This is a genomic window from Arthrobacter sp. P1_C12_2 (assembly GCF_056406415.1).
Window position 1 is genome coordinate 57672 of sequence record NZ_JBFUAF010000009.1, and the last position, 54697, is coordinate 112368.

Here is a 54697-nt window from a genome sequence, read left to right on the forward strand (position 1 = left end):
TGGACTGGACGGACACGGGCAGCCGGCGCTCCGCCGCCCACTTCACCGCGGCCGCGACGTCCTGGGCATCTGCGGCGCCCAGAACGACGTCGGGCCGGTGCACCGTTGCGACGTTGAAGGCGAACGTCTCTTCCGCGAACCCGGGGCCGTCCGGCAAAGCGACCGGACCGCTGACAGCCCTGGACAAAGCATGGATGTCGTCGTTGACAAGCATGAGGAACTCCTGAAGTCTCGCTGGCCGCGAGCAGGTCGGGGGCGCGGCTGCATCCGCCCGGAATGCACCCAGCGCACGCTCCAGTCGGCGGCCGGCCCGGCTGATGGAATGCGGACAAGCCTAGGGACCCGCCCGGACGCGGCCTAGGGACCTAAGTCCCGGCGTCACGTGCGCAACGAAAACGGCGGCCCCGCATCTTTCGAGAAGATGCGGGGCCGCCGTCGTTGTAGCGCTGTTGTGCCGGCTGCTACTGCTCGGCAGCCATGCGCTCCTTCAGTCCTGCGAGTTCAGCGCTCAGTGCCTCGGGCAGCGAGCTGCCGAAGTTGGCGAACCAATCCTCGATGGAGGCCAGCTCGGTGGCCCACTCCGCGGGATCGACCCGGACGGCCTCTTCAACCTGGGCCGGGGTCATGTCCAGGCCGGTGAGGTCGATCGCGTCAGCGGTGGGGACGAACCCGATGGGGGTCTCCACGGCGTCGGCCTTGCCCTCGAGGCGTTCGATGGCCCACTTCAGGACACGGGCGTTGTCACCGAATCCGGGCCACGCGAAGCCGCCCTCGGAATTGCGGCGGAACCAGTTGACCAGGAAGATCTTAGGCAGTCGCTCCGGGTTGGCCTTGGCGGACAGGTTGACCCAGTGGTTCAGGTAATCGCCTGCGTCGTAGCCGATGAAGGGCAGCATGGCCATCGGATCCCGGCGGACAACGCCGACGGCACCGGCTGCCGCGGCAGTGGTCTCGGAGGACAACGTCGAGCCCATGAAGATGCCGTTGGACCAGCTGCGTGCCTCGGTGACCAGCGGGATGGTGGTCTTGCGGCGGCCGCCGAACAGGATCGCGGAAAGCTCCACGCCGTCCGGGTTGTAGTACTCCTCGGCCAGCATGTCGATCTGGTCGATCGGCGTGCAGAAGCGGGAGTTCGGGTGGGCAGCGGGCTTATCCGAATCGGAGGTCCAGGAGTTACCCTGCCAGTCGGTGAGGTGAGCCGGCACTTCCTCGGTCATGCCCTCCCACCAGACGCCGCCGTCGTCCGTCAGGGCGACGTTGGTGAAGATGCTGTGGCCCTTGGCGATGGCGCGCATCGCGTTGGGGTTGGTGCCCCAGCCGGTGCCCGGAGCCACGCCGAACAGGCCGGCCTCCGGGTTGACGGCGCGGAGCTCGCCTTCCTTGCCGAACCGCATCCAGGTGATGTCGTCACCCAGGGTTTCGACCTTCCAGCCCTCGATGGTGGGATCGAGCAGCGCAAGGTTGGTCTTGCCGCAGGCCGAGGGGAAGGCGGCGGAGACGTAGTAGTTCTTCTTCTCCGGCGAGGTCAGCTTGAGGATGAGCATGTGCTCGGCAAGCCAGCCTTCGTCGCGTGCCATCACCGAGGCGATGCGCAGGGCGTAGCACTTCTTGCCCAGCAGGGCGTTGCCGCCGTAGCCGGAGCCGAAGGACCAGATGGAGCGCTCCTCCGGGAAGTGGACAATCCACTTGTCCGGGTTGCAGGGCCACGGGACATCGGCCTGGCCGGGGACCAGCGGGGCACCCAGGGAGTGCAGTGCGGGGACGAAGAACGCGTTGGTCGCGGTGATCTTGTCCAAGACCTTGGTGCCGATGGTGGCCATGATGCGCATCGAGGCGACAACGTAGGCACTGTCGGTGATTTCGACGCCGAACTTCGGGTCCTCGGCGTCCAGGTGGCCCATCACGAAGGGGATCACGTACATGGTGCGGCCGCGCATGGAGCCGGCGAACAGGCCGCGCAGCTTTTCCTTCATCTGCGCCGGGGCCATCCAGTTGTTGGTGAAGCCGGCGTCGTGTTCCTTCTCGGAGCAGATGAAGGTCTGCTCTTCGACGCGGGCCACGTCGGCGGGGTCGGAGAACGCCGCGAAGGACTTGGGGAAGAGGTCCTCGTTCAGCCGGGTCAGGGTGCCTGCGGCAACGAGCTCGTCCGTCAGCCGCGTGTTTTCCGCTTCCGACCCGTCAACCCAGTAGATCCGGTCCGGCTGGGTCAGTTGGGCTACCTCTTCTACCCATGCCAGCAGACCGGCATGTGTGGTGGGTGCTTTTTCAAGCAACGGCAGTCGCGCCAGATCTCCCATTACGGTTCCCTTCCTCGGGTTCAGTGGTGTGTCCTAAATGCTAGGGCTCGCCAAGGGGCCCATTCCGGGCCCGGACATGGGATGACCAGGGCGGCGCAAATCAAAAACCGCGGAAATTCAAGGAACTAGACTGCCACCATACCCGCTTTTTGTGACTAAGGTCACATAGACCGGTCTAGTCGGCCAGATTACACCCGTTTCGATTTGTAACTGGGCCCGGGCTCGCGTAAAGTAATTCGAGGTTCGGGGAGCGAGAAGTTCTCCAAGAGCCGAGAATGCGCCCATAGCTCAGCTGGATAGAGCGTCTGTCTACGGAACAGAAGGTCAGGGGTTCGAATCCCTTTGGGCGCACAGAAGAAGAAGATCCGCCCCGGTTCGCCGGGGCGGATCTTCTGTTTTAAGCCCAAAGTGTCTTAACCTTCCGGGCGCCGGGTTAGGCGCCCGCGGCAGGTGCCGGGGCCGAAGCGGCCCCGGCACCTGGGATCAGGCCGTCGTCCGGACGATGATGTCGCGGATGTCGTCGAAATGCGTCCTGAGCCGCTCGGAGGCGAGGGCCTTGTCCGCCGAGGCGACAGCCTCATAGATCGCCCGGTGCACTGCGGCCGTTGCCTGCAGGTCGACGGCGTACGGTCCGCCGAGTTCGAGGTGGATCCGGCGGTAGACCTTCCAGAAGACGTCCATCAGGCTGATCAATAGGTCGTTGTTCAGCGGCTCGAAAAGCCTGCGGTGGAACTCCGCGTCGGCCTCAATAAAGGGATCCCCCGCGGCTGCCAGCGCTTCCATCCGGCCCACGGACTCCTCCACCGCGGCCAGCTGTTCCGCGCTGATCCGGTCCATGGCAGCGCCGACCAGACCGGATTCGAGTGCCTGTCGAACCTCCACGAGCTGCAGGGCTTCCTCACCGTGATGGCGCAGCGATAGCCGGGCGCGGAAGGTGAGGCCGTCGGTCAGGGCTTCGAAATTGCTCGGGGCGACGAACATGCCGAAGCCGTGGCGGATCTCAATGACACCCAGCGCCTGGAGCGCCTTCAAGGACTCCCGCAGCGTGTTGCGGCCGACGCCGAGTGCCGCCGTGAGCTCGTTCTCGGTCGGCAACGGGTCCCCGGGGACAAGGTCCCGTTCCAGGATCAGCTCCAGGATGTCCGACTGAAGTGCCCGGAGCCGGGCCTGTGCGCTGAACCTCGCCAGCGGTATGGCCGTGCCTGTTGTCGTGTTGCGTGCGGCCATGGCCGCCTCCTCCCCCAAGTGTGGTCCCAACAGTATCGACCGTCCCCCGTCCTGCAAAGGGCTCGGCCCTGCACATTACACCGGAATCCGGCACCGGCGGCGCCCGGAGCTCCCCGGATCCGGTGATGGCCCCGGCGTAGGCTGGTGCCATGACGGCACAGATTCAGCGGGAATTCGATGTCATTGTGATCGGCGCCGGGGCCGTGGGCGAGAATGTGGCGGACCGCGTGGTCCGCGGCGGCCTGACAACAGTGCTCATCGAGGCGGAGCTGGTAGGCGGCGAGTGCTCGTACTGGGCCTGCATGCCTTCGAAGGCGCTCCTGCGGCCAGGCACTGCGCTGCACGGCGCGCAGACGGTCCCGGGCGCCCAGGAAGCCGTCACCCGCACCCTGGATCCGGCGGCCGTGCTGAAGCGCCGTGACTACTTCACCTCGAACTGGCAGGACGACAGCCAGGTTAAGTGGGTGCAGGACACGGGGATCGAACTGATCCGCGGCCACGGCTGGATCACCGCCCCGCGGCAGGTCGAGGTGGCGGGGCTGGACGGCAACAGCTACGCGCTGACGGCACGGCACGCCGTGGTGGTCGCCACGGGCTCCACCCCCAACCAGCCGCCGGTCGAGGGGCTTCACGACGTCGAGTACTGGACCACCAGGGAGGCGACCTCGGCCCGCGCGGTCCCTGCGCGGCTTGCGGTCCTCGGCGGCGGCGTTGCCGGCGTCGAACTCGCCCAGGCCTATGCCCGGCTGGGCTCGTCGGTGACCCTCGTGGCCCGCAGCGGCCTCCTGGGCGTTTTCCCAGAACAGGCCGCCGACCTGGTCGCCGCCGGCCTGCGCGCCGACGGCGTCGACCTCCGCCTGCATACGGGCACGCGCAGCGTGCATGAGAACGACGACGGCTCCCTCACCGTCGTGCTCGACGGCGGCGCCGGCCCCGGTGACGGCCCGGGCGTTGACGGCCCCGGTGACGGCCCGGCCCACGGTGTTACGGTCACGGCGGACAAGCTGCTTGTCACCACTGGCCGGCACCCCTCACTGGAGGGTCTCGGCCTGGACAGCGTCGGGCTTTCCGCACCCGAGGACGGAACCCTGCGGCTCACCACCGATTCCACCGGCCTAGTCCACCACGCCACCGACAACGACGTGTCCGGCAACCCCTGGCTCTACGCTGCCGGCGACGCCGCCGGACGGGCCATGCTGACCCACCAGGGCAAGTACGGTGCCCGGGCCACCGGAGACGCCATTGCCGCCCGGGCCAAGGGCGAACTCACCGGCGAGCCGGCACCGTGGAGCCGCTTTGCCCAGACGGCCTATGAGCACGCGGTGCCGAACGTGGTGTTTACCGACCCGGAACTGGCGAACGTCGGCCGGACCATGGCGCAGGCGGAGAAAGACGGCTTCCGGGCCTCCGCCGTGGAACTTCCCATCCAAGTGGCCGGCTCCTCCCTGCACGCTGAGCATTACGAAGGGTGGGCGCAGCTGGTTGTCGACGAGGACCGCAAGGTGCTGCTGGGCGCCACGTTCGCCGGCCCGGATGTGGCTGAACTCCTGCACGCAGCCACCATTGCGGTGGTGGGGGAAGTGCCGCTGGACCGGCTGTGGCACGCCGTGCCCTCCTATCCGACCATCAGCGAGGTCTGGCTCCGTCTGCTGGAGGAATACGGCCTCTGACCGGCTCGCGAAGCACCGGCAGGCCCGGCCGCCGCTGCGGCTGCCTGCACGTCTTGTTCATCACACCAACCGCATTCTATTTGAACTGACTGGTCAGTTTAGTTAGCCTTGAGTGGACATCGTTTCTGCGAAAGGCCCACTTTGCTCCGCGTACACCAGCTCTCCGTGACCGGCCGGCGGGATGACCTGCTGCCGCCCACCTCGCTGGAGGCCGCACACGGTGGCCTCCTGCTCGTCGAAGGTGTCCGCCAGGACCAGCGCACTGCCCTGGCCCTGTGCCTGAGCGGACGCATGAAGCCCTCCGCCGGGACCGCGAGCTGGGACGGAAGCGCCCGGATCAAGGACCTCCGGCAGGCGAGCAGCGTGGTCGACTCCCCCGGCGTCAACGAGCCCGAACAACACCTGAGCGTCCGCGACCTGGTCACCGAGGACCTGGCCCTGGTGCCGCGCCGCCACCGCGGCGCCGGGCGCAGCACGCCCTGGCTGAGGCTCAACAATTTCGAAGATATCGCCGGGCTGTGGACCGAGCAGCTGCCGGCAGGCCGGCGGATCGAGCTCCTCACGGCGCTCGCCCTCGCCAATCCGGACACCGGCCTCCTCGTGGTGGACTCCCCCGACCGGCACAGCGGCGACGCTGCCGACTGGCTGCCGCGGCTGCAGGAACTGGCGCACGACGCCGGGCGGCCGCTCGCCGTCGTCGCCACCGTCACCCGCATTCCGGACGGCTGGGCCGGGCCCGCCGCCGTGATCGGCAATGCCCTCGCGCACGAAAACGTCGCGCACGAAACCCTCCTGCCCGAACCCCTCTCACCCGAAACCGAGGACGCAAAGTGACTGTGCTGCGGCTGGCCCGCTCCGAGCTCAAACGAATGACCGGCGGGCTGCTGCCCAAGCTGACCATCCTGGCCCTGGCCCTGGTCCCGCTGCTCTACGGCGCCGTGTACCTCTACGCCAACTGGGATCCGTACGGCAAGCTGAACCAGATCGATGCCGCCCTGGTGGTCCAGGACTCCGGTGCCGCGGCCGCGGACGGCACGCGGCTGGAGGCCGGCCGGAAGGTGGCCGAGTCCCTGGTGGACGGCCACATCTTCAACTGGAAGACGGTCGCCAGCACCGAGGAAGCGGACCAGGGCGTCAGTAACGGCACGTACGCGTTCGCCCTGAAAATCCCGGAGGACTTTTCCGCGAACCTGGTCTCCCCCGGCAGCTTCGACGCCGCCAACCAGGCCATGCTAAACGTCACCACCAACGATGCCAACAACTATCTGTTGAGCACCATCGTGGACAAGCTGACCACCGCCGTGCACACGACGGTCGCCAAGGAGGTGGGCGAGGAGACCGCCAACCAGCTCCTCACCGGATTCGGCACCATCCACACCCAGATGCTCAAGGCCTCCGATGGCGCAGGCCAGCTCGCCGGCGGCGTCGCCCGGCTCCACGACGGCACCGTGACCCTGCACCAGGGCACCGGCGAACTCAAAAACGGCGCCAGCGAGCTCTACAACGGCGAGGTCAAGCTCCGGGACGGCGCCGCTTCACTCAGCGCCGGGGCCGGCCAGCTCAGCAGCGGCCTCACCCAGCTCAAGGACAAGACAGCAGCCCTGCCCGCCGACGCGCAACGGCTGGCCGACGGCGCGGCGCAGGTGGCTGCGGGCAACGCCGCGCTCAACGCCCAGGTGCAGGCCATCCCCGGACAACTCGCCGCAGCGGAACAGGCCGCGCAGCAAGCCGCTGCCCAGGCCCAGCGGAGCAGGGTGGTGGCGTCCACCAGCCGCCTGGTCGCCGCCGGCGTCCTCAGCCAGGACCAGGCCGACAAGGTGGTGGCCGACGTCGACGCCACCGCCGCGCCGCCTGCGGCTTCCGCTGCCGCTTCTGCTGCGGCTTCTGCCTCCGGTGCCAAACTGCAGGCCGCCGCCGCGCAGGTCCAGAAGCTGGCCGACGGTTCCGCCGCCGTCAGCGCCGGCGCCACACAGCTGGCCGGTGCCGCGCCCGCCCTCAGCGACGCCGTCACCAAGGCCTCCGCCGGGGCGGACCAGCTCGCCGGCGGTTCGGCGGCCCTCGCCGCCGGCCAGCAGGACGCCGTCGACGGCGCCGGCAGGCTCGTGCAGGGTGCCCAGAAACTCGACGACGGCGCGGCGCAGCTGGAGAGCGGCGCGGCGACGGCCTCCGACGGCGCGGGAACGCTTGCCGCGGAACTCGCCAACGGCGCCGGCAAGGTCCCCAACCCGGACGACGCCCAGAAGGACAGCCTCTCCAAGGTCATGGCAGATCCGGTCGCGGTCAGCAATGTCTCGCAGGCCAAGGCCGGGTCCTATGGCGCCGGGCTGGCGCCGTTCTTCCTGACGCTGGCCCTGTGGATCGGCATCTTCATGTTGGTGCAGGCGATGCGCCCGGTCACCCAGCGGGCGCTGGCCTCCAATGCACCGGCCTGGAAGATCGCCGCGGGCGGCTGGCTTCCGTTCCTGACGGTGTCCGCAGTGCAGGCGAGCCTGCTGACCCTGGTGGTGGACGTGGGGCTCGGACTGGACCCGGCCCACCCGGTGCTCATGTGGTTCCTCATGCTGGCGGCCGCGATGGCGTTCAGCGCAATCATCCAGGGTGTGGTGGCGCTGCTGGGCTCGCCCGGCAAGCTCGTGGTGCTCATCCTGCTGGTGCTGCAGCTGGTGTCCTCCGGCGGCACGTTCCCGTGGCAGACCACGCCCGAGCCGCTGCACGTGGTGCACCAGATCCTGCCGATGGGCTACGTGGTCAGCGGCATGCGGCACCTGATCTACGGTGCGGACCTGGCACTCATCCTGCCCACGATGCTGGGGCTGGTTGGCTACACTTTGCTGGGACTGGCAATGTCGACCGTTGCCGTCCGGAAGAACAAATACTGGACGCTCAAGACGCTGAAACCGGAGATCGCCGTATGACCACCAGCCCAAGCGGCGGCAGCCCGGCAGGTTCCGGGGACGCGGAGAAAAAGCTCCGTCCCGCCCGCACGAACGCCACGAAGCAGAAGCTGTTCGAGGCTTCCATGGAACTGATCGGAGAGCGCGGCGCGGCAGGTGTGACGGTGGATGAGATCGCCACGGCAGCCGGGGTGTCCAAGGGCACGGTGTATTACAACTTTGGCAGCAAGTCGGACCTGATCGCCCAGCTGCTGCGCCACGGCGTGGACATCCTCCTGGCACGGCTCCTGAGTGTCCGCGACGACTCCGCCGATCCCCTCGCCGCCATGGAGGAGATGATCGGCCAGGCCATGGACTTCATGGCCGAGTACCCGTCCTTCGCCCGGCTTTGGGTCAGCGAAAACTGGCGGACCCCCAGCGAGTGGCAGGACACCTTCGCCGAGCTCCGCGGCAGCCTGCTCGCGGTGATCGGCTCTGCCATCGACGGCGTCGCCGCTGTCTATCCCGTGGATCCCGCCGTATCCCGGGGCAGCCTGGAAACGGCAATCTTTGGGGCCTGCTTCGTGGTGGGCCTGGACCGCCAGACGTACAACCCGGAACGGACCAGGGAGCAGAGTGTGGCCGCAATTATGGCCTCCATGCGCGGCTACGTCGTGAAGCAGCCGCCCGCTCAGGCATGATTGTTCACATGCGTCACATGGGTACCAACGGGAAGGTCGCCATCGGAGCGTTCCTCGCTGCCCTGGGACTTCTGGTTCTGACCGGAATTACCCTGCACGAGTGGGTGCTGGTGTGGTTCGTCGGGGCCGCTGCCACGGCCTATGTGGCCTGCGTGGCGGAGGTGGTGGTCCGGCGCCGGCACAAGACCTTGGCCGCGAGCGGGGTGGGCAGCACCCTCTTTATCGCGTTCGGGGTCGCCTTCCTGCGCCAGTGGGGGCTGGCCTTCAACCCCGATCCCGATGCCCTGTCCACCCGCGTCGATTCCGAGCATCCGGATTTGTACTTCTATCTGGCCGCGGCCGCCGGAGCCGTCACCTTGCTGTTGCTGTTTGCCGGCACCGTTCTGCCCGGCAGGAGCCGCGGCCGGCGTTCCCCGGGCCATGCTCCGCGTCGCCGCCCGGCGCCCGTCGCACGGGGCACGCGGACCAGGACCACAAGCGCGCGGCCGTCCGCGCCGCGGGGAACCGCAGCGCGCCCGGCGGCTCCGCGGACCGCTGCCCCGCGGACGGCGGCGCGGCCCGCGGCCAAGTCACCGGCGAAGACACCGGTCAAGGCGCCCGCAAAACCGGCCGCCGCCAAGTCACCAGCCCCCAAGTCACCAGCCCGGGCCTCCGCCCGCCGCTGAGTCCTGCGCACGGGCACCCTGACGGCTCGGACGTTTCGGCCCAGAGGTTCAGCTCAGTGTGCTCAGCTCGGTGTTGTCAGCTCAGAGGTTTCGCGGCCTATCCTCCCGGGGGGTGGCATCCGGGCCCGGGGCGGCGTCGGTCCGGGTCACGTCGTCGCGGCTGCGCTGGTCGGCTGGCACTTGCTCGTCGGGAACTTGGTCGCCGGAGACGGGCCTGCCCGTCGCTGGCTCGCCCGTGGTCCGCTCGGAGCGCAAATCCGCGCGGGTCGGCATCTGCCCGCTTTCGCCTTCGCGTTCAGATGTGACCACGTCAGGGTCCACTTCGTCGGCTTTGCGCAGTTGCTCCTGCGCGCCGGAGCGGACGCTTTCGGCCTCTTCCTGGCGGGTGCGGGCTTCCTGCCGCAGCCGCTCGGCCTCGAGGTCGGCCTCCTGCGCGTCGGCCTCGGCACGCGCGGCCTTGGCATCACGTTCCCGCGCAGCGAATTCGTCGGCCTTGGCCTGTTCACGCATCTCAGCGGCTTTGTTCCGGTCCGCGGCCACCTTGCGCTTGCGGCTGACCATGACTGCCACCGCCACGATCGCGAGCACCACGACGATACCGATGATAATTCCTATGAGCTGCCCTGAATCCACGTTGATCACCTTTTCTCCGGGTTGCAACAGATGCCCCAAAACCACTGGAAAAACCACATGACTAAACAGCATCAGTAAACCGCAGATCGGCGCAGGTTGCTATGGATTCCGCAGCCCTTACCGGGGCGGACCTGCGGCTATTTGGCGCGGGGGACCTTGAAGTGGGTCAGCTTGGCGTCCTGCCCGTCCAGTTCGGCCCAGGACTTTTCGGTTTCCAGGATGGTCAGCCCGCTGGTCGGAAACCGCGTGGCGGCGTCCATGTAGGCATCGTGGTCGGAGTCGCGCGACGCCAGGTGCATGGCGAGGTCCTGCACCCCGGGCATGTGAGAAATCACCATGAGGGTGGTCACGGTGTCCGGGACGTGGTTGATCACCGCCAGCATGCGCAAGGCGGACGCGGCGTACAGGCCATCCTCGAGCTTGGGTGTCGGCGCCTTGTCCCCAAGAGCGTGGCACACCCACGTGCAGGTCTGGCGGGTCCGCAAAGCACTGGAGCAGAGGATGAAATCAGGGACCACGCCGTGCTTGAGCAGCCACTTTCCGGCGACGGGCGCATCCTTGTGCCCGCGCTCTTCGAGCGGCCGTTCGTGGTCGGCAACCCCGCCGGGCCAGTCGGACTTGGCGTGCCGCATGATCACCAGCCGTTTGATGTGATGCGCGCTCATGCCCCAATCCTAGTGCGGTGGCCGGTCCACAGGCGCGCACCCCACCAGCGCTCCTCAGCCCTCCAGGACAAAGGTCACTTCCAGCACGACGTGCCAGGCAACGACGGCGCCGTCGCTGATTTCAACCTTTTGTTCCTTCACCCACGCCCCGGTGACATTGCGAAGGGTCTTATTGGCCCGGTCGACGCCCTCCTTGATGGCAGCATCAAACGAGGTCTTGGAGTTCGCGCTCAGGGTAGTAATCCGTGCAACAGACATGTCTTCCTCCCAATAGTCGGCTCAACGGTCCGAGACTACGCCGCGCCCCCGAAAGGCAACAGAGTCCAACCGCGACCCACCTGCCGCGGAGGCAAAAACCCGTCAGCCATCCCACCCAAAGCCCCCAACGTGCAGTGCGGGCGCTGAAGCGCAAAGGCGCATCCCGGAAGCGCGGAGGGCGACACTTTGCGTAGTGCCGCATCGCCGACTGAGGAACGAAGGAGGTGTCTAAGGCACGGCAAAGTGTCGCCCGGAGCGCGTGAACGCGCTCCGGAAACGCGAAAGCGCCCGCCCCAGTTCAGGAACGGACGCTTTGCGTGGGCTAAAGACTAGATCGAGTATTCCGGAGCGGCCCAGACCACTACTTCGGGGTGCTCGTAGAACCGGTAGCCCTGGCCGCGCACGGTGCGTACGGTGTTGGCGAGGCGGCCGAGCTTGGAACGCAGGCGACGGATGTGCACGTCGATGGTCCGCTCGTTCGGAACCTCTTCGGCGTTCCGCCACAGGCCTTCGAGGAGCTCGTCGCGGCCCACGGTGCGGGTGCCGTTCTCCACCAGGTAGTTCAGGAGCTCGAATTCCTTGAACGTCAGGTTCAGGGATTCGCCGTCGAGGTGCACCTCACGGCGGGCGAGGTCGATCAGCACGCCGGACGGCCGCGGATCCTGCGGCTGCTGCAGGCGCGCGGCCTCGGTGCGCTGGCGGGCCCCGGCTGTGGGGTCACCGAACGTCGAGCGGACGACGTCGAGAGCGGAACCCGGGGCGCTGGCCGGTGCGACGGCGACGGCGGCATAGCTTTCGGCGCCGGCAACGAGCGACTGCGCGTAGGCCCGGATTTCCTGGGCAAGCTTGGCGATGGACGTGCCGGCCGCAGCTGCGGTTTCCTCATCAATGCCCATGTACAGCACGAAGCCGCGGGCGACGTTGTCGCTGGGCGCCGAACGGACCGGGCTGCCGGCACCCGGGGCGATCACGGGGGTAGGCGCCGTGGCGGGGGCGGGCGGAACGGCACGGAGCTGGCCGTAGGAGTCCGGGTTGTAGCCCTGCGCTGCATATCCGGGGGCGGGGAAGCTGCCGGTGGATCCGGCGGGGGCGAATGCGGAGCGGCCGCCAAAGCCCTGGCGGATCCCGGAGGCCTGGCCGGCCTTGCTGGCGTTACGGACGGAGATGTGGACGTATCCGGATGCAACTGACATGGATTGCTTACCTCAATGTGAATGGCCGTCATCGCGGCTCGAATGCTTCTTTCCCCGCAATGAAATTGGGGAGGGGCGCCCGACTCTGGGCTGGGGGGCGAATGCCTAGAAACTCTTCGGGGTGTAAAAGTTAGGCGTGCATTCGACAACAGCGCATCTCGGTACCAGCGGGTGTGCTGATCCAGGAAGCTGCGGCTGCAGGTGCTGTTGAGTTCTTGTTCACAATTGAAGTGTGCAACGTAACAATGTAAACGTGCAAGTAACAATGGACCCCAAGTTCCACATAGTGAGACAGATCCGGGAAATGTAGCGCAAGTCACAATTCTGCGGCTGCGATAAAATAACAAGTGTTTTACTGACCGGAAGGTCAGGAAGTGCACTTTCCCGAACATTATTCGTACATGCCCGCAAAGTAGCGAAAATCATTCACAGTATGGCAATTGAGGCAAAACCGGGCCTTCCCGCCGCTTCCCGCGAGGCGGTCCACGGAGTGGGCAACCGGCACTGCCGCCGGACAGGCACGGCGGCAGTGCCGGTTGCGGCGGGTCAGTTGGACTGGCCAGTGGCCGTCGCCGCCACGACCACGACGGAGGACGCCGTGTAGCCGAAACCGTCCTTGGCCGCCACGATCCGCACGGTCCCGCCCGCGACGATGTCCGCCACGCTCAGCTGGGTGCCCGTGCCGCCGGCCTGCTGGCGCCGCTGTTGCAAATTGCTCACCACGACGTCGCTGCCCAGCGCATAGCTGCGCGTGAACCCGTCACTGCTCTTGACCGTCACGGACGAAGAGCTGACCTCGCTCACTGTGCCCAGCTGCTCGGCCAGGGTGGCGTACCCGCTTCCTTGCAGCACCACGTATTCGGCATGCAGTGCCGCGGAAAGCCCGCTGCCCATCCCACCGGCTGCGAAGTCGCCGGGGCCGCCCTGTCCCGGCATGCCGCCTCCCGCGAATCCGCCCTGCGCAGAGCCCGGCACGCCCGGGGCGAACCCCTGGCCGCCGGCTGCGCCGCCCGCCGCCCCACCGGCGGCCGTGCCGGCAGCGCCATTGGCTGCCGTTGAACTTGAGGTCAGGGCGTAGACGCCCACGCCGGCGCCGACCGCGAGGACAGCCGCGGCTCCGGCGACGGCGAGCCCGCGCCTGAGCGTCCAGGGCTTGGCGGCAGAGCCCGTCTTGGCGGCGGTTCCCGGCGCGCCCCAGCCCGCGGCGGCCGCAGGCGCCGGAGGCTCCTGCTGGGGCATGCTCCACGCCGGCGCCGATGCCGGAACTTCCGAAACTACGGGTGCGCCCCAGCCCGGGGCAGGGCCCGCTGCCGGCCGGGCGCCGTCGAGATGACCGCCGTCGAGGTGTCCGGCGTCGTACTGCACGGCAGCAGGGGGCGCTGTCACCGGCGCTGGCGCAGCTGTTGCGCCGCTTGTGGGTGTGGGGGCGGGCTCGAGGGCTGGTCCGGAACCGGCTCCGGGATGCTGACCGCTCATGGTGTTTCTCCTTAGGGTGCGGATCGGTGTTGACCCCAGCGTGCTGAGGGATCCTGTGCCTGGGCTGTGCGGGCCGACAGCCGGGCCTGTGACGTTCGGGCAGGACGGGAAAGCCGGATTGAGCGTGGCCGTTGCGGCCCGCGCCGCCCCGGAACGGCATCCAGCTCGCTAGGCTGGGATTCACAGGTGCCGCACAGGGTCCCCAAAGCCCCGCCTAACCGGCAGATCGGAGAGTTGTCCCATGGCCACTTCGCACTCCATGACTAACAACCTTCCCCAGCTCACGCATCCGGACGGCTCGCCCATCCGCGCGCTGGTGGTGGACGACGAGCCCAGCCTCTCCGAGCTCATGAGCATGGGCCTGCGGATGGCCGGCTGGTCCGTGGCCGTGGCCGAAGACGGTCCCGGAGCCGTCCGGCTAGCCAAGGAATTCCGCCCCGACGTGCTGGTGCTGGACGTGATGCTGCCCGGGTTCGACGGCGTCGAGCTGCTGAGCAGGATCCGCGCGTTCGCGCCGGAAGTGCCGGCGCTGTTCCTCACGGCCAAGGACGCCGTCCAGGACCGCATCACCGGACTGGCAGCCGGCGGCGATGACTACGTCACCAAGCCGTTCAGCATGGAAGAGGTGCTGCTGCGCCTGCACCGGCTGGTCCAGCGCTCCGGAGTGGCCGCCATGGACACCGCCGAACTCGTGGTGGGGGACCTTGTGCTCAACGTCGACACCCGCGAAGTCACCAGGGCCGGTGAGGAGCTGCACCTGACCGCCACGCAGTTCGAGCTGCTGCGCTACCTCATGGAAAACCCCAAACGGGTCATCAGCAAGGCCCAGATCCTGGACCGGGTCTGGGACTATGACTTCGGCGGGCAGGCGAACATCGTCGAACTTTACATTTCCTACCTCCGCAAGAAGGTCGACGCCAACCACGCTCCCATGATCCACACGGTGCGCGGAGCCGGCTATGTCCTTAAACCGGCGGACTGATCCGTGCCCACACTTTCCGGCATGACCCGCGTCCCCGGACGCGACTGGCGCAACCCGTCCACGTGGCATTTGCGCACCCGGCTGGTCCTGGTCGCCATGGCACTGCTCGTGGCCATCTGCGGCGCTGTGGGACTGTTCAGCTACGCCTCCATGGACCTGTTCCTCACCCGGCAGCTCGATGACCAGCTCAGCAATGCCTCTCACCGCTCCAGCGAGTTCGGCCGGCCCGTGCCCGGTAACCCGGGCGGCCGCCCCGACCCCCTCGAAGCCCGTGGGCAGGGCGTCGGGACGCTGAACGCCCGTCTGGAAGACGGCGAGGTCGGCAGCGCCGGCTTCCTGGCCGGGGACGCCACCCGCAGGGGCCTCTCCCCCGACGACAACGCCGTCCTGCTGGCGCTCACCCCGAACGGTGCGCCCGTGGACCGGACCCTCTCGGCCGGCGCGTACCGGCTCACGGCCGTGCGGGCACCCTATGGCGACGTGATTGTCACCGGGCTTCCGCTGGCGGAAAAGGAAAGCACCCTGGCCTCGCTGGTGTGGACCATGGTGGTGGTCTCTGCGGGCGGACTCGTGCTGATCGGCCTGGCCGGCACGGCCCTGATCCGGCGGACCATGAAGCCGCTGGAACAGCTCTCCGAGGTGGCCACCAAGGTCTCCCGTCTCCCGCTGGACGCCGGCGAGGTGGCGCTCGGGGTGCGCGTCCCGGCGTCGGCGGCCCATCGCGGAACTGAGGTGGGCAGCGTGGGCTACGCGCTGAACCAGATGCTGGACAACGTCTCGAACGCCCTCGAGGCGCGGCAGGAGAGCGAGATGAAGGTGCGGCAGTTCGTCGCCGACGCCTCGCACGAACTCCGCACCCCGCTCACGGCCATCCGCGGCTACACGGAGCTGATGCGGATGACCGAGCACTTCACCCCCGACGGCGAGAAATCCCTCGCCCGCGTGCAAAGCCAGTCCGAGCGGATGACCACCCTCGTGGAGGACCTGCTGCTGCTGGCCCGCCTGGACGAGGGACAGCCGCTCAAGATCTCCGACGTCGATCTCACCCAGTTGGCCATCGAGACGGTGAGCGATGAGAAGGTCATGGCCCCGGACCGCGTCTGGCAGTTGGAGCTTCCGGACGAACCCGTGGTGGTGCGCGGTGATGCGACCCAGCTTCACCAGGTCCTGGCCAACCTCCTGTCCAATGCACGCAAGCACACGGATCCCGGGACCAAGGTGGTCACCGGCGTCATGCGGTCGGCTGATGGCAGCGCCGTGGTCACCGTGACGGACAACGGCAGCGGCATCGCTCCGGAATTCATCGGCCGGGTCTTCGCCCGCTTCGCCCGGGCCGACGCCGCGCGCACCAACCCCGCCGCTATCCCGGCAAACTCAGCCGTAGCGACGGCGGGAGCCCGGTTCGGGGCCGGCGCACGCTCGGCTTCCGGCGCCGCTTCCGGGAGCCGCGGAGGTCAGGGCACGGCGACTGCCGCGCCGACTTCCGAGGGCACCAGCGGGTTGGGCCTGTCCATTGTCCAGTCGATCGTGGAGGCCCACGGAGGAACCGTCGAGGTCACGTCCCGGCCGGGCCGCACGGAGTTCGCCGTGCGGCTGCCCGCGGCGCCGCCGGCGGCGTAACCAGCCACAGAACGCCGGGCCGGCCGTGCCGGTAAATCCAGCGCAAGCCGACACCCCGGCGCTGTGACTCCTGTTACCAAAATGTGACTTATGTGGCTGGGTCCTGTAGCGTCTTTAGCGTGCGCCGCCATTGGTGCCGCATATCCGGACGGACGCCAAACTCTGCCGCTTCCCGGATTCCGCTGGACCAGGCAGAGGCGGGGGACCCAGAGTTCCCGGGCATTCTGCATTCATGCGCCCTCGGGGTGAAGCCGACACGTGATTTTCCGTGCGGCCGGATGACCTCATCCGAACCCGACAGCTAACTCCGCCGGCGTTGAGAGGCCACCATGACTGATTTCCAGGTACAAACGCGCCCTGACGGCGATTCCCATTCCCGTTCCACCAAGTCGCGCCACCGCGCCGAACCAGCCACGCAGGCCTCCGCCCTGTCCCGGCTGGGCACCGGGCTCGGCATCACCGGCCGCCGTGCCGCCGTCGTCACCGCCGCGTGCGCGCTGCTGCTGGGTGGCGGCGCCGCCAGCCAGGCGGCAGAGCCGGGCCCCCACACGGCGAACGTTGCGAGCCAGAGGGCCACAATTGCCGACCCGCTGGCCAAGCTCAACTTCGAGCGGGTCCAGGTGGCTGGGCTGACCGCTACGCTGGAAAAGAACGTGGCTCCCCAGATCTCGGAGGTTAAGTCAGTCGAAGCGCTGATCCACACCCCCGCTGCTCCCATCCCGGCAGCCGCCCCCGCACCTGCTCCCGCGGCAGCACCTGCTCCTGCTCCGGCTCCCGCGGCAGCCCCCGCTCCCGCAGCGGCACCGGCTCCTGCCCCGGCTCCCGAGGCAGCCCCCGCTCCCGCAGCGGCACCGGTTGCCGTCGACGATCCCGCCGGGGCCCAGGCTTACGCCGCGTCCCAGCTGGGCAGCTATGGCTGGGCACCCGGCCAGATGCAGTGCCTGCACAAGCTGTGGACCAAGGAATCTGACTGGAAGACCACCGCCACGAACGCGAGCAGCGGCGCCTACGGCGTGGTCCAGTCCCTGCCCGCCACGAAGATGGCGAGCGCCGGCGCCGACTACATGACCAACTACCGGACCCAGATCAACTGGGGCCTGAACTACGTCAAGTCGCGCTACGGTTCCCCCTGCGGCGCCCTGAACTTCCACTACGCACACAACTGGTACTAAACCGGCACTAACCGGCCCAAAAGAAAGCCCCGGATCCGCACGGATCCGGGGCTTTCTGTGTGTGACTGTTAGCCGAGAATGGCGGCAGTGTTCACCGGACGTTGCGCGTCAGTCTGGGCCGCACATCAGTGACCTCGTCCTCTGCAGGGAGTGCCGTGTAGACGGAATTCCCTGACGAGATCTGCCGTTTGACCTGCTCAAGCTCATCTTTGAGGAGGTCAACGGTGGCACGGTATTTTTCGAAGTCCGCCGTTCGGCGCCTGGCCACGGCGAAACTGATGCCGGCGGCGAGAATGGCAAGCGGGAAGGACACCAGCAGGGCCCAGCCGGACGCGGCAAGGAAGTCCAGCGCTACGGGAAGTGCCTGCTTGAATGCCAGGAACTCGTTCACCCCACCGACCACTCCGTTCAGAGCGGAGTCCAGGGGGCCCAGAAACTGCCCCACGACAGGCGTCCCGGAAAACGACGGAGCGCTCAGCGGCGGTTCTCCCCCCGCAGACCAGCGCGAATCACCGAAATGGTTCAGGACGTAGATCCCGGCACCCGCGTTGAGGGCTGCGAAGAGCAGGACGGAACCAAGCGCAGTCCAATAGAGCCTGCGCGGACGCCAGACGCCGGCCACAAGCGCGAAGACGGTGGCCGCAACCCAAGAAAAGATGCGGAGTTCGTCGCGGCCCATGCCGCCCAGTAGATCCAAGGAATTCCCCGCCCCTTACAGTTGGAATCAATGCTTGTTCCGGTCCCAAGCGAGCCTATCCCAGCCGCCCCCGGGCATGCCGCGGCAGTTACTGGCCCACACCCTTTGTGCGTAGCCAGGCCCGGCCCACACGGCCGCCCCGACTTCCACAGCCCCCGCACAGCTTGACCCTAAAGCCCTCATATGGGCCGCCGGGAAAGTTGAGCCATGACATTCACAGACCAGGCCACAGGAACCCTGCCCCGCTCCGCGGCGACGCCGGCCGGCCCGGCGGCACCCCCCGCCCAGTCAGAACTTGCACCCTCGGGGCTCGCGCTGGCCGAGGCGCCCGTCCCGGGCCCGTTCGCCGGGGCGCTGACCGGCCCCGGCGGCCGGCGCACAGCCATTGATACGCGCGCCAGCACGCCCCTGCTGGACGTCACCATCCCGGTCTTCAACGAGGAACGGGACCTCGAAGCCTGCCTTCGCCGGCTCCACGCGTACCTGCTCGGCGCCTTCCCGCATTCCTTCCGGATCACCGTGGCGGACAACGCCAGCACCGATGGAACGCTCAAGGCCGCGGAACGGGTAGCCCGCGAGCTGCGCGAAGTGAAAGTGGTCCACATGGCCGAAAAGGGCCGCGGAAACGCGCTTCGCAAGGTGTGGCTGGCCTCGCCGTCGCCGGTCCTGGCGTACATGGACGTGGATCTTTCCACTGATCTGGCGGCCCTCGGGCCGCTCCTCGCCCCGCTCATTTCGGGGCATTCAGATCTGGCGATCGGGACGCGGCTGACCCGCAATTCGCGCGTCGTCCGCGGACCCAAGCGGGAATTCATCTCGCGCAGCTACAACTTCCTGCTGCAGGCCCTCATGGGCGCCCACTTCAGTGACGCGCAGTGCGGTTTCAAGGCGATCCGGGCGGACGTGGCCCGGCAGCTGCTCCCCCACACGCTGGACAACGCCTGGTTCTTCGACACCGAGCTGCTGGTCCTGGCAGAAAAGTGCGGCCTGCGTGTCCACGAAGTCCCGGTGGACTGGACCGACGACCCGGATTCCAGCGTGGACATCGTCCAGACGGCCCTCGCGGACTTGCGCGGCATGGCACGGTTGAGCCGGGACCTGGTCTCGGGCCGGATCCCGGTTCCCGACCTGCGCGCCGCCCTGGCCCGCGGACCGCTGCCGGCCGCCTCGCGGGCCCAGGAACAAAGCCCGGGCGGAAGCCTCTTCGGACAGCTCGTCCGCTTCGGCAGCATCGGGGTGGCCTCCACCCTGGCCTACCTGGCGATTTTCCTGCTCTGCCGCGGGTTCATGGACCCACAGCTGGCAAATTTCCTCGCGTTGCTCACCACCGCCGTGGCCAACACCGCGGCCAACCGGCGCTTCACGTTCGGCATTCAGGGCAGCAGCCAGGCGGCACGCCACCACTTCGAGGGCCTGCTGGTCTTCGGCATCGGACTGGCCCTGACCTCGGGCGCGCTCGCCCTCGTTCACGCCGCGTCGGGAGCGGCACCGGACCGCTGGCTTGAACTGCTCACGGTCACCGCCGCCAACCTGGCCGCCACAGCCGTGAAGTTCCTGCTTTTCCGGCTGGTGGTATTCCGGCACCGGCCCACGCAGGCCCTTCCGGCGCCCGGCGCCCCCGGTCCTTCCCTCCCCCGCACAGAAAAGGCCAAGTAAATGACGGCAACCATCAGCCCCACCGCCGGAGCCCCGGCCGGCAGCCCCCCAGCCGCCCAGGACACGCCCGGCCCGGTTCCCGGGGACGCCGAAACGGCGCCCCATCGGCCCGCAGCCCAGGCGACGGCAGCCCAGGGCCGCCGGGGCCGGCTGCTGTTCGGACCGCAGCCCCGCTGGGTGCGGCCCTCGGCGGCGCTGCTCCTGGCGGTTACCGCGGCGTTGTATTTGTGGAACCTGGAGGCCACCGGCTACGCCAACTCCTTCTACGCGGCGGCGATCCAGGCCGGGACCAAGGACTGGACCGCGCTGCTTTTCGGCTCCCTCGACGCCGGTAATGCCATCACGGTGGACAAACCGCCGGCCGCCCTCTGGATCCCGGCCCTCGCGGGACGGATCTTTGGCTTCTCGGCCCTGAGCATGCTCATTCCCCAGGCGCTCATGGGAGTTGCCGCCGTCGGGCTCCTCTACCTGACCGTCAAGCGGGTGTCCGGACCGGCCGCGGGCCTGCTCGCCGGCGGCGCCCTGGCGCTGACCCCGGTGGCCGCCCTCATGTTCCGGTTCAACAACCCGGACGCGATGCTCACCCTGTGCCTGGTGCTGGCGGCCTACCTCACCACCCGCGCCATCGAGAAGGCCGGCTGGAAGTGGCTCGCCGCGGCCGGCGCGGTGATCGGCCTGGCCTTCCTGACCAAGATGCTGCAGGGCTTCCTGATCGTGCCCGGGCTGGCCCTGGCCTACCTGTGGGCGGCCCCCACCACGCTCGGGCGCCGGGTCCTGCACCTGCTGGCGGCCGCCGCCGGGATCGCGGCAGTGGCGGGAAGCTACCTGGCGCTCTTCCAGCTGACCCCGGCCTCGGCCCGGCCGTACATGGCAGGCTCGGAGACCAACAGCTTCCTGGAACTCACGTTCGGCTACAACGGCCTGGGCCGGATCACCGGATCCGGCGGGGGCATGCCGGGCGGAGCGGGAGGGAACGCGGGCGGCCCGGGCGGCAACGGCAACGTCGGCTTCGGCGGCACGGCCGGGATCACCCGGATGTTCGGGACCAGTTTCGGCGGCGAGGTGTCCTGGCTGCTGCCGGCGGCCCTGATCCTGCTGGCCGCCGGGCTGTGGTTCACCCGGCGCGAGGCCCGGACCTCAAAAACCCGTGCGGCGCTCCTGCTGTGGGGCGGCTGGCTGGTCATCACGGCCGGAATCTTCAGCTTCATGAGCGGCACCGTGCACCCGTACTATGCCGTGGCGCTGGCCCCCGCGATCGCGGCGCTGGCCGGCATCGGCTCCCTGGAACTGTGGCGGGGCCGGGCCTACTGGCCCGCCCGGGTTGTCCTGGCCGTGACGGTGCTGGCTACTTCGGTCTGGTCCGCCGTGCTCCTGGGCCGGGATCCGGCCTGGCTTCCCGGGCTCCGGGTCATCATCGTGGTCCTGGGTGTGCTCGCCGCCGCGGCTTTGGTCCTGCGGGCGGACAGCATCGCGGGGCTTCCGGCGCGGTTCCGCAAGGCCGCCACGGCCGGCGTCGTGATCCTCTGCCTGCTCGCCGGCGGGCTCGGGAGCACCGCCTGGACGCTGGCGACCGTCGCACAGCCGCATTCCGGTTCGATCCCCACCTCCGGGCCCACCGCGTCCGCGATGGGCGGCGGCTTCGGGGCAGCAGGCAGGGCCGGCAGTGACGGTATGGGCGGCGGTCCCGGCGGGGAAACGTCCTCGGCGGAGCTGACCGCGCTGCTGAAGTCCTCCGGCGCCAAGTGGTCCGCGATTGTCTCCGGCGCCACCCAGGCCGCGAGCCTGGAACTCGCCACCGGCACCAGCGTGATCGCACTCGGCGGCTGGAACGGCGGCGACCCCTACCCTACGCTCGCACAGTTCCAGGCGATCGTGGACCGCGGCGAGATCGGCTACTTCATTTCCGGCGGCATGGGCGGCATGGGCGGCATGGGCGGGGGCCGCGGGGGCAACTCCGAGGTCGCCACCTGGGTCGCGGCCAACTACCAAGCCCAGACCGTGGGCAACGCCACCGTCTACAAGTTGGCAGCGTAGGCCGCCATGACTGACACCCTGCGCCCCCGCCCCGGCACAGCGCCGGCGGCGCCGGTCCGCACGCCGGGCTCGCAGCAGCCGCAGGTCCCGGAACGCCGTCGGGGTCTGGAGCCCCCGGGCGCCGCCGGCACGCGCGCCGTCCCCGGCACCCGGCCGGTGCGGCAGCGGCTGGAACTGGCGGCCCTGCTGCTGGCCACGGCCGTGCTGTACCTGTGGAACCTCGGCGCCTCCGGCTGGGCGAACGCGTTCTACTCCGCGGCGGCCCAGGCCGGGTCGCAGGATTGGGCGGCCTGGTTCTTTGGCTCGTCCGACGCCGCCAACGCCATCACCGTGGACAAGCCACCGGCGTCGCTGTGGGTGATGGGGCTGTCGGTGCGGATCTTCGGGCTGAGCTCCTGGAGCGTCCTGGTGCCGCAGGCGCTCATGGGGATCGGCACGGTCTGGCTGGTCTATCTGGCCGTCCGCCGGGCCGCGGCCCCCGCCACGGCCGACGCCGGCCTGGCCCACCGCGCGGGGCTCCTCGCCGGCGCGGTCATGGCGCTGACACCGGCGGCCGTGCTGATGTTCCGGTTCAACAACCCGGACGCCCTGCTGGTGCTTTTGATGACCGCGGCCGCCTACGCCGTGGTGCGCTCCATCCAGGATGCGCGCCTGCGCTGGCTGCTGTTCGCCGGGGTGCTCCTGGGCTTCGGGTTCCTCACCAAGCAGCTGCAGGTCCTGCTGGTTGTCCCCGGCTTCGTCCTGGCCTACCTGCTCGCGGCGCCGGCCGCGGCGGGCAGGCGCATCCCTCACCTGCTTGCCGCGGGCGCGGCGATGGCCGTCGCGGCCGGGTGGTGGCTGGCCGCCGTCGAACTCATTCCCGCGGCGGACCGCCCGTACATCGGCGGTTCGCTGAACAACTCCATCCTGGAGCTGACCCTGGGCTACAACGGCCTGGGCCGGCTGAACGGGGATGAAACCGGGAGTGTGGGCGGCAGCAACGGCTGGGGCACACCCGGGCTGTTCCGGCTCTTCAACAGCGAGTTCGGCGGCCAGATCGCCTGGCTGCTGCCCTCTGTGCTGCTGCTCGGCGCGGGGCTGCTCTGGCTGGGCCGCCGCGCGCCGCGCACCGACCCGGTACGGGCCTCAGTGATCATCTGGGGCTCCTGGGTTGCCGTCACCGGGCTGACGTTCAGCTTCATGGCCGGGATCATCCACCCGTACTACATGGTTGCGCTGGCGCCCGGGATCGCCGGGCTCGCGGGGCTCGGCAGTGTCCTGCTCTGGCAGCGGCGGAATCAGCCCGTGGCGGCCGCCGTCCTCGCCGTGGCGATCGTGGCGGCCGGGGCCATGGCCGCCGAACTCCTCGTCCGCACCGCGGCGTACTTGCCGTGGCTGCGCTGGGTGGCGCTCCTGGGCTCGCTCGCCGCCGCCGGCCTTGTGCTGGCCGCCGCGACCCCCGGGGCCAAGGGGGTCGCGGGGGTAAAGGGAACGGGGATGCTGGCGTCCAGAATCATGACGCGGACGACGGCGGCGCTCGCCGTAGCCGCCGCCCTCGCCGGACCGCTGGCCTACTCGCTGTCCACCGCGTCCACGGCCCACAGCGGCTCGATTGTCAGCGCCGGGCCGGCCCTGTCCGGACGGGGCGGGGCCGGGCTGCCGCCGTCCCTCGGCAGCGCGGCTGGAGGCGGCTTCGGCGGTGGCGCTGCGGCGAACGGCAACGGCACTGGCACTGGCACTGGCACTGGCACTGGCACTGGCACCGTCACTGGCGGCGCTGGCCGCGGGCAAGGGGCGGGCGGAATGGGCGGCCTGCTCGGGGCCAGCACGCCGCCGGCGGCGCTCGTGACCGCGCTGCAGACGGACGCCGGCTCCTACACGTGGGCTGCCGCGATCGTCGGGTCCAACAACGCCGCCGGCTACCAGCTGGCGACGCAGCTTCCGGTGATGGCCGTGGGCGGGTTCAACGGCACGGACCCCGCCCCGACCCTGGCACAGTTCCAGCAGTACGTGGCTGACGGCAAGATCCACTACTTCATCGCCGGCCGCCTGATGCAGGGCGAAAGCGGTGCCAACGACGCCGCGCAGATTGCCGCCTGGGTGCAGGACAATTTCACCGCCCGGACCGTGGGCGGGGCCAGCGTGTACCTGCTGGCCAGGTAGGCGGGCGGCCCTGGCCGGCGGGCGGCGCCCGGGCCGTGGCCGGCGTCGTCGGCGTCTAGAACGTGAAGGACAGGGTGCGCAGGCCCGCGCCGGTGACGTGCGTGGCCACCGACACCCCGGAGTAGTCGGGAATGTGCAGCACACCGTCCGGCACGTCGCCGGCGTTGGGCCCTACCGCCACGGTCCGGATGCCGGCGGCGACTCCCGCGGCGATGCCCGCAGGGGCGTCCTCGAACACCAAGGCATCGGCCGGGGCGACACCCAGAAGGGACGCCGCGCGGAGGTATCCCTCAGGGTGGGGCTTGCCTTGGCTGACGTCCTCGGACATGACCGAGACGGCCGGGACGCGGATCCCCGCAGCTGCCATCCGGACCTCGGCCAGGTCCCGTGAAGCGCTCGTCACCAGCGCCACGGCATCCGGCGGCAGGCTCGCCAGCAGCTCCAACGCACCCGGCACCGGGACAATCCCGCGGGTCTCGGCCAGCTCCATCCGGCCGAGCTCGGCCGCGAGGGCCTGGACGTCGGCACCGGCCGGGGCAAACCTGCGGACCGTGTCCATGGCCTGGACCCCATGGGAGGAGCGCAGGATCTCGCCGATGTCCAGGCCGTAGCGCCCTGCAAACGTGGTCCATACCTGTTCCACGATGCTGGTGGAATCCACCAGGGTGCCGTCCATGTCGAACAGGACGGCGCGGGCGGTCAGGGTGGTAGTACTGGAACGGGCTGAAAGGGTCATGCCTCCATCCTGCCGCATGGCCCGGGGACGGGGGTGACACGGCTGGGGATGCGCTTCGTTTCCGCTGTGGCACTGGTCGGGGCCACCATGGTCCGCCGGGTGATGGCCGAGAGGGTCCAGCTGTGGCCGTCGGACTGGCGGCTTGCGAGAAAAGCCCGCAAGCTGGGTAGGGGGTAATGAGGGGTGCGAACGCATTCCCGCCGCACAGGAAGGCCTCGCAATTCCCAGACCAAAACGGCAGCTGAATCCGTTGATCCTCAGGTACCTTAAGGGCCAGTGACTCCGCCCCTGCAGAGGCCAGAGGCCTCGGCAGACTCAAACCGGTCGAGCCGGCAGCACGGCGGGAGGGGGTGCCCCTCCTCGGCGCTGATCAGGTCTACGTGATGAAGCACGGGCGGGAGTACCACACTGCCTGGTGCCAGGTCGTGGCCGACAAATGGGGCCACGCCCCCAGGGGCCTGCTCGTGACCCTGTTGGCCGACGTCGGCACGCGGACCCCGTGCCGGGAATGCGGCCGGCCCTTGGACGAAGCCGGAGAGTCCTCTGCCCGGAGCGACCCAGGGCACCCCCTGCCCGCTCCGGCACCCCCGGCCGACGTGGTAATCCCGCTGAGCGTCGTTGGCCTCGCCCATGGAATCCTCTTCCTGGCGGCGGCCCCGGAGTATCGGGAACGCCTTAGGGAGACCGCGGTGGAGCCGGCGACCCCGCTGCTCGTGGGAGGGCGGCGGGACGGGATGGTGGTGCGGATCGAAGCCGCCCGCGACGAACCCCTCCTCGTTATCCAGCTGGACCCCCGCGCCTCGTTCCGGAACGGCCCGTACCAAATGCACCTGCGTCGTCCACTGCTGCGGTCCGCGACCAAACCCTATGCCGTGGAGTCCGTTGAACCGGCGCCGCAAGCATAGGTCTCCGGGAGACGCTGACGATTCGGGTCTGCGCGGGGCTAAGCCGCCCCATGCGGTCGGGTTGGATCAGCCGTTGGGCCGGTGGGGGATGTACTGCACGGCCCATTTGTTGCCGTCGGGGTCGGCGAAGTGGACGAAGTGCCCCCAGTCCTGGACGTCGACGTCGCTGACGTCCACGCCGTTGTCCTTGAGCTGCTTGTGCGCGGCCTGGATGTCGCTGACCACAAGCTGCAGGCTCGGGGCCGTACCGGGCGGGGCGTCGTTGAGGCCCTCGCCGATGGCAATCGAGCAGCCGGAGCCCGGCGGCGTCAGCTGGACGAACCGGATGCCGTCCATGGGCCGCTCGTCGTAGTCGGCGTTGAAGCCCACCTTGTTGACATAGAAATCCTTGGCCCGGTCCACATCGGACACCGGCACAAACACGAGTTCAAGTTTCCAATCCATGTCGCACAGGCTAGCGCGGACCGCACCAATGCGGAAGGGAACCCCGGGGCGGAACTGGGCCTAGCCGGCGATGCCGTACAGGCGGTCTCCGGCGTCGCCCAGGCCGGGCACGATGTAGGACTTCTCGTTGAGTTTCTCGTCGATCGAGGCCAGGACGATCGTGACGTTGGCGTCGGACAGCTCTTCCTCCAGCTTGGCCAGGCCCTCCGGGGCGGCGAGGAGGCAGATGCAGGTGACGTCGGACGCGCCGCGCTTGAAGAGGAACTTGATGGCCTCGCGCAGGGTTCCGCCCGTGGCCAGCATGGGATCGAGGACGAAGATCTGCCGGTCCGTGAGGTCCTCGGGGAGGCGCTCGGCGTAGGTGATGATGTCCAGGGTCTCTTCGTCGCGGGCCATGCCCAGGAAGCCGACCTCGGCGGTGGGGACCAGCTTGGTCATGCCCTCGAGCATGCCGAGCCCGGCCCGGAGAATCGGGACGACGAGGGGGGTCGGCTTGGTGAAGGCGGTGCCGACGGTGGTGCTGACGGGCGTCTCGATGGTCACCGGTTCGGTGCGGACGTCACGCGTGGCTTCGTAGGCCAGGAGGGTGACGAGCTCCTCGGTGAGCTGGCGGAAGACCGGGGACGGGGTGTTCTTGTCCCGCAGAACGGTGAGCTTATGGGCGACCAGCGGGTGGTCCACAACGAGAGTGCGCATGGGTCAAAACTATCACCCGGATGCTGAGGACCGTCCCGCGGGGCCGGGGGTATCGGCGTCGTTCGCGTCGGCCGGAGCACTGCCGTCGGCACTGCCGTCGGCGCCGTCATGCAGGTGGGCGGGATGTTCGAAGGTCGGCGCTTCGCCGGCGTGTTCCCGGCGCCGCAGCACGTGGAAGAACCGGTGGGCCAGGATCACAATCCCCACCCAGGCCAGCCCGATGACCCAGCCGACGATCACGTCGGTCAACCAGTGATGGCCCAGATAGACCCGGCTGAGGCCCATCGCGACGATGAAGATCACACCCGCGGCGATCAGGCCGATCCGGACGCTGGTCCGTTTGATCTGCAGGCAGGCCAGGTACACCACGAGCGCGATCACCACCGTGGTGTTCAGCGTGTGGCCGCTCGGGAACGACGGCGAGGTCTCGTAGGGCGGCACGGCGTCGGCATGGTCCGGGCGGACGCGGCCGATCATTTTCTTGCCCAGGGTTGTGGCAGTCACAGACACGGCGGCCGCGCCGCCGATCAGGATCAGCGGCCGCCAGCTCCGGGAGGTGAAGATCAGCAGCGCCGTCAGGATGCTGCCCAGGATGGGCATCCCGATGCCGCCGCCGATGTTGGTGAACCCGGTGACAAAGGCGTCCAGGCCGGGGCTGCGCAACTGTTCCATGAACGCCAGTGCCGGCTTGTCCAGGTTCGCAAGGCCGGCGTCGTCCACCACGTTGTCGTAGACCTCTGCAGTCACCAGCGCCAGGATCACCACGACCACGCCGCCGATCAGCATGGTGATCCACAGGGCCGCGTAGGGAACCACCCATTTGCCCCAGCGATGGGCCAACCAGTTCTCTGTTCCGGTGGTCACGGCCGTCTCCCGACTACTTGACTGGATTAACTACTTGGGGCTGCGCAGCCGAGCTGCACAGCCTGCTTAGGATCGAAACTATCATTGACCCATGACTGCCCCTGAGCCCCGCCATGCCCAATGGATGAGCCTTGCCCTGGCGGAGGCCCGGAATGCCCTGGCCACAGCGGACGTGCCGATCGGCGCCGTCGTGATCGGACCGGACGGTTCCGTGCTTGGCGCGGGGCGAAACGAACGGGAGGCCCTTGGCGACCCGACGGCCCATGCCGAGATGGTCGCCATCCGGGAGGCCGCGGCGCGGTTGCGGGCGCACCGGGCGCTGGAAGGCAAGGGCGACGACGGCTGGCGGCTGGAGGACTGCACCCTGGTGGTGACGCTGGAACCGTGCGCGATGTGCGCGGGGGCGATCGTCCTGGCCAGGATTCCGCGCGTGGTGTTCGGTGCTTGGGATGAGAAGGCCGGGGCCGCGGGTTCCGTGTTCGACATCCTCCGCGAGCGCCGACTCAATCACTGGGTGGAAGTGGTTGCAGGCGTCCGGGAGCAGGAGTGCGCCGCGCTGCTGCGGGACTTCTTCGCCGGGCACCGCGCCTGATCCGTTCCGGCTAGCCAGCCGTACCGGCGGCTGACGCCGCTGCGGAGGCTTCTGCTGATGCCGCGAGCGCATCGATCCGCTTCTGCCGGGAGGCCGGTGAGTCCAGGCTGAAGGCCCGGAAATCACCGAGGTCCTCGCGGATCCAGGCTTCAACCTCGGCGATGCGCTGCGTTACGGCGGGCGTGGGGCCATGGAACAGCCAGGGCACGATCCTCTCCTGGGCCGGATCGTATTGCCAGAGCCCGATGATCCGGCCGCGGTCCAGGATCGGGTGGTCCGGGAGATCGGCCTGCAGCGCGAGCGATCCCAGCGCCGGTTTGTCCCGGTCTTCCTCCGCGAGCAGGTCGGCCGCGTTGCGGCGGAGCAGGAACAGGGAGTCCGTTCCGGCGAGCAGCTGGATCTGCTCGCCCGCGGGCTCTTCGAACGCGGCGAGGCGGCCCACGTCCTCGGGCAGCATCCACAGGGCGTCGCCCCCGGCCTCGGTCAGCGCGGTGGGGACCTCGACGGCGGCGACGGCGGCCAGCGCCGCCTTGCTTTGCGCCACGGTGAACCCTGTAAACCACTGAGATTGCTTGAAGGTGGCTCCCCCTGTCCAGCCCAGATAGCGGCGGATCAGCTCGGTGCGCACGGCGTCGTCGTCGATGCCGCTGGGCGCCAGACCCCAGGGTTCGTAGGCGTAGCGCTGCTGGTCCAGGCGGCCGTTGGCCGGGACGCGGCGGATCCGGCCCTGCGCCTGCAGGATCCCCAGGGCGGTAGGCAGCGTGGTGGTGGCGCCCTTCTTCTTGCCTTCCTCCCCGAGGTTACGAACGGAGTCGCCCAGTTCCTCCTTGAGCTGCCGCGGATCCATCGGCCCCTCTGCCTCGGCGAGCACGTGCAGCACCTGCTCCTCGAGGAGCGTGATTTCGCCCCGGTCCACGCCCAGCCGGCCGAGCACCCGGATGGCTTCGGCGGCGTCTTTGCCCAGCTTTAGTGCCCAGGCGAAGTCGGCCCGGCCCAGGACGTAGGTGCAGCCGCGGGCGACGGGAAGTTCGAGGATCCGGTGGGCGAGGACGTCTGTGTCCACCTGTTCGCGGCGGATGCCGGCGCGGGCGAAGAGCGTGAGGTACGGGTTGGCGCCGCCCACGGACCGGGCCCAGCCCGCCCGGGCGAAAACCTGCTCCGCCGTGCAGCCGGCCAGCGAGCCGTCCAGGCCCTGCCGGTGCCAGGCCCATGCCCGGAGCCGCTCCGGGGTCAGGCTCCGCGGCTCCGGCAGATTGGCGGGCTCTTCTACCGACGGCGTTTGCGTGGCGACAGGGTGGGTGCTCATGGGCTCATTCTCCAACAGCTTCTCTGTCAGCGGTATCAAGAAGCCGTATCAACCCGCGCCGGCTCGTTTCTCAGGGGCCCCGCTTCACCGGTATCCGCGGTTGCCGCGGTATCCGCGGTTTCCGTCGAAAGGGACTCCAGAACGGTCCGGGCGGTGGCGTCCCAGCCGGGCAGCTGGTCCCGGGCGGCCGCTGCCGCCTCCCGCCAGCGTTGCCTGAGCCCGGGCTCGTCCAGCCAGCGGCGGAGCAGGTCCGCCAGCGGGGCGGGGTCCGTTCCGAGCCCGACGGCGGCGCCCGGCAACCCGGGGGCAGGCGAGTTAGTCGGGCGGCCAGGCACCGGCGAGTTAGGCAGGGTACCAGCGGCCAGGGCCTCGACGGCACCGGTGCCCTCGCGCACCACCACGGGAATGCCACGGGCCAGGGATTCGGTAACCACCAGGCCGTAGGTTTCGGCCCGGGAAATCAGCAGGCTGAGATCGGCCGCATCCCATTCAGCATCCAGCGCCGGGCCCCGGAGCTCGCCCGGGATGCTGACCCTCCCGGCCAGACCGAGGCGTTCCACGGAGTCCCTGAGCTGCGCGGCATAAGCAGGATCGGCGGTGTCCGAGCCAATGAGGGACGCCGTCCAGGGCAGATCCGTGAGCCGGGCAAGCGCGTCCAGCAGCAGCGACTGGTCTWTGTTCTCCAGCAATGCCGCAACGGCGATGATGTGCGGCACACCGGAGCCGGGCAGGCTGCCTGCCGCCAACGGGGCGGGCGCAGTGCCGGGCAGGGCCACCCTGATGCCGTCGAGGCCGTGGCGGGCGCGGATGCCCGCCGCGGCCGAGCCGCTCGTGCAAATGACGCCAGCCGCTGCCCGCAGGGCTCCGGCCTCGCGCTCCGGGTGGTCCGGCAGGGGCATGTGCAGGAGGATCCAGACCTGCTGTCCGGCGGCTGCTGCCGCTTCCAGTTCGTCGGGCGCACCGCAGGCGAGGAGGCTGTCCACCAACGTCACGGAACCAGTCGCGGAACCCGCGCCGCCGTCGGGCTCCGGATCCAGCAGACTGGCCAGGCGGCGCCGGTCCCCCGTGCTGCCCCCTGGCCAGTCGCCGTCGAGCGGGCAGGTTTCCACTGCGGCGCCGAGGGCCGCCAGTTCCCGGGCGAGCGCCGCGTTGTAGACGTTGCCGCCGGAGTTGTGCCGGACATTGCCGGGCACCACAAACCGGAGGCGAAGGCTGGCCGGCGGCATCTGCGGCGCCTAGCGGGCGTCGAAGTCCAGCGAGTAGCTGGCCCAGGCGTCGGGGGTCTCGCGCAGGGTGACGTCCAGCCCGGCAAGCTCGCGCCCGTCGTTGCCGACGCGGATCTGGCCGGCGACGGCGTCGGCGATGTACCGGGCGAGGGCTTCGGTGGTGCTCAGCTTGCCGGCGAAGTCGGGGTGCTCGTCGAGGTTCTTGTAGTTCAGCCCCTCGAGGACCTCGTCCAGCACGTCCCCCGCCGCGCCGATGTCCAGCACGATCGCGTCGTCATTGAGCTCACGACGGCGGAAGGTCACCTCCGTGACGAAGGTGGCCCCGTGCAGGCCCTGGGCGGGGCCGAAGGCTTCCCGCGGAAGGCTGTGGGCGATCATGAAGTTACGGCGTACGGTCAGGCTGAACACGGGCTACCTCGTGGCTTCGGTTGGCTGGACTTCGGTGGATGAGGCTTTGGCGGACGGGTATTCAATGACGTGGCACAGGGCGTCCAGGGTCCCGTCGGCGAGCCGCTGGACGGCGCCCGGGAGCTCCTCGAACGTCGAGGATCCGGTCAGGAAGACGTCGAAGACCGGGTCCTGCAGCAGGGACACGGCGAGCGCGAGGCGCTCAGCGTTGGTGCGCCGGTGCCGGCGGGCGCGGGCCACCATCCCCACCTGGCTGGCCCGGATGGACAGGCGGCGGGCATGGAAATCCTCCCCCAGGGGGAGGGAGATCTTCCGGTCGGCGTACCAGGACATTTCGATGATGTCGCCGTCGTCGCCCACCAGCTGCAGGCTCCGTTGCAGGCCTTCCTGCGAGGCCGAGCAGTGGATCACGATGTCGCAGTCCGGGAGGGCGTCGTCGGGGTGGCTGAAGTCGACGCCGAGGGCGTCCGCGAATGCACGTTTGGCGGGGTCGACGTCGATCAGCTGCAGCCGCGCGAGCGGAAAGCCGGCCAGGAGCTTGGCCACCATGCCGCCGACCAGTCCGGCCCCGATCACGGCAACCCTGTCGCCCAGGCGGGGTCCGGCCTCCCAGATGCCGTTGACGGCGGTTTCCGCCGTGCCGGTGAGCACCGCGCGGCGGGCGGGAACGCCGTCGGGGACCACCGTGAGTGATTCGACCGGGACGATGAAGCGGTCCTGGTGCGGGTAGAGGCAGAAGACGGTCTTGCCGGCCCAGCCCTCCGGGCCGGCCTCGACCACGCCCACGGTGAGGTAGCCGAATTTCACCGGGTATGGGAAGTCCCCCTCCTGGTTGGGGGCGGCCATGGCATCGGCGACGCACGCCGGGACGCTGGCGTGATGGACCACCAGCTCGGTGCCCTTACTGATGCCCGAATACAGGGTTCGGACGAGCGCCTCGCCGTGTCCGGGGGTGGGCAGGTCTTCGCTGCGGAGCTCGCCCTGCTCCGGGCCGACGGTCCAATAGGCGGTGGCGTGCCGTTCAGACGTGGCGTGCCGTTCAGAAGTAGTCATTGTGCTTACGAATCTAGTGCCCTCACTGTTCGCGGGGAAGGGTGCCGCGCGCGTTCGCGCCGTCATGAGGGCGCCGCTGTGGCTCGTTTTGTGGATGGGCGCCTTGCTCCGGTACCCTAGTCAGGTTGGTGACGTGTCCGAGCGGCCGAAGGTGCAACACTCGAAATGTTGTTTGGTGTAAAAGCCAACGTGGGTTCAAATCCCACCGTCACCGCGGATGAGAAAGGCCCTGCTTCCCTTTGTTTACAAGGGAAGCAGGGCCTTTTGCTTTGCCTGGATTAGGGGTTTGCCCACATTTTGCCCACACCTGCCAGTGAGACGGCGTGATCTAGAGCGTCCGAAACTGCGTCCAGATCCCCATCGAATAGATCCGTGTAGATGTCCAGGGTCATCGCTGCTGAGCTGTGACCCAGCATCTTTTGGACCACCTTCACGTTCGCGCCGGCCGACACGGCTAAGCTCGCGGCGGAGTGCCGAAGGTCATGCGGAGTGATCCGGGGAATGCCAGTCCTCTTCACGGCACTGCCAAACCAGCTCATGTTGTCCTCATGCACCCGGGCCAAGTGCAAATGGTGCCCACTCTCGTTAGGGAACACCAGATCATCCCGCCCCTTGCCCTCGCATTGCTGCGCCAGGTACTCCCCCAGAAACTGCGGGAACGGCACGGTGCGCTTCTTGTGGTTCTTCGGAGTGCCCACCTCGATAATGGAGCCCACTTGAACGGCGTTCTCCTCGATCATCAGCCGGCGGCGCAGCATGTCCAGGTGCTTTACCCTCAGCGCGGTTGCTTCACCCCACCGGATGCCGCAGTACGCCAGCACCAGGACCAAGCCCGGATACTTGCTCGCAACGGCCAAGGCATGCACTTGCTCGTGGCTGAGGTAGACGTGTGGTTTCTTCACTTTGTGGGGCAGCGAGACGCCCCGGGATGGGTTACTGAGGGTCCGCCGGTCGCTCACCGCGTCGTCCAGGATCGACGCCAGCACCCCATAGGCCCGGATAACCAGCGTCGCCCCCTTGGGCTTCCGCGCTGGCGTTGCGTCGGGATCTCCGAGAGTCATTTCGGACACCCACTGCTGGACGGCGGTCTTCCGCACGTCGGCCACGGCGACATGTCCCCAAGTCGGCAGTACGTGGATTCTCCACGCGGATTCGAGCGGCCTGTATGACGACGGCTTTAGATGGGTCTGACGCGCCAGCCAGGCAGCCCCTAGCGGCCCAATCAGCGCCTTGGCGGCGGTAACGTCAACGAACTCTCCGCGGGCCTTAGAAACCTCCACACTCGCCAGGAACAATTCAGCGTCACGCTTAGTCCTAAATCCCCGCTTGTCCGTCTGCGTCCGGTCCGGCTTGCGATATCGAACCCTGTACCGCCGGCCCTGCTTCGTCTCGTAGGGCTCAATCGTTGCCATCAGGACCGCGTTTCCCAGCGGCGCCACCCTTCAGGGCACCTCGGAAGGATTCGAAGGTGCCTTGCACCTCCTGCACCTCTTGGGGCGTCGTCTCCATCCCACGTTTGCTCGCGATTTCGGACCACTGCCGGATTTCTTCACTCAGCTCTTGTCGCCGCCATTCCGGCATAGCGGCACCTAAGAAGGTGTACCTCTCCATTTCATCCGCGCTCGCAACGATGGAAGTCTCCGCACGCATCCATTCCCACAAGTGCCGGGCGGAGACTGTTGACTTCAACCCCGTCGCCGTGACTGACTCCCCTCCCTCCTTGGCGCCGGGGTAAAGGAGGGAAATGGGTGTCACGCCGAGGACAACGGCCAGTCCCAGGAGGTCGTCAACATCGACGCGGCGTTCCCCTTCTTCGATCCTGCGCACAGCCAGGGGCGACATCGGGCGATCGATGTCAGCAAGCGCTTTGGACACTTCCGTATATGTGAGGTTTGCCGCCTCTCGCAGCCGCTTGACGTTACGCGCAACGGCTTCGCCTGTCGCGCCTACTTCCTTCTTTTGTCCGACCATGCCCCCATCCTACATACAAAAGATGAAGGTGCACCTACAAAGATTGACTTCTGTGATTTGACGTGAGCATAATGGAGGTAGGCCCTCAAAAGATGAAGGTCACCATGCAAGAAATAGAGGATGAGATGACCTCGGAAATCATGGCTCCGGCTGAACTGGCGCAACGCCTGGCGAAGTCAACGGCTGTTCTGGCCAATTGGCGCTACCTCGGCATTGGCCCGCGATTCATCAAACTCGGTAAGTCAGTTCGTTACCGCGTCGCAGACGTAGAGGCATGGCTGGACGAGCAGACCCGCCAGCAGACCGGCGCAGCCTAAACCACAGCAGCACATTCAAATAAAAAAGCGGCTCCAAACTTGGCTTTTGTCTTGCCCAAGTTCAGAACCGCTTGCAGAAAATCCACCACCACAGAGGAAATTCTAAATTATGTCTACGACCACGATATCCCATGATTCAGCCTGTGTCATGTCCTTCAGTGAATGGCTGGCCTACTTTGACCACAAGGCCGTGGTGACCGCTTCGGAACTGGAGCGATTCCGCACCGAGGCCGGCGGCAACCGCTACCCGGAAATGGTGCTCCGGCTGGCACGGGCCGGAAAGCTGCGGCCCAAAGTCCTGGCCGACGCCGCCTATGACGCCTGGCTGAAGATCGAGAACCCGAAGACGGCGATGTGCAGCTCTGAGTGGACTGACTTGTTCCGGCGCGCCTACCTGCCCTCGCACGCCCTGTTCGAGGTGCCGGACCTGAGCTGACAGCAGGAGGGTGCCGCGGGGATGAGCTCCCGCGGCACCAGACGGCCCGCCCAGACAAACCACGACAGTTTTAGGAAACCAACGATGCTCACAAACCCCGTGTTCCGCATTGACCTTGCCGACTATGCAACTGAGCCCGCGCACGGACGACCCGGCTACGACGGGTACGAACTGGACCGCCAGCTCTACTCGATGCTCCCGCAGCTTCCACCCGGCTCCAATATCCGACTCATCGTCCACAAGTACCTCGCCGACCCACAAGTCGCGCGATCACTGCGCCAGGACTTCATGGTTCAGATCGAATCCTCTGATCCGTGGATCCTCGCCGCCTGGGTATCCGCACTCTCTCAGGAAGAAGCCGCCGCATGAGTGAAGTACCCGACTACTTCCGGGCCGAAGCTTTCGAAGATGAGAACCCGTCGAAGCTAAGAGGATCGTTTACGGGCTCATGGCTGCTGGAGCAAGTCTTTCCCCAGCTTGTGTACGTCGTGGACGGCATCATCCCGGAAGGCCTGACCCTCCTGGTTGCTGCTCCCAAGATCGGCAAATCCTGGTTGGTTCTCGGCATCGCCATCGCCATCAGCACGGGAGAGAAAGTCTTGGGTTGTGTCACAACCAAAGCCGCCCCGGTGCTCTATCTGGCTCTAGAGGACGGCCCCAGACGCCTTCAGTCCCGCCTCGTGACCCTAGGCGTGACCAGCCTTAGCGGGAACCTCACGTTCATGACCGACGTGCCCCGCGGCGACATGGTTGCAACGATCCGCGAGTTCATGGAACTCCACCCCGGCAAGAACCCCGTAGTCATTCTCGACACTCTCGGCAAAGCCATGCCGTCAGCGACGGGCGGGGAAACCCAGTACGACAGGGACTACCGCGTCATGGGGGCACTGAAAAAGCTCGCGGACGACAACCCCGGATCCAGCGTCATCATCGTCCACCACACAAGAAAAATGGACGGCGCCGACTTCCTGGATGCAGTCAGCGGCACGCAGGGCATCGCTGGCGCGGCTGACACGATCCTGTTGCTGAAGCGCTCACGCCACGAGACACAGGCACAGCTTCAGGTCACCAGCCGTGACGCAGCAGAGGGCGAATACATCCTCGAGCAGGCCGGCACGGGCAAATGGGTGCTAGCTGGCGGCTCACGGGCCGAAGCTGCCAAGGCCGCGGTAGACGCCCGAACGACGGACGGCGTGAACGACCGCATGGCTGAGGTCATCGCACAGGTGAACAAGTACCCCGAAGGAACCAAGGCTAAAGATGTAGCGACTCTGCTTCACCTGGACGACTCACAGACCCGCGTGTACCTGCGCAGGGCAGTCGAAGCGGGCCGAATCTCCAACCCATCCAGAGGCCTGTATGCCCCTGTTACAAGTGTTACAAGTGTTACTTCCCTCTTGAGTGAGGACGAAGAAAGTTACACAAGTAACACATGTAACACCCCCTCTGAATGGGGAGGGGAAGCGGCATGACGGACGCCGAAAAGATCGCGGGCCTGGCCCAGCAGGTCACCTACTGGCGGAATCAAGCAACGGCCCTAAATCAGCTTCTACAGGCCACGCGCAACACCCCTGAACGGCACCACGGGCGAACCACGCTCCACCGTGACCCAACGGGCAACCAGGCTGCCTCAGCCGTCGACAAAGAACGCAAGAACAGGAAGGCCGCCTAAGGGCTTATGACTACTCGCCGAAGACCTTGGAGCGCTGGGAATTCCCAGCGCAGGCCGAGGCCTACCGGCTGAAATTCCAACACCAGCAGCAAGAAACAAACCACTGGAGAGGCCGCGCGACAGCCGCGGAAACCCAGCTAGCCATGTACCAGGCGCGAGAGAAAACCGCCGGCACCACGAACGAAGGACACTAAAAATGGGTTTGATCAACAACCTCTCACAGTCGCAGCTCGGCGACATTTTCCGGCGGCTGCGGGCGCTCGAGAACGCTTCACCGATGAACAGTGGCGCGGTAGGTAGTGGCGGGTTCGAGGTGTATGACGGCGGCGTGATCACGATCAGCAACGGCGGCCTCAATGTCACCGGTACGGCCACGATTTCCGGAGTTTTGAACGCGGACGGCACGGTAACGCTCTCTGGAACGGTGGGGATCAGTGGCCCGCTGACCATCTCCGGCAACACCAGCATTACGGGGAACGTCACCAGTACGGGCACGTTCACGAACAATGGCCCAACTAACCTCAACGGCGCGACAAAGACCACCGGCGCGCTTTCAGTCGAGGGCGTGACCACGCTAAAGAATGACCTGAACGTCACTACGGGCAAGATCATCGCCGGGCAGACCACAATCCGGCCCAGCGGCGCCATCAACTTCGGCGACACGCTCACCATCCATCCCGCTGACGAGTTCGGCCCGGCAGGTATCTCGGACGGGTTCGCAAAGTACACGCTGACACCTGGCGGGGGCGACTACTTCCACCAGTTCCAGGGTGGGGCCTATGTCGAGGGGAAGATATACGGCCACGGCGGTCTAGAAATTGACGACCTCCCCACCAAGGCCGGCGGCGCGGCGAACTTGTACATGGACCCGGTTACGGGCGCCATCAAGCGGATTGTCTAGGCCCCGATGTTCAATCCATTTAGGTCGTATCCGTCACGACACTTCCAGAATGTGGAGGGCTCCCGCATGACGTACGCCAGGGCCGGCATCTTCGAGAACCCCAGCGGCACCCAGGAACCAGGCGTCGTGATCTTCAGAGACCGGCACATGCTCGGCATCCTCACCATCGAAGACGCCACGCGGCTCTCGAACGAACTCATCGACGCCGTCGAAGGGCCCGCCTGCTAATGACAAATATCCCCAGACCCCCGGAGGCCTACGTTCACGGCGTCGCAGCCCCCATAGTGATCCTGCCGGCGCGTGTAGCGGCCTGGCTTGAACGCCACGCTGGTCTAAACGACCTCCGCGTCCGCGCCCGGGGAAACGACCCGGAAGTGGATAGCGTCCTCCAAGCCATGCACCGGGCATCCCTTCATTGGCGCACTGCCGCCACCGGAAGCAACCGTGCGCCGGAGCCGGAAGCTCCCACAGAATTGAATCAATGGTTCAGTACGACGCAAGCCGCTGACCGACTCGGGATCACAGACCGCGCCGTCCGCCTGGCAATAGCGGAACACCGGCTTCCAGCGACAAACCTCAACGGTCGCTGGCGCATCACCCCAGAAGACATCGCACATTTCAAAGCCGCCAAAGCGGCATAGGAGAACATCATGACCCGTGTACAGTCCGGAAACACCCCGCAGCAGCAGAAAGCCAACGCACTCAGGGGCGAATACCAGCGCCTCATGGAAGACATCCGCAACGACCGCACTCTGTCAGCCCACGGGAAACAGAAGGAACTTGCGATCCTATACATCGACTACAAGCCGCGGATGGAAAAGCTGGAAGCTGACGAGAAAACTCAGCAGCAGACCCGCGCCAAAGCCCTCCGCCGCGACCTCTTCGGACTCCCCGGCTACGCGGACCCCAACACCGCCATCTCCTACCGGGATGCGCAAGACCGGGCCGCAAGCGTCGAAGACGAACAGACCGCCCTACGGCTGCTCAGCCGGGCCGAAATTTCAGGCGACACCAGCCTCGCCAAAGCAATAGCCGCCCGCGCCTTCGAAGCGGGATGGAACGAGGCGATCAACCAGTACGCCGATACAAACCCCACCAGCGAAGTGAAGTTCAACGAACTGATCGAGATTGAAAGCTACGGGAAGGGATCCGCTGGCTTCGCTCAAATCCTCGGCGCGGCCATGACCTATAGCGTCGATAAGCCCTCCGAGCTCGGCATGTACAGCTTGGACTCACAAATCGTGGCCCTCGCCGATTCCGCCGACTAGCGGGGCGAGCTGCTTCCAGCGCCCTCAGGGGCCGCCGGCGACAGCGCGTCAGGGGACGCCGTCACCGGCCGGTAGGGCCACCCATACTTCCTGAAAAGTACGAGGATGGAAACCATGCCGACGATCCAGGCCAAGGACAGGATGCCAGCCCACATTCCGACCGTTTCCCGGGGAACTTCGGCGTTCGGGATGAAGGCCGCACCGATCACGGCGATGGTAGTTGCTATGAGGCCAGTCCAGGCAGCCCAATCCTGAAGCTGTTCACCTCTGACCGCGCCATCGGAGAATCCGGTCCTTGGCTTGCTCAGCTCTTCTGCCCGAGCAAGCAGCCGCAAAAACGCAGTTATCAAAGCCAAAAAGGCAGCCAAAACTCCAAAGATAAATACAGCCACAATTCCCCCACGTAGTCGCGATCAACCTTAGAACAATAGCGCAATCTCAGAACTGGCCCGCTCATGGCGGGCTTTTTTGTACCCAAAATCAGATTGAGGAATTCTTTATGCTTCTGCCCACGAATATTGCTACTGGCCTTGTGACGGGTCAGTTCCTTGCCGGCGTTGTGGATGGCCCTGACGTTAACCAGGACCCGGATGGCGTTCCTGTGAAGGGGCTCGTTACGTTCATTGCGTCTGTCCCGTATCTTTTGGACCCGACGGCAACCCCTAACCCTGTCGGAATCTTGAACACTGCGATTGTGGCGGTCCTCGATTCTGAGGGCTACCTTTGCACTCCGATGCCCGGGACGCTGAAGCCGTCTTATCGTGGTGTGCGTCTGATCGCCACGGATGACGCTGACCTTTCGGTTGAGGGGTGGACGTGGAACGCGACGTACACCTTTGAGCCTGTCAACGGGACCGCGCTGAGGATGGAAACCCACAGCTTCGCAGTGCCCTCCGGCATGGAAGTGGATCTGATCACTGTCGCCAAGGTGCCATCCTCTGCGGGGATTGGCACGGAACAGGTTGAGGCCCTGGCTGCCTCGGCTCAGGCCGCAGCGGTTAGCGCCGCGGCCTCAGCCGCCACAGCAGCGGCGTCGGCGCAGGTGACGGACGGGAACATTAGTGCTCTCGTTGCGGACCCGGAGACGGCGACGGCTGTTGAGGTTGCGGGCCTTGTTGCGGATGCTATTGCGGGGAAGCTCGATGCCACCGCCGCTACGGCTACTTACCAGCCTCTTGCGGGCTTGGATTCCGCGGCGGCTGCGAAGGTTGGAACCCCCGGGACAGCGCTCAACACGGCAGTGCAGGCCCTCGCGGACGGCGTAGCGGTAGGCAAGCTCAGCACAGATGATGCGGTAGGCATTTACCAGTCTCAGGCGTCTTTGGACGTCGCGACCGCTGCCAAGGTGAGCGTCAACGGGACCTTATTGAACGCGGCGGTCAAGGCCATTGCTGACACCAGCGCCGCAACCGCGGCAGGTCCGAAGCTGGACGCATCCCAGAAGGGCGCCGCCTCCGGTGTCGCCTCGCTCGATGCTGGCTCGAAGGTTCCTGTCGCGCAGGTGCCGGATCTGTCCGCCTCCTACGTGCCGTGGACTGCCGGGCATATCGGCATTGAAAAAACCAACCCGGTCAACGCTCGCGTCTACATCGGCTCGGGTACGGGCACGCTCACTGACGTTCCGGTCATGGGCGTCAAGGTGAAGTTGGATTCGCCCACGGATGGGACGGGCCGGGCCCCTGACGGCATCCAGGCAAACGTGAACCTTCTCAATGGCGCGACGGATGGGTCTGTCCGCGGCATTGTCTCGCGTGTTGACCTGGCTGACACGGTCAACACCGGGGCGGCAGTGTCGCTGTGGGCTGATGCGTGGATCACGCAGCCGTCGAAGCGGAACGCATGGGGCGGCAATATTTACAGCTCCATCCGGCCCGGTGTCGCTTACACGGGCACAATGGTCGGGCTGGAGGTTGGGGCCGAAAGCTACGGTACGACGGAAACCAACGGCGGCGGGCAGCACATCGTGGGCAAATCCACGGGCGCGAAGATGGCTTTCGGGCTCATGATCAGTTCTGATCCGGTAGCGGACGGAACCGCCGGCGCAATCGCGGGCGCTTTCCGTACTCATCTGCTCATGCGTTCATCTACCGCGCCAACCGACAACTACGTTTGGATCGGGCCGACTGCGCCGACCACCAACCTTCCGACAGGTACGCCGCTGTTCCAGATCGACGCAGCAGGCAAGGTCGGTATCGGGACGGCGGCAGTGTCAACGCAGGCGCTGACCGTTGCTGACGTACTGGTTACCGGTACCAGCGGCATCCGGCTAGGCTCTACCACCGGCCCGCGGATCCGTTCAGGTTCCACGGCCCCTGAAGGCAGCCTGACGGGCATCAAGGGCGACATCTTCATTAGGACTGGCGGCGCTGACGCAACGCCTTCCCTCTATGTCAAGAACACCGCGACGGGCAACACCGGATGGATCGGATACTAGCCATGGAGCCAACAACAGAGCAGATCGTGGAAGCCACGAAACAGTTTCTGCTCCGGGCAAACCTTGCCGGCGGCGAAGTCGCAACGTTCAACATCATCATGGGATGGCTTGACCAGCAGGCGGCGGACACTCCAGCCGAATAACGACCCGCCCCCTGCCCGCTTGCGACTTGCAGGGTGCGCCACTAGCGCTGTGCCCGCGGCTAGGGCTATTTAGCTTCGGGCACAGCATTCTTAAGGTGTGGGTGCCCTTAAGGTGTGGGTGCCGGCACGTCCAGAAGTCCTGGTGCCCATATCTGAACGGCAACTATCGCGACGTTGACTGCGGCGAAAATCAGCATCCCAGCGATCCAAACGCGGTAGCTCCGGAACTTAGCAAGGCCATGCTCAGCCCGCGGCGCCTTATGACCCACAAGCCAGTCCGGGATCCGATACACGCCATTCGTGTAAAAGTACTCACGGTTGCTCAAATGTTCTATTTCAAGCCGTGTTTCCAACGCGTGAAGATGGGCCCTGTCCATTGAGTCGATGAACTGGTGCTTAGCCATAAGTTGCATCGACAGCAGTGCCACGACCAGGCCGAGGGCGGCAGAAAGAAATGTAGCAAACGCTGGCGACGTTGGGTTCAGTGCAATGGTCAACAGGAAGGCCTGGGCCGTCAGTGCGATGGTTGGTGTCTGCCAGAGCATAGCGTCCTGTTCCAACTCGCGCTGGAGAAGCATCTCGTAAGTGAACAGGTCCTTCGCGTTCTTGTTGGTCCAACGGCCAGACACCTTGCTTGTATGCGATACGCGGGTGCGCCTGAAGTTCATGACCCAACTTTGCCGGGACGCGACTCAACAACGCTGTGACTGGCCGAACAGTTATCGAATCGTGGCGTAGTACGTCAAAGCTTGACCCTGCCTCATCACGAGGCGGGATCCTCATCTGATACTTCGCCGGCAGCGATCCGCTCAGCAGTTACCCGGTACGCCCGCTCGATGTATTGCTCAAGGTCAGCCGCAGCTACAGCCACAGCCCCTTGCCACCAATCTGGATCCCTCGCAGCTCGCCAGTCTTCAACAACATCCGCACAGTCGGCAGGCCAACGCATAGCTCCTCAGCTACCTGCTCAATCGTCAAGAACCTCGGGCGCTTCGGCGCAGCATCATCGGTCACCTGACAACCATAACCATGGCGGCACCCCCACCCCATCCACCTAGGAGAAGGCACCAAGCCGAACCCGCCGGGGAGATGAAAAAGGTCCGCGGAGGGTTCAAAGCTTTTGGACTGCTAGCGATTTATTCGGCTACCACGCCGGCGGCAGGAACAACGGACGTGCCCTTAACGGAAAGCTTCTTGACTATGCCAATCACCAAGGCCGGGACGCTGGTAGCGATCGCGACGAAACCAATCATCATTAGTGGCGTCAAATAGCTAGCGAAATAAAGGGCTACGAGCAGGAACCCAAGGGGGAAGGCAATCACCGCATAAATGAGCGGCAGGCTTCCGGGCTTCCGGCTTTGTTCCCTGTACGTGGCAAGGGCAACGCATATCGCCAAGGCGGCGACAGCCAGCAGGGCAACAATCGCGGCGGTAAGAACGCTTACCGCCGCGCCCCTCACGCCGCCAAAAGCAAACATTAGGACTATGGACAGGACTATCCCGACAACGCTGGCAATGGATGACCCTTTGAAAACTTTCCCCTGATTATTCATAACGCTCACACTAGCCATAAGCAGCGACATAACCGGAACGTGACGCGAACCCGAATTGCTGCCCACGAGAAAGGCAACCCATGGCAAGAGCCAAGAAGATATGTGCACGGCCAGGATGCCCCGCTATCACCGCCGCGTCACTATGCACAACACACGCACGAGAAGCAGACAAAGCCCGCGGCACCTCCACACAGCGAGGCTACGGAACTGCCCACATCAACGCCCGCAAAGCACTCGCACCACAAGTAGCAACAGGCACCGTCCGGTGCGCACGCTGCGGCGAGTACATCCAACCCGGTACGCCCTGGCATCTGGATCACACAGACGACCGCACAGGCTACCTCGGTGCAAGCTGTGCACGCTGCAACCTCAGCGCCGCCGGCAAAGCATCGCACCAGTACGACTGACACCAGCCCGACACAGCGGACCCCACAGGCCCCCAGGCGGGGGAGGCGGCCTATGCCCCCCACAAAACCCGCCGGGGAGGTGAGCAGCAAGTCTGCCAACCGCTCAACCTCAATTTGACGACGAAAGGAGCGCCTTAGATGGGCACTCAAAAGAATATGACTAAGCCCAATTCGAGGGCCTACAGGCCTCAGCCAGCTGCTATCCGTGCTGCTCTAGTGGAGTTGCCGGCGGAGGGTTGCGCGCTACCGGTCCCGGATCTTCCGAAGTCGCGGGAGTGGAACGACATAGAACAGGCCCGCTGGGTTGAACTGTGGGAGTCTCCGCAGGCTACGCAATGGGACAACTCGTGCCGCGGAACCGTGGCCCTGCTTGTGCAGTACGAATCCAGGTTGCTGGTCGGTGACAATGGCGGCTCCGCTTGGGTGGCCCAGGAGTGCCGCTACGCCTCAGAGGCCCTTGGATTAACCCCCAAGGCGATGGCGTCACTTGGATGGAGGATCAGCGATGGGCAGCAGTAGGAGGGCGGCTAGGGGCCTGCCAGCCACTCCGGTATGTACGGACCCTAACCGCATTGTTCAGCAAAGATTGCCGTCTCCCCGGGCGAGGTCCGCGCATGGTTCAAGGGCGGAGTCTGCTATCGCGTATCCGTCGCTGGCCGGGTGTATGGCTGGGGCGAGGGCCCGTCTATTTGGGAGGCCGTCCTGGATGGCGGCTTTAGGCCGGACGACTACGGGAAGCACAACCAAGGAGGTCAACGTGTCGGGTAGCTCGACGGAAGAACTTCACTCCGCCGCACTAAATTCCATCCGGCTTGTCTTGGGATGGGACGTAGATCTTGACGATGAACTCTCCTTCGGAAGCCGATTCGACCCATACGATAGGTATCGCGCGACAGTCGAGGAAATCATTCGAGCCGTGGCGCCTGTTGCGACGCCGCAAAGTCCGCAGATGAAGGCCAGTGATTTACGACTTGGTTCATGAGCCTAAAAATGCAGGTCCAGTAGCACTCCAGATAGCGACGCTTCTCCGGCGATTTAATCCCAGGGTCCGCGTCTGATTTGCAGTAGAAGCCGACTATGTCGTTTCGGTCTAGTAAAAGATCGTGTATTGACGTATCGATAATTCGGCCGAAACCATCGTCGAACTGCACTTCCTGTGTACCCTCGCGAACACTGAACGGGGTTGACTTGAATGGCCCTTGTGAGCGGTCCGCCGTCGTGGTCTTCAACTTGTCAATGAATTTCTTGACGTCGAGAGAGTCCCAAGAGGGCGTAGAAAATGCGTGTGCATAGAGATTTCTGATCTCTCTTAGCGCGTGCAGGTCTTCACGAGCAGACTCCGACAAGACTCCGAGAGCTGCCGCTACGTCTATTTTGGACGCAAGACTGGACAGGGCACTCCCACGATGACCAAAGAGGCTGTAGATAACGGATCCACTCGTGTTTATCAGCTCGCTGATGATCGCCTTTTCCAGCACAGTGTCCAGATATGCCATAGAAAGGACCACAAGGTCAGTGTCCGGTTTAGAGTCCAGGTCATTGACAAGCTGGCAGAATTCCATAAGTTCGGGCAACGGTGGGAGTTTCCTGGCGGCCATGAACTCAATTTCTCATTAAGTGCCCCGAATGCCGGGGTGGACTCTCCGCTGGGCACATCCAGATTCGAGAGCATACCTCTCGAGACTGGCAGGGTGCTGCGACGTGCAAATGACAAGCCCCCTGCCCGCTTGCGACTTGCAGGGTGCCAACGGAAACCCCCGTCAGCTAACGATGCTGGCGGGGGTTCGTGGGCGGGCATAAGTTAACGCAAGCCCTTAGTTTGCTCGCTATTTCGTCACGGGCCCAGTGCTGTTACTGGTGACCGTTTTTGTCAGGTAGCCGCTTTTCCGTCCGGTGACAGCGATGGAAAGCCCGGCACCCAGGTCTGCTGCGACGACCTTATACGAGCTCGCGGTCGCGCCCGGAATGCTTATTCCATCCCGTTTCCACTGATACGTCCTAAGATAGACCGTCGGTGTCCAGGCACCGACTTTTACAGTCAGGGTCTGACCGACCGCAGCGGCGGCAGGGATAACCGGCTTCGGCGCGGTCAAAACGTTCGTCGCCACCGGAACCGTTGCGGCGCTGGTCTTGTAGGTGTAGTTGTATCCGGATTTGCTGGCAGCAGCTCTGACGGTGACGGTCTTTCCGAGGTCGGACGTCGTCAACTTGTAGGTCGAAAGAGTCGCGCCAGTGATGACCACCCCGGACCGGTACCACTGATACGACAGGGTTACAGGGGCCGGTGACCACAGCCCCGGGTTTGCGGTCAGTGTGGATCCGACGCGGGCAGTGCCTGTGATCGTCGGAGGGACCCCCGCCAATGAGCCCCTAGCGACAACTGCCGTTGCGGCAGAGATCTTAGAAGAGGTTACATAGCCGGTTTTGGAACCAGTGACGCGCACGGCGATGGCCTTGCCGGCCTGACCCGGACCCAACACGAGGGTGGAACCGGTCGCGCCGGACACTGCGAGACCGCCGGCCAGCCACTGGTAAGCGAACGTAGTGCCGGTTGTCCACGCGCCGGGGTTGGCGGTGAGTGTCTGTCCTACCTTTACCGTGCCGAGGACAGTGGGTGTGCTGCCGGTCAACGGAGCGGGGATGTAGGCCACAGGGGCCGAAGCGTTAGTCCACTCTCCCCAGCCGAGCTGATTCCTGGCCCGTACCCGCGCGGCGTAGGTACCGTCCGGCAGGTCACCAATGGACGCCTCTGTAGCACCGGTGCGGACTTTGCGCACGATGCCCGCGCCGGTGAATTCGGTCTCGTACTCCTGGATCCCGAGCAGGTCGGTGTGTTCTGCCCAGGTCGCCTTGACGCTTCCGATGCTTGCAGTCAGGGTGGGAAGCTTGGCTCGCAGCGGTCGGGTTGCCACAATCACGCGACCGGCGCTAAGGCCACGCGACATGTTGCCGTTGGAGTCGGTGACGGAGCCGACTGAGAATGTGTACGAGCCCAGCACCGAGTTAACATCATCGTACTTCGGGTAATCGAAGGTCGCTTTGAATATTGCCCTGTGAGAGTCGGTAGACGAATTCTTTGGGCGCCATCCGTACCCTGCATTGTCATGCGTGGCCATGATCTGTGCGGTCGCGTTGGATGGAACCCCAATCCCACTATCGCGTGCCTCGACGTTCACGACCACCTTGGCCGGACCGTCAGTGACGTCCACGATGCTAGGACTCGTGAGTGAGGCCGCCACTGTTGGCGCATCGTTGTCTCCCAAAGACACGACCGTCGGAACAACCCCGATGCTGTCATAGGAATCTATTCCACTGTGCGGCAGGTTATTGCCAGCAACGTCGAGGATGCGCGGCACGAAATACCAATCGCCGCCCCTGATGAACTCCGGGAAGGTGAAGGTGCTTTCGTAGATTCCATGGAACCGGTCACCGGAGACCAATGCCATCGCTTGGCCCGAGATAGGGTCCGACCCGTAGTCCGGCTGGGGATCGAGCCATGGGAATCCGGTGGCCAGACCTGAGCCCAGGTCTTGGACTTCGAGCCGCACCGTGGCCTGCACAGGCCCGTCGACGACGTCAATTTTCTGGTGCGAAACCGACGCGTTGAGGATTATGGGGCCCTCGTTGTCTTCGGTTATAGCGCGGGCCGGCGCGACGCCGACGGCTGTAACGGCTACCGTAGCGGCGACTGCGACAGCGATCCGCCGGGTCCAGGATGCGACGGACGTAGCGCGGCAAAATGTGGACACGAATCCCCCCAATATTAGAAACTTCGACTTTCAACTGAGAGAACTATGCCACGAAGTTGCAGAATTGGCCGCCGCTGGGGGCGTCAATTGTCAGACCGGGCGCCTATTGTTCCAACCGTGGTGAAGATAGATGTTGAAGCGGTGGGCGCGATGCTGACAGGCGACAGATATATTTACCGCATGTCAGCATCCTTCACGCTCGACGGCGAAACGTACGTGTACCTGAAACCGGATCCGGGGCACTCACCGGACGAGACAAAGTCGTGGGAGTACGGGAAGTATCCCAAGGTGCTCGCAACCCTGCCCCTTGCTGACGGCGGAACGGTTCGTGTCTATGCCGTCGCGGAACGCTGGAACCCCTCTTACATCCTCGTTGGATGGGCAGACGAAGCGCGGCACGGGCATTGGGCTTGGATCCCTGCCGGCAATGTGGAGCGCGTGACTGACTCGGACTGGGACATCGAGGAGTATCGGCGCTGCCCCGAACACCTGCGCGGGATCCAGTGGGCGAACCGCCTGCCCGGGTTCCTGCCCGCCTAGGCCGGCCACCCTTGATGCCAGTGGGACCCTTGTGATTATACTCAGGGCTTGGGGGCGCCTTAGACGGTGTATGTCGGAAGCGTTCAGCAGCCAAAAGCTATCTGCCAACCACCGACAGGAGGTGCGGGGAACCGTGCCAGCATTGAAACGATCGATCTTCCGTAAAGCGGCAGCCGCTGCCGTCCTTTCTATTGCCCTGGGAGCAGGCGCGCTCGCTGCGGCGGCCCCTGCCAGCGCCAACGGAGGCACGCCCGCCTCATGTGCCCAAACTACCGCGCCTTGCACAGCCGGCGTGTCCACCGTTTACGTCACCCCAGGAACAATCCTGCGGGCGAACAAGTACGGCTGGGCCAAGGGCACCAAGCTGGAATACCGCTGGTTCTTGAACGGCAAAATCTTCGCGGGCGGCTGGAATGAAACCACTAAGGTCTGGGGGCCGCCGGTCGTGGACAGCAAAGGCGATAAGTTCGTCGTCCGCGTCAAGGGCACATTGAACGGCAAGGTCAGCTATCGGTTCAGCAGGACGTACGTCGTCCGCTACTAACGACCACGCACGGAAAATCCCCGTCAGTCATCACGACTGGCGGGGATTTATCGTTCCTGCCGGGGTTCTTGCCGACGTAGCTGTCTCCCGCATTACATCCGTCCCGGTTGTGCCGATAGGGATTACTGGACCGTGTCGGTTCATCGAGTCATTTGGGGAAATCATGAAGTCAGCATCAGTCCGCAGGGCATCAGCCGCACTCGCAACCGTTACGGCGGCAGCACTCATCGGCCTCGCCGGAGCGGGGCCGGCCCAGGCCACCACCTGCTCTGCCGGGACCTACTACAAGGAAGTCGGCTTCACGGGTTACTGCGCGAAGAATGCTCCCGGGGTCCAGGGCCCGTACATGTCCGGACCGGGTTGGGCCATCTTCAAGAATGATCCTTTTGTCGGATCAACGCTGAAGGCGGACAAAGTTTATGGGTGGGCGAAGGGGACAACATTGAAGTATCGCTGGCTGCGCAACGGAGTCCCCATTTCCGGCGCATGGCACTCCACGTACAAAATACGGACCGCGGATAGGGGCAAGACGGTCAGCGTCCGTGTCACCGGCACCAATGGAAGCTTCAAGTCCTCCATAATCGCCTCGCGGCACAAAATCCGCTAACCACCTGACGAAGAAGGACCCCCGCCAACTAACGATGCTGGCGGGGTTTCTGTCGTTCCTGGCGGATAGTGTTCCTGCCGTGGTGAAGATTGATGTTGAAGCGGTGGGCAAGATGCTCGATGAGATGCTGGCGGTTCCTGTCCTCTCACCTTTCGAGGATCTAGAGCCTGACTACGAGTTCATGCCAGCCCCCGGGTGCGGCTGTAACTGCCATCAAGCGTAGTTAGAATCGACGCCATGACAGAGACGCCTCGACAGGATGATCCGGAACAGTTTCTGAAGCTTGCGGAAGTTGCCGCCAGGTTCCAGATCAGCCGGAGTACGGCGTACCGGTTGAAGAAAGAACAGGGCTGGCCCAGCCATCGCTTTGGTACCGAGATTCGGTTCTCCCCGGAAGACCTCGAAGCGATTACGGCGATGAACCAGGAGGCTACCCCAACTGCCGCCAGCGGGGCTCGCCGGGCCCGACCGCGTATTGGGACTCGAGCAAACCGGAGGAACAAGCCGGGTGCTGCGCCTGACTAGGCCCACGACAGGGCAGATGATCGATCCCTGTCTTTGCTGCCGCCCACATTTTGCCCACATTTTGCCCACATCCACCGTGAAATGCCGTTATGTTGGGTGATGGACTTCCGCGGATTCTAGAGGTTTTCCTTGCCAGCGCTGGCTAAGGAGAGGTTTCAAATCCCACCGTCACCGCGAATGAGAAAGGCCCTGCTTCCCTTGTAAACAAAGGGAAGCAGGGCCTTTGCTTTTGTCCCGAATGGACTCATCGGCAAAGCATTGGCAAAACTTCCACACAGTGCGCGTGCCCAGCGGCTAACTTTTCGCCGCACCTATGGCCCTCCGGCTCACCGGTTCTTTTCTTCCCCGGAACAGAGGAAGGCGGACGTAGCGTCGTCGAATACCGGTTCTTGGCCACGCCAGCGGGGTATGCACCGTTCGCCCATGGACCTCATCTACGACAACTCGGATCTGGCAGCCCACGCGCTGATGCGGCACGCCGCCGAAGAATCCGAAGTACCTGTCTTGGAGGGGCGCGTGCATGAAATATTTTGACGACACGGAACCGCTCAACTGGACCGACCAAATAGAGCTTATGGCCATCACCGTCGCCAGGGTCCTCCAATACTGAACCATCTGCCCTGGGCTACCGGCGTAGACTCAACAGCACTGCTCGACGCCGCCGATATAGGGGCACTGGAGATCCTTAGGCTCTGACGAGAGTATGCAATCGGGCGGAGATTACGGGCGCCTCGTTCTGTCCAAGGGCTCACAGCCCGTGAGAGGCACGCGGCCGCTGCTGCGTCTGACCATAACTGTGACTTTCAGAACCGGCAGCCTGCAAAACAGCGCGCACACGGGATCGGGAAACGTCCAGAAATTCGTCCCGACTGTCCAGGACGGGTCGGATCACCCGGCATGCGGCCTCCCACTCTGTCGAGCCGGCCCGCAGGCTGCTAACCCACGCCTTCGCGTCGTCCAGCAACAGGGAATAGACGCGGTGGCGCGCTTCCTGCAGCGCTGTCTCCGTTTCATCGATGAACCGGAGATAGGTCGCCAAGGGGATCTTGTCCGAGGGAATTCCCAACGCGCATACCCGCCACGCCACAGCATCGGCCGCCGAGCGGCCGACATCTTCAAGGTAGCTCAGCGAAAGCTGACTCACCGGCCCCAGATGGATCTCCCGTGTCAGGTCCAGCGGCATCATCTTGAGATTTTGTGGCACCCAATAATTCCACCCAGTAGGAGCCGCCGGCCAAGACGACGACGGCCTCCAGCTCGGCTCGGGAATCCATCCCTGCGGCATCGTCGGCCAACCTGGAGGAGCGTTGAAAACGTGCAAATTTACTCCTAAGCTGCCGGAGACGTATCTCCTACCGAACTGTTAAACACCTCAACGCGGCGCAGGCGGACGCCGCCGGCCATAAACTTGGACCGCGACGGATACCGAAGGATAAATTCGTAGGATCCCCGGTAGTTGCCGACTTCCGGCGGCTACTTCGATCCCGCGTCGCAGTCCTACTTAACCGCATCCACCTGCGCGATGCAGACCCACGTGTCGTCTGGAAGGAAATTCAACTGCCAGTGGCTCTCTGCAAGCCCGCGGCGCTTCGCCTCGGAGGCTGTAAGAACCTCTCCCATCGCGTCCTCAAGGTTCTCCACCGGCGTGTACTCCGACTCAATTGCCGTGCGCTTGACGGACTCGTCTGCCCGCGCCATGAGCCTGTCCAAATCTTCTATGGAGACTTCGTCGGGGACACCGAAGTGGACTTCAGAAAATCGGCGGACCTGGCCGCCGGTCCGCTGTGCCGATTTATCCGCTTGGGGAAGGGTTCCCGCGGGATACCCGAGCTCAAAAACCTCGGGGCCTCGTTGGCCGAACACTCGGGTGCATAGCCCTTGGATCAGTGCCATACGCGCATACTCATCCCGGTGCTGCCGCAGTTCGTTTTCGTATTCGCTCACCAGCCAGGTGACTTCGGATCTTGTCGCCACGGCTGGCGGTAGCTCGCGAGCACGCTTCCGCGGGGCAATGTAGGCCACCTGGCCCAAAGCGAATGCTATCGGCGCTGGCACCCCGAGGATCTCCAGCCTCAGATTGAGCCCATCTGCAGCACCATCCAAGATTCCCATAGCCGAAGATTACCAACCCAGTAACCGTTCACCCGGTAACCGCCCTTGGCTGTGTTGGAGGCGAGAAAGCCCAGCCCCCCCGTCACCAGGCTGGCCTTTCATTTTAACGATGCCGCACTGCATCTTCAGCTGGCTGTACCTTCGGTTACGCCAGATCAGAAGAACTCTGCCGCATCGCAGAAGATCTTCATCTGGACTGCCAGATTGCGACGCAGGTCCTCGACAGCATCGTTCCCAGATTCCTGTGGCTCGCTTGGTTCCTTTACTCGTTCCTGTTCCAAGAGTTGAGCCAGGTCACGGCTGTTCGCCTCGGCAAGTTTCGTGGTGTATTCAGCCACCAGTTCCAAGAGCGCTTGTCCTTGCTTGTCCCTGAAGTCGAGTTTGATTCTGCGGCCGTTTCCATCGGCATAGGCTCTTACGGCATCCAGGTCAGCGATGAGCCGGCCGACAATATCTGCATCAAGGTCGCCGTCGCGAACCGCTTTCAAGTATCTGCTCAACGAGGTGTTGTAGGTTGCTACGCACTCAGGCTCAGGGGCTTTGTTTTCCTGGATCCTCTTCGCGACTATAGCTACCCCTCCGGCCACCGCGCCCACCGCAAAGATTGCCCCGCCGATAATCATGGCGGGCTTGGCGGGCACCAACTTAACAGCCGCTGCAGAACGCTCCAAGAGGGTCTCCACAAAGCCAGGAGTCACAGGCGCATCGTCCAGATACGTGACGATAAGCCCTGCTGTATCGCGAATAGTCCCTCCCCATCGCACAAGCGAGCCACTGTCCAGGCCTGCTTGGATCGCCGCCGGAATCGCCAAGGTCACACTGGTCACTGGTCGTCCTCCGCTGCGGGAGCATGGTGCCCCGGTCGGCTTGATTGTAGGGATGGTAGCTGTTCGCCGATGTCAGGTTGATCTCCCCACAACAAGCGCTCTGCGGTTAGGCTAACACCCCTCACCGTGGCGCACGGCTTCCAGGTGAGCGGAGCCGAGAAGGGCCGGTAAATGACATACCGGCCGTGCCCCGTGACCTCTGAATAGGAAAGGTGTTCGACCCAGCGTCCCGTTCCCGAGCTCGGCCACGGACACGCCTGAAGTCCGCCGACTGAAACGTCCTATGCCCAATATGGGCACAGCGTAAAACCAGCGCCAGCTGGCGAGCTCACCACCAGTGCCAAAACAGCCCGCGGGGCGTCCCCGGGCACCCGCACCGGCTGTACCTTTCGGGCTCCTGGTCCGGTTGTCGAGTTGGATACTCGTGGATGGTAGGTAAAGATGGGCAGAAACTAGTTCGTCTCTGGGGGGTCACCGCGTTGCCTAATTACAGCTCGCTAAGTTTGGCATCGGTATTCATGCACCAGATTGCGCTTCATGAGCGCAATGGCGAAAAGAGTTTCGAGGCCTTGCTGACCGACATCCCGGTTGAACTAGATGCTCGAGACCTGGGTTTCCTGACGGACAGGTTCAGCGATGCACTCGAAAAGCGTGCATTGAGCGTGGTTCCTAGTGAACAGGTTGACAGTCCTTCACCGGGCGCGGTCTTCGAGCATCTCCGATCAGCCGATCTCAAGGGCTTGAGTCAGCTCCTCGTAAAACGCCTAGTCGATTCGCAGCGACTCAACGCCAAAACCGGCCTTTTGGTCGTTGCAGACGCCGAATTGGACGGTTCGCCCGGCGTGCTCATCGCCAAAGTTGAACACCAAGAAGCCATGCAGGCTGAAGCTACTACCCTCGAAGGTGGGCTGCGTAGCATCTCCATAAAGAGGATCCCTGATCTCGTCTTCGGTGAGCAAACGAGGATATATAAGATCGCCGTGCTGCTGGAGACTGATCAGAATCCGGCGGGCGTAGAAGGATTCCTGGCCGATATCCAGAACGGAGGCGGCTTCGCCAACTACTTCTTGGGCGAGTTTCTAGGACTAAAGTTGGCCGATGAGCCAGAGGTACTCACGGAGCGCTTCCTCGACAAGATGACGGAAGCCATTCATCAGAGCAGCCTTGACGCCGACGAAAAGATGGAAGCCCAGGCGGCTCTCGCGGTCGACATTAAGAGCAACTCACCATTCGTGGATGCCGAAGCTTTCATCCGCAGCCATATTCCTTCCAGTCATCAGCAAGACATCAGGGCCGCGGCCTCTGCGCGGGGTGTGCCCATGATGAGCTTTACTAAGGACTCTAAAAGGATTAGCGGCCGGCTTAACAATTTGCGCATAAATCTAGGTACAGAGATTTCTTTGGTTGCACCGCCTCACCAAATCGGAAGCCAGGGGCAGGTGCGCGTGGTGCGCAACTTGTCGTCTGATAGTGAACTCTATGACGTCACTATCAAAGGCGTCCCCCTGGATTCCGTCACTAATTCGCGTCCACGATGAGTACCCCGGTTGCCGAAATTTGGACACCTGAGCGGACCTTCAATTCATATCTAACCGCTCTCACGGAATACGAATCGGCAATAAGCCAGATCCACAAGCGAGTTGAGTCCGCTCTGGCTTCGTTCGGGTTGAAGCCTCACAAAATTGAATCACGATGCAAGGACCCTCTGAGCCTCTTCGTAAAGCAGGGCACAAAGAATTACGTCACCCCGTGGACTGACTGCTCTGATCTTTTGGGCGTCAGGGTTATAGTTCAGCTTTCCTCGGACAAGGCTAGAGTCCTTCAAGCCGTTGAGCAAACGGGCGATCTCGGTATTCTAGAAGTCGATGACAAAGAACTTGATCGGGATTATAAGGAGCTCGCGTACGCTGGACTACACCTCGACGTGCACTGCAACGGGATGACGACCTCACTTTCTGATTCTCTGAGATGTGAGGTTCAGGTTCGAACGGTCGCGGAGCATACGTGGGCGGAAATTGAACATGAATACATCTATAAGGGTCCAGGGCTGATACCCAAAGAAACTCAACGGCAGTTTGCCAGGGTTCTCGCTTTAGTTGAACTGATGGATATTGAACTCGATAGGGGCGTAAGAACTGTGTCTGAGCTTGACTCGTTCTCCATCTTGCGATTAACAAGGTTCCTATCTCAGTCCGCTCATGATCTCGGATGGGGTCGCGGCAGCCATCATCTATCCCTGCAGAATGTTGAGGAGATATGCCATCGGACGTCAATTAGGCCAACGGATCTTGAGCAGATGACCTCAAGCTTCATTTCTGAAAAGAAATCTGATCTCGATGCAATGCAAGAGAAGATCGGTCCAAGATCAGCATACTTTGATGTCCGCGTTCACCTTCTGGCCGCACAACCAGAAGCGCTACTGATAGCAGCTCTTTTAGATGAGAACGCATACAAACTTGCTACGGACATGCAACAAAGCGATTTATATCAGCAGATTGTG

At 65.1% G+C, this 54697-nt stretch carries 60 protein-coding genes, 2 tRNA genes and 1 riboswitch (2 of these 63 only partly in view); of the genes, 34 read left to right on the forward strand and 28 right to left on the reverse strand.

From position 1 onward, the window contains the following. Both AC1DZQ_RS11490 and AC1DZQ_RS11495 read right to left on the reverse strand, forming a co-directional pair. On the reverse strand, nt 1–214 hold the beginning of the coding sequence (locus AC1DZQ_RS11490; protein WP_476963630.1) for an FAD-binding oxidoreductase. It extends 1196 nt beyond the left edge of the window; 214 of the gene's 1410 nt are visible here — the first part of the coding sequence; it begins with the start codon at nt 212–214; the stop codon falls past the left edge of the window. A gap of 247 nt (nt 215–461) precedes the next feature. Then, nucleotides 462–2297, reverse strand: coding sequence for a phosphoenolpyruvate carboxykinase (GTP) (locus AC1DZQ_RS11495; protein WP_476963631.1), 1836 nt, complete (start codon nt 2295–2297; stop codon nt 462–464). Nucleotides 2298–2574: 277 nt separating this feature from the next. On the opposite strand from AC1DZQ_RS11495, the gene AC1DZQ_RS11500 reads away from it, so the two are divergent. Next, a tRNA-Arg gene (locus tag AC1DZQ_RS11500) sits at nt 2575–2648 on the forward strand. A gap of 132 nt (nt 2649–2780) precedes the next feature. Here AC1DZQ_RS11500 and AC1DZQ_RS11505 read toward each other — a convergent pair. Continuing rightward, a complete protein-coding gene (locus AC1DZQ_RS11505; RefSeq protein ID WP_476963632.1) occupies nt 2781–3524 on the reverse strand; it encodes a FadR/GntR family transcriptional regulator in 744 nt (247 codons plus the stop codon). A 149-nt stretch (nt 3525–3673) separates the two neighbouring features. Here AC1DZQ_RS11505 and AC1DZQ_RS11510 point away from each other — a divergent pair, with 149 nt between their 5' ends. The 5 genes from AC1DZQ_RS11510 (at nt 3674) to AC1DZQ_RS11530 (ending at nt 9433) form a co-directional block, all read left to right on the forward strand. Beyond that, nucleotides 3674–5194: a dihydrolipoyl dehydrogenase family protein gene (locus AC1DZQ_RS11510; protein WP_476963633.1), complete on the forward strand. Its 1521-nt coding sequence runs from the start codon at nt 3674–3676 to the stop codon at nt 5192–5194. Between the two features lie 141 nt (nt 5195–5335). Beyond that, entirely contained in the window at nt 5336–6028 is a 693-nt protein-coding gene (locus AC1DZQ_RS11515; protein WP_476963634.1) for an ABC transporter ATP-binding protein, read from the forward strand. Beyond that, on the forward strand, nt 6025–8109 hold the full coding sequence (locus AC1DZQ_RS11520) for a YhgE/Pip family protein (RefSeq protein ID WP_476963635.1): 2085 nt from the start codon (nt 6025–6027) through the stop codon (nt 8107–8109). Before AC1DZQ_RS11515 ends, AC1DZQ_RS11520 begins: the two co-directional genes overlap by 4 nt. Next, nucleotides 8106–8768, forward strand: coding sequence for a TetR/AcrR family transcriptional regulator (locus AC1DZQ_RS11525; RefSeq protein ID WP_476963636.1), 663 nt, complete (start codon nt 8106–8108; stop codon nt 8766–8768). Before AC1DZQ_RS11520 ends, AC1DZQ_RS11525 begins: the two co-directional genes overlap by 4 nt. A 17-nt stretch (nt 8769–8785) precedes the next feature. After that, the gene (locus AC1DZQ_RS11530) at nt 8786–9433 is read left to right on the forward strand and encodes a hypothetical protein (RefSeq protein WP_476963637.1); all 648 of its coding nucleotides are present in this window, start codon (nt 8786–8788) and stop codon (nt 9431–9433) included. Nucleotides 9434–9514: 81 nt separating this feature from the next. On the opposite strand, the gene AC1DZQ_RS11535 is transcribed toward AC1DZQ_RS11530, so the two are convergent. From AC1DZQ_RS11535 to AC1DZQ_RS11555, 5 genes are all read right to left on the reverse strand, one after another. Further along, a complete protein-coding gene (locus AC1DZQ_RS11535) occupies nt 9515–10066 on the reverse strand; it encodes a hypothetical protein (protein WP_476963638.1) in 552 nt (183 codons plus the stop codon). Between the two features lie 137 nt (nt 10067–10203). After that, nucleotides 10204–10731: a SixA phosphatase family protein gene (locus tag AC1DZQ_RS11540; RefSeq protein ID WP_476963639.1), complete on the reverse strand. Its 528-nt coding sequence runs from the start codon at nt 10729–10731 to the stop codon at nt 10204–10206. A gap of 54 nt (nt 10732–10785) precedes the next feature. After that, nucleotides 10786–10989, reverse strand: coding sequence for a dodecin family protein (locus AC1DZQ_RS11545; RefSeq protein WP_090582524.1), 204 nt, complete (start codon nt 10987–10989; stop codon nt 10786–10788). Between the two features lie 329 nt (nt 10990–11318). Then, the gene (locus tag AC1DZQ_RS11550; RefSeq protein ID WP_476963640.1) at nt 11319–12182 is read right to left on the reverse strand and encodes a winged helix-turn-helix domain-containing protein; all 864 of its coding nucleotides are present in this window, start codon (nt 12180–12182) and stop codon (nt 11319–11321) included. 546 nt (nt 12183–12728) lie between these two features. Continuing rightward, a complete protein-coding gene (locus AC1DZQ_RS11555; protein WP_476963641.1) occupies nt 12729–13658 on the reverse strand; it encodes a hypothetical protein in 930 nt (309 codons plus the stop codon). A gap of 241 nt (nt 13659–13899) precedes the next feature. Between AC1DZQ_RS11555 and AC1DZQ_RS11560 the strand changes: the two genes are divergently transcribed. The 3 genes from AC1DZQ_RS11560 to AC1DZQ_RS11570 all read left to right on the forward strand — a co-directional run bounded on the left by AC1DZQ_RS11560 (nt 13900) and on the right by AC1DZQ_RS11570 (nt 17432). Beyond that, nucleotides 13900–14640: a response regulator transcription factor gene (locus AC1DZQ_RS11560; RefSeq protein WP_026539210.1), complete on the forward strand. Its 741-nt coding sequence runs from the start codon at nt 13900–13902 to the stop codon at nt 14638–14640. Between the two features lie 21 nt (nt 14641–14661). Continuing rightward, entirely contained in the window at nt 14662–16260 is a 1599-nt protein-coding gene (locus AC1DZQ_RS11565; protein ID WP_476963642.1) for a HAMP domain-containing sensor histidine kinase, read from the forward strand. A gap of 170 nt (nt 16261–16430) precedes the next feature. Next, nucleotides 16431–16590, forward strand: a riboswitch (cyclic di-AMP (ydaO/yuaA leader). After that, entirely contained in the window at nt 16590–17432 is an 843-nt protein-coding gene (locus AC1DZQ_RS11570) for an aggregation-promoting factor C-terminal-like domain-containing protein (protein ID WP_476963643.1), read from the forward strand. (Overlaps the previous riboswitch by 1 nt.) Nucleotides 17433–17523: 91 nt before the next feature. Here AC1DZQ_RS11570 and AC1DZQ_RS11575 read toward each other — a convergent pair whose 3' ends face one another. Next, a complete protein-coding gene (locus AC1DZQ_RS11575) occupies nt 17524–18129 on the reverse strand; it encodes a hypothetical protein (RefSeq protein WP_476963644.1) in 606 nt (201 codons plus the stop codon). Nucleotides 18130–18336: 207 nt separating this feature from the next. Here AC1DZQ_RS11575 and AC1DZQ_RS11580 point away from each other — a divergent pair, with 207 nt between their 5' ends. From AC1DZQ_RS11580 to AC1DZQ_RS11590, 3 genes are read left to right on the forward strand one after another with little or no spacing between them, the layout of a single operon-like run. Continuing rightward, nucleotides 18337–19785, forward strand: coding sequence for a bifunctional glycosyltransferase family 2/GtrA family protein (locus AC1DZQ_RS11580; protein WP_476963645.1), 1449 nt, complete (start codon nt 18337–18339; stop codon nt 19783–19785). Further along, nucleotides 19786–21819: a glycosyltransferase family 39 protein gene (locus AC1DZQ_RS11585; protein WP_476963646.1), complete on the forward strand. Its 2034-nt coding sequence runs from the start codon at nt 19786–19788 to the stop codon at nt 21817–21819. It abuts the gene before it with no gap. Nucleotides 21820–21825: 6 nt separating this feature from the next. Beyond that, on the forward strand, nt 21826–23961 hold the full coding sequence (locus AC1DZQ_RS11590) for a glycosyltransferase family 39 protein (RefSeq protein ID WP_476963647.1): 2136 nt from the start codon (nt 21826–21828) through the stop codon (nt 23959–23961). Nucleotides 23962–24016: 55 nt separating this feature from the next. Here AC1DZQ_RS11590 and AC1DZQ_RS11595 read toward each other — a convergent pair whose 3' ends face one another. Then, nucleotides 24017–24697: an HAD-IA family hydrolase gene (locus AC1DZQ_RS11595; RefSeq protein ID WP_476963648.1), complete on the reverse strand. Its 681-nt coding sequence runs from the start codon at nt 24695–24697 to the stop codon at nt 24017–24019. A gap of 350 nt (nt 24698–25047) precedes the next feature. On the opposite strand from AC1DZQ_RS11595, the gene AC1DZQ_RS11600 reads away from it, so the two are divergent. Beyond that, nucleotides 25048–25602 carry a hypothetical protein gene (locus AC1DZQ_RS11600; RefSeq protein ID WP_476963649.1) on the forward strand — a complete coding sequence of 185 codons (555 nt, stop codon included), beginning with the start codon at nt 25048–25050 and terminating at the stop codon, nt 25600–25602. A 66-nt stretch (nt 25603–25668) separates the two neighbouring features. Here the strand turns inward: AC1DZQ_RS11600 and AC1DZQ_RS11605 are convergent, their stop codons facing one another. Genes AC1DZQ_RS11605 through AC1DZQ_RS11615 form a run of 3 tightly spaced genes read right to left on the reverse strand, consistent with a single transcriptional unit; the run spans nt 25669 to nt 27606 of the window. Beyond that, the gene (locus tag AC1DZQ_RS11605) at nt 25669–26046 is read right to left on the reverse strand and encodes a glyoxalase superfamily protein (RefSeq protein ID WP_090582506.1); all 378 of its coding nucleotides are present in this window, start codon (nt 26044–26046) and stop codon (nt 25669–25671) included. A 60-nt stretch (nt 26047–26106) separates the two neighbouring features. After that, on the reverse strand, nt 26107–26742 hold the full coding sequence (gene upp / locus AC1DZQ_RS11610) for a uracil phosphoribosyltransferase (RefSeq protein ID WP_090582504.1): 636 nt from the start codon (nt 26740–26742) through the stop codon (nt 26107–26109). Nucleotides 26743–26754: 12 nt separating this feature from the next. Then, nucleotides 26755–27606, reverse strand: a complete 852-nt coding sequence (locus AC1DZQ_RS11615; RefSeq protein ID WP_476963650.1) for a phosphatase PAP2 family protein — start codon at nt 27604–27606, stop codon at nt 26755–26757. A gap of 91 nt (nt 27607–27697) precedes the next feature. On the opposite strand from AC1DZQ_RS11615, the gene AC1DZQ_RS11620 reads away from it, so the two are divergent. After that, entirely contained in the window at nt 27698–28198 is a 501-nt protein-coding gene (locus tag AC1DZQ_RS11620; protein WP_028277768.1) for a nucleoside deaminase, read from the forward strand. 10 nt (nt 28199–28208) lie between these two features. Here AC1DZQ_RS11620 and AC1DZQ_RS11625 read toward each other — a convergent pair whose 3' ends face one another. From AC1DZQ_RS11625 to AC1DZQ_RS11640, 4 genes are read right to left on the reverse strand one after another with little or no spacing between them, the layout of a single operon-like run. Then, nucleotides 28209–29504, reverse strand: a complete 1296-nt coding sequence (locus tag AC1DZQ_RS11625) for a DNA glycosylase AlkZ-like family protein (protein ID WP_476963651.1) — start codon at nt 29502–29504, stop codon at nt 28209–28211. 35 nt (nt 29505–29539) lie between these two features. After that, a complete protein-coding gene (locus AC1DZQ_RS11630; RefSeq protein WP_476963652.1) occupies nt 29540–30730 on the reverse strand; it encodes a glycosyltransferase in 1191 nt (396 codons plus the stop codon). A 9-nt stretch (nt 30731–30739) separates the two neighbouring features. Continuing rightward, nucleotides 30740–31138: a 6-pyruvoyl trahydropterin synthase family protein gene (locus tag AC1DZQ_RS11635; protein ID WP_476963653.1), complete on the reverse strand. Its 399-nt coding sequence runs from the start codon at nt 31136–31138 to the stop codon at nt 30740–30742. A 3-nt stretch (nt 31139–31141) separates the two neighbouring features. Then, nucleotides 31142–32191 carry a zinc-dependent alcohol dehydrogenase gene (locus tag AC1DZQ_RS11640; protein ID WP_476963654.1) on the reverse strand — a complete coding sequence of 350 codons (1050 nt, stop codon included), beginning with the start codon at nt 32189–32191 and terminating at the stop codon, nt 31142–31144. A 127-nt stretch (nt 32192–32318) separates the two neighbouring features. On the opposite strand from AC1DZQ_RS11640, the gene AC1DZQ_RS11645 reads away from it, so the two are divergent. Next, a tRNA-Ser gene (locus AC1DZQ_RS11645) sits at nt 32319–32405 on the forward strand. A gap of 64 nt (nt 32406–32469) precedes the next feature. Here AC1DZQ_RS11645 and AC1DZQ_RS11650 read toward each other — a convergent pair. Together AC1DZQ_RS11650 and AC1DZQ_RS11655 are read right to left on the reverse strand one after the other, a co-directional pair. Further along, complete coding sequence (locus AC1DZQ_RS11650) at nt 32470–33603, reverse strand: tyrosine-type recombinase/integrase (RefSeq protein WP_476963655.1); 1134 nt, start codon at nt 33601–33603, stop codon at nt 32470–32472. Continuing rightward, on the reverse strand, nt 33590–34162 hold the full coding sequence (locus tag AC1DZQ_RS11655; RefSeq protein ID WP_476963656.1) for a helix-turn-helix domain-containing protein: 573 nt from the start codon (nt 34160–34162) through the stop codon (nt 33590–33592). The genes AC1DZQ_RS11650 and AC1DZQ_RS11655 overlap by 14 nt, the downstream gene beginning before the upstream one ends. Nucleotides 34163–34254: 92 nt before the next feature. On the opposite strand from AC1DZQ_RS11655, the gene AC1DZQ_RS11660 reads away from it, so the two are divergent. From AC1DZQ_RS11660 to AC1DZQ_RS11700, 9 genes are all read left to right on the forward strand, one after another. Beyond that, entirely contained in the window at nt 34255–34479 is a 225-nt protein-coding gene (locus tag AC1DZQ_RS11660) for a helix-turn-helix transcriptional regulator (protein WP_476963657.1), read from the forward strand. A 148-nt stretch (nt 34480–34627) separates the two neighbouring features. Further along, the gene (locus AC1DZQ_RS11665) at nt 34628–34915 is read left to right on the forward strand and encodes a hypothetical protein (RefSeq protein ID WP_476963658.1); all 288 of its coding nucleotides are present in this window, start codon (nt 34628–34630) and stop codon (nt 34913–34915) included. Between the two features lie 84 nt (nt 34916–34999). After that, a complete protein-coding gene (locus AC1DZQ_RS11670; protein ID WP_476963659.1) occupies nt 35000–35284 on the forward strand; it encodes a hypothetical protein in 285 nt (94 codons plus the stop codon). Next, a complete protein-coding gene (locus AC1DZQ_RS11675) occupies nt 35281–36387 on the forward strand; it encodes an AAA family ATPase (protein ID WP_476963660.1) in 1107 nt (368 codons plus the stop codon). Before AC1DZQ_RS11670 ends, AC1DZQ_RS11675 begins: the two co-directional genes overlap by 4 nt. Beyond that, nucleotides 36384–36587: a hypothetical protein gene (locus tag AC1DZQ_RS11680; RefSeq protein ID WP_476963661.1), complete on the forward strand. Its 204-nt coding sequence runs from the start codon at nt 36384–36386 to the stop codon at nt 36585–36587. Before AC1DZQ_RS11675 ends, AC1DZQ_RS11680 begins: the two co-directional genes overlap by 4 nt. Before the next feature lie 202 nt (nt 36588–36789). Then, complete coding sequence (locus tag AC1DZQ_RS11685; protein ID WP_476963662.1) at nt 36790–37488, forward strand: hypothetical protein; 699 nt, start codon at nt 36790–36792, stop codon at nt 37486–37488. 66 nt (nt 37489–37554) lie between these two features. After that, nucleotides 37555–37716 carry a hypothetical protein gene (locus AC1DZQ_RS11690; RefSeq protein ID WP_476963663.1) on the forward strand — a complete coding sequence of 54 codons (162 nt, stop codon included), beginning with the start codon at nt 37555–37557 and terminating at the stop codon, nt 37714–37716. A gap of 167 nt (nt 37717–37883) precedes the next feature. Beyond that, nucleotides 37884–38129 (forward strand): helix-turn-helix domain-containing protein, encoded by a 246-nt coding sequence (locus AC1DZQ_RS11695; RefSeq protein ID WP_476963664.1) that lies wholly within the window; start codon nt 37884–37886, stop codon nt 38127–38129. A gap of 9 nt (nt 38130–38138) precedes the next feature. Beyond that, a complete protein-coding gene (locus AC1DZQ_RS11700) occupies nt 38139–38756 on the forward strand; it encodes a hypothetical protein (RefSeq protein ID WP_476963665.1) in 618 nt (205 codons plus the stop codon). Here the strand turns inward: AC1DZQ_RS11700 and AC1DZQ_RS11705 are convergent. Further along, nucleotides 38753–39148 carry a hypothetical protein gene (locus AC1DZQ_RS11705; protein WP_476963666.1) on the reverse strand — a complete coding sequence of 132 codons (396 nt, stop codon included), beginning with the start codon at nt 39146–39148 and terminating at the stop codon, nt 38753–38755. The two genes, AC1DZQ_RS11700 and AC1DZQ_RS11705, sit on opposite strands and share 4 nt — an antisense overlap. A gap of 107 nt (nt 39149–39255) precedes the next feature. Between AC1DZQ_RS11705 and AC1DZQ_RS11710 the strand changes: the two genes are divergently transcribed. Both AC1DZQ_RS11710 and AC1DZQ_RS11715 read left to right on the forward strand, forming a co-directional pair. Then, the gene (locus AC1DZQ_RS11710; protein ID WP_476963667.1) at nt 39256–41190 is read left to right on the forward strand and encodes a hypothetical protein; all 1935 of its coding nucleotides are present in this window, start codon (nt 39256–39258) and stop codon (nt 41188–41190) included. Between the two features lie 2 nt (nt 41191–41192). Further along, complete coding sequence (locus AC1DZQ_RS11715; RefSeq protein ID WP_476963668.1) at nt 41193–41333, forward strand: hypothetical protein; 141 nt, start codon at nt 41193–41195, stop codon at nt 41331–41333. 107 nt (nt 41334–41440) lie between these two features. Here the strand turns inward: AC1DZQ_RS11715 and AC1DZQ_RS11720 are convergent, their stop codons facing one another. The 3 genes from AC1DZQ_RS11720 to AC1DZQ_RS11730 form a co-directional block, all read right to left on the reverse strand. Beyond that, nucleotides 41441–42001: a hypothetical protein gene (locus AC1DZQ_RS11720; protein WP_476963669.1), complete on the reverse strand. Its 561-nt coding sequence runs from the start codon at nt 41999–42001 to the stop codon at nt 41441–41443. Between the two features lie 193 nt (nt 42002–42194). Continuing rightward, nucleotides 42195–42383, reverse strand: a complete 189-nt coding sequence (locus AC1DZQ_RS11725) for an excisionase family DNA-binding protein (protein ID WP_476963670.1) — start codon at nt 42381–42383, stop codon at nt 42195–42197. A gap of 86 nt (nt 42384–42469) precedes the next feature. After that, a complete protein-coding gene (locus AC1DZQ_RS11730; protein ID WP_476963671.1) occupies nt 42470–42886 on the reverse strand; it encodes a hypothetical protein in 417 nt (138 codons plus the stop codon). A gap of 563 nt (nt 42887–43449) precedes the next feature. On the opposite strand from AC1DZQ_RS11730, the gene AC1DZQ_RS11735 reads away from it, so the two are divergent. Next, the gene (locus AC1DZQ_RS11735) at nt 43450–43812 is read left to right on the forward strand and encodes a phage terminase small subunit (protein ID WP_476963747.1); all 363 of its coding nucleotides are present in this window, start codon (nt 43450–43452) and stop codon (nt 43810–43812) included. Between the two features lie 386 nt (nt 43813–44198). Here the strand turns inward: AC1DZQ_RS11735 and AC1DZQ_RS11740 are convergent, their stop codons facing one another. After that, on the reverse strand, nt 44199–44891 hold the full coding sequence (locus AC1DZQ_RS11740; protein WP_476963672.1) for a DUF4145 domain-containing protein: 693 nt from the start codon (nt 44889–44891) through the stop codon (nt 44199–44201). Nucleotides 44892–45119: 228 nt separating this feature from the next. Further along, a complete protein-coding gene (locus AC1DZQ_RS11745) occupies nt 45120–46841 on the reverse strand; it encodes a hypothetical protein (protein ID WP_476963673.1) in 1722 nt (573 codons plus the stop codon). Nucleotides 46842–47222: 381 nt separating this feature from the next. On the opposite strand from AC1DZQ_RS11745, the gene AC1DZQ_RS11750 reads away from it, so the two are divergent. From AC1DZQ_RS11750 to AC1DZQ_RS11770, 5 genes are all read left to right on the forward strand, one after another. Continuing rightward, nucleotides 47223–47582, forward strand: coding sequence for a hypothetical protein (locus AC1DZQ_RS11750; RefSeq protein WP_476963674.1), 360 nt, complete (start codon nt 47223–47225; stop codon nt 47580–47582). Between the two features lie 292 nt (nt 47583–47874). Beyond that, on the forward strand, nt 47875–48126 hold the full coding sequence (locus tag AC1DZQ_RS11755) for a hypothetical protein (protein WP_476963675.1): 252 nt from the start codon (nt 47875–47877) through the stop codon (nt 48124–48126). A 163-nt stretch (nt 48127–48289) separates the two neighbouring features. Then, on the forward strand, nt 48290–48733 hold the full coding sequence (locus AC1DZQ_RS11760; RefSeq protein ID WP_476963676.1) for a hypothetical protein: 444 nt from the start codon (nt 48290–48292) through the stop codon (nt 48731–48733). Nucleotides 48734–48812: 79 nt separating this feature from the next. Next, a complete protein-coding gene (locus AC1DZQ_RS11765; RefSeq protein WP_476963677.1) occupies nt 48813–48956 on the forward strand; it encodes a hypothetical protein in 144 nt (47 codons plus the stop codon). Between the two features lie 14 nt (nt 48957–48970). Next, entirely contained in the window at nt 48971–49258 is a 288-nt protein-coding gene (locus AC1DZQ_RS11770) for a helix-turn-helix domain-containing protein (protein WP_476963678.1), read from the forward strand. A gap of 748 nt (nt 49259–50006) precedes the next feature. On the opposite strand, the gene AC1DZQ_RS11775 is transcribed toward AC1DZQ_RS11770, so the two are convergent. From AC1DZQ_RS11775 to AC1DZQ_RS11785, 3 genes are all read right to left on the reverse strand, one after another. Further along, entirely contained in the window at nt 50007–50444 is a 438-nt protein-coding gene (locus tag AC1DZQ_RS11775; RefSeq protein ID WP_476963679.1) for a hypothetical protein, read from the reverse strand. Between the two features lie 311 nt (nt 50445–50755). After that, nucleotides 50756–51370: a hypothetical protein gene (locus AC1DZQ_RS11780; RefSeq protein ID WP_476963680.1), complete on the reverse strand. Its 615-nt coding sequence runs from the start codon at nt 51368–51370 to the stop codon at nt 50756–50758. A gap of 155 nt (nt 51371–51525) precedes the next feature. Next, nucleotides 51526–52197 (reverse strand): hypothetical protein, encoded by a 672-nt coding sequence (locus AC1DZQ_RS11785; protein WP_476963681.1) that lies wholly within the window; start codon nt 52195–52197, stop codon nt 51526–51528. A 428-nt stretch (nt 52198–52625) separates the two neighbouring features. Here AC1DZQ_RS11785 and AC1DZQ_RS11790 point away from each other — a divergent pair, with 428 nt between their 5' ends. Beyond that, entirely contained in the window at nt 52626–53735 is a 1110-nt protein-coding gene (locus tag AC1DZQ_RS11790) for a hypothetical protein (RefSeq protein ID WP_476963682.1), read from the forward strand. Continuing rightward, nucleotides 53732–54697, forward strand: the 5' portion of a protein-coding gene (locus AC1DZQ_RS11795) for a GTP pyrophosphokinase (RefSeq protein ID WP_476963683.1). It continues 42 nt past the right edge of the window; 966 of the gene's 1008 nt are visible here — the first part of the coding sequence; it begins with the start codon at nt 53732–53734; its stop codon lies off the right edge, out of view. Before AC1DZQ_RS11790 ends, AC1DZQ_RS11795 begins: the two co-directional genes overlap by 4 nt.

Coding starts and splice junctions, on each gene's coding strand:
- AC1DZQ_RS11665 (WP_476963658.1), top strand. CDS start 34,628: ATGTCCTTCAGTGAATGGCTGGCCTACTTTGACCACAAGGCCGTGGTG.
- AC1DZQ_RS11715 (WP_476963668.1), top strand. CDS start 41,193: ATGGAGCCAACAACAGAGCAGATCGTGGAAGCCACGAAACAGTTTCTG.
- AC1DZQ_RS11695 (WP_476963664.1), top strand. CDS start 37,884: ATGCACCGGGCATCCCTTCATTGGCGCACTGCCGCCACCGGAAGCAAC.
- AC1DZQ_RS11540 (WP_476963639.1), bottom strand. CDS start 10,731: ATGAGCGCGCATCACATCAAACGGCTGGTGATCATGCGGCACGCCAAG.
- AC1DZQ_RS11570 (WP_476963643.1), top strand. CDS start 16,590: ATGACTGATTTCCAGGTACAAACGCGCCCTGACGGCGATTCCCATTCC.
- AC1DZQ_RS11700 (WP_476963665.1), top strand. CDS start 38,139: ATGACCCGTGTACAGTCCGGAAACACCCCGCAGCAGCAGAAAGCCAAC.
- AC1DZQ_RS11710 (WP_476963667.1), top strand. CDS start 39,256: ATGCTTCTGCCCACGAATATTGCTACTGGCCTTGTGACGGGTCAGTTC.
- AC1DZQ_RS11530 (WP_476963637.1), top strand. CDS start 8,786: ATGGGTACCAACGGGAAGGTCGCCATCGGAGCGTTCCTCGCTGCCCTG.
- AC1DZQ_RS11790 (WP_476963682.1), top strand. CDS start 52,626: ATGGTAGGTAAAGATGGGCAGAAACTAGTTCGTCTCTGGGGGGTCACC.
- AC1DZQ_RS11545 (WP_090582524.1), bottom strand. CDS start 10,989: ATGTCTGTTGCACGGATTACTACCCTGAGCGCGAACTCCAAGACCTCG.
- AC1DZQ_RS11670 (WP_476963659.1), top strand. CDS start 35,000: ATGCTCACAAACCCCGTGTTCCGCATTGACCTTGCCGACTATGCAACT.
- AC1DZQ_RS11590 (WP_476963647.1), top strand. CDS start 21,826: ATGACTGACACCCTGCGCCCCCGCCCCGGCACAGCGCCGGCGGCGCCG.
- AC1DZQ_RS11560 (WP_026539210.1), top strand. CDS start 13,900: ATGGCCACTTCGCACTCCATGACTAACAACCTTCCCCAGCTCACGCAT.
- AC1DZQ_RS11655 (WP_476963656.1), bottom strand. CDS start 34,162: ATGGTCGGACAAAAGAAGGAAGTAGGCGCGACAGGCGAAGCCGTTGCG.
- AC1DZQ_RS11690 (WP_476963663.1), top strand. CDS start 37,555: ATGACGTACGCCAGGGCCGGCATCTTCGAGAACCCCAGCGGCACCCAG.
- AC1DZQ_RS11725 (WP_476963670.1), bottom strand. CDS start 42,383: ATGGGGTGGGGGTGCCGCCATGGTTATGGTTGTCAGGTGACCGATGAT.
- AC1DZQ_RS11675 (WP_476963660.1), top strand. CDS start 35,281: ATGAGTGAAGTACCCGACTACTTCCGGGCCGAAGCTTTCGAAGATGAG.
- AC1DZQ_RS11595 (WP_476963648.1), bottom strand. CDS start 24,697: ATGACCCTTTCAGCCCGTTCCAGTACTACCACCCTGACCGCCCGCGCC.
- AC1DZQ_RS11770 (WP_476963678.1), top strand. CDS start 48,971: ATGACAGAGACGCCTCGACAGGATGATCCGGAACAGTTTCTGAAGCTT.
- AC1DZQ_RS11780 (WP_476963680.1), bottom strand. CDS start 51,370: ATGGGAATCTTGGATGGTGCTGCAGATGGGCTCAATCTGAGGCTGGAG.
- AC1DZQ_RS11565 (WP_476963642.1), top strand. CDS start 14,662: ATGACCCGCGTCCCCGGACGCGACTGGCGCAACCCGTCCACGTGGCAT.
- upp (WP_090582504.1), bottom strand. CDS start 26,742: ATGCGCACTCTCGTTGTGGACCACCCGCTGGTCGCCCATAAGCTCACC.
- AC1DZQ_RS11750 (WP_476963674.1), top strand. CDS start 47,223: ATGTCAGCATCCTTCACGCTCGACGGCGAAACGTACGTGTACCTGAAA.
- AC1DZQ_RS11525 (WP_476963636.1), top strand. CDS start 8,106: ATGACCACCAGCCCAAGCGGCGGCAGCCCGGCAGGTTCCGGGGACGCG.
- AC1DZQ_RS11625 (WP_476963651.1), bottom strand. CDS start 29,504: ATGAGCACCCACCCTGTCGCCACGCAAACGCCGTCGGTAGAAGAGCCC.
- AC1DZQ_RS11775 (WP_476963679.1), bottom strand. CDS start 50,444: ATGATGCCGCTGGACCTGACACGGGAGATCCATCTGGGGCCGGTGAGT.
- AC1DZQ_RS11720 (WP_476963669.1), bottom strand. CDS start 42,001: ATGAACTTCAGGCGCACCCGCGTATCGCATACAAGCAAGGTGTCTGGC.
- AC1DZQ_RS11735 (WP_476963747.1), top strand. CDS start 43,450: ATGACTAAGCCCAATTCGAGGGCCTACAGGCCTCAGCCAGCTGCTATC.
- AC1DZQ_RS11620 (WP_028277768.1), top strand. CDS start 27,698: ATGACTGCCCCTGAGCCCCGCCATGCCCAATGGATGAGCCTTGCCCTG.
- AC1DZQ_RS11760 (WP_476963676.1), top strand. CDS start 48,290: ATGAAGTCAGCATCAGTCCGCAGGGCATCAGCCGCACTCGCAACCGTT.
- AC1DZQ_RS11660 (WP_476963657.1), top strand. CDS start 34,255: ATGAAGGTCACCATGCAAGAAATAGAGGATGAGATGACCTCGGAAATC.
- AC1DZQ_RS11550 (WP_476963640.1), bottom strand. CDS start 12,182: ATGTCAGTTGCATCCGGATACGTCCACATCTCCGTCCGTAACGCCAGC.
- AC1DZQ_RS11740 (WP_476963672.1), bottom strand. CDS start 44,891: ATGGCCGCCAGGAAACTCCCACCGTTGCCCGAACTTATGGAATTCTGC.
- AC1DZQ_RS11505 (WP_476963632.1), bottom strand. CDS start 3,524: ATGGCCGCACGCAACACGACAACAGGCACGGCCATACCGCTGGCGAGG.
- AC1DZQ_RS11680 (WP_476963661.1), top strand. CDS start 36,384: ATGACGGACGCCGAAAAGATCGCGGGCCTGGCCCAGCAGGTCACCTAC.
- AC1DZQ_RS11555 (WP_476963641.1), bottom strand. CDS start 13,658: ATGAGCGGTCAGCATCCCGGAGCCGGTTCCGGACCAGCCCTCGAGCCC.
- AC1DZQ_RS11510 (WP_476963633.1), top strand. CDS start 3,674: ATGACGGCACAGATTCAGCGGGAATTCGATGTCATTGTGATCGGCGCC.
- AC1DZQ_RS11585 (WP_476963646.1), top strand. CDS start 19,786: ATGACGGCAACCATCAGCCCCACCGCCGGAGCCCCGGCCGGCAGCCCC.
- AC1DZQ_RS11580 (WP_476963645.1), top strand. CDS start 18,337: ATGACATTCACAGACCAGGCCACAGGAACCCTGCCCCGCTCCGCGGCG.
- AC1DZQ_RS11605 (WP_090582506.1), bottom strand. CDS start 26,046: ATGGATTGGAAACTTGAACTCGTGTTTGTGCCGGTGTCCGATGTGGAC.
- AC1DZQ_RS11730 (WP_476963671.1), bottom strand. CDS start 42,886: ATGAATAATCAGGGGAAAGTTTTCAAAGGGTCATCCATTGCCAGCGTT.
- AC1DZQ_RS11650 (WP_476963655.1), bottom strand. CDS start 33,603: ATGGCAACGATTGAGCCCTACGAGACGAAGCAGGGCCGGCGGTACAGG.
- AC1DZQ_RS11495 (WP_476963631.1), bottom strand. CDS start 2,297: ATGGGAGATCTGGCGCGACTGCCGTTGCTTGAAAAAGCACCCACCACA.
- AC1DZQ_RS11640 (WP_476963654.1), bottom strand. CDS start 32,191: ATGACTACTTCTGAACGGCACGCCACGTCTGAACGGCACGCCACCGCC.